The organism is Streptomyces gilvus (assembly GCF_022513565.1).
Lineage (GTDB): Bacteria > Actinomycetota > Actinomycetes > Streptomycetales > Streptomycetaceae > Streptomyces > Streptomyces gilvus.
Genome location: NZ_JAKWBE010000016.1, coordinates 112,326 through 167,788 on the forward strand (window position 1 = coordinate 112,326; position 55,463 = coordinate 167,788).

The window sequence follows — 55,463 nt, forward strand, 5'->3', positions numbered from 1 at the left end:
CTCGCCTACGCCGAACTGGTCGTCAAGGACCGTGACCGGGAGGACTGGTGGTACCCGGAAGGCGACCTCTCGGTGGCGCTGGAACCGCTGGGCGAGGGACGCTCCCGGCTCGTCGCGTCCGGAAGTCTGCGCCTCGACCCGGAGCGGCTGGCAGGCGGCCGGCCGCTGGAGCGCGGGCCGCACGAGGTGTGGGCGTTCGTCCACGTGCTGGGCATCGACCGCATGGTCCGCATGACCAGCGACGGCATCGAGAACGCCCCGGCCGCGAGTCCGGCGCTGACCGGTGGGCGGCTCGCCCTCCCGTACTGGACGGCGGGCAGGGGCCAGCTCACCCTCGACGTCGGCCCCCGCCTGCGCAAGCTCGGCCCCGACACGGCCGACGCCGCCGCCACGAACGCCGCGCGCGGCACGCACTCGCTCCCCCTGCCGTACATCGCGGCGACGGCATCGGCCTCCCCGGCGCCCGTCAAGCTCACCGTCGCCACCCTGACGGTGACCGCCGAACTGGCCCCCGCCCCCGACGGAACAACGGCCGAACTACGCCTCCCGCCCCGCCTCAAACTCCGCTCCGGCCGCCACCCGGTGACCCTCCCCAAAACAGACACCCCCATCGCGTACGCGGTCGTCCGCAACGGCACCCTCCTCCGCCTGGAGGGCCCGGCCTACAAGGCGACCACAGGCCGCCGCCTCCTCGACACGATCACCGACGACCCCAGGGTCCGACGGGTGCGGCGGCGACTGGGGGGACGGGACTGAGGGGGGCCAGGCCTGGATTACTCATGGACGCCATCAGATTCGACACGCTCAGCCAGGGTGTGCTGGCGGCACTCGGTGAGTCCGGGTGGGCCCCGGGCAAACGGCCGCGGCCCGATCCTGCCGAAAGAAGTCGACCCTGCGCCGCCTCGGCAGGTTGCCGCTGGTTCGCGGGCGGCGCCGTGGCGTCAGAACGAAGGGGGGAGTACGGGGTGTGCGACGCTGGAGCGGCTGCGATCGCGGCGACGGCATACGACCTGAACTACGAAGTCCCGCTCTCGCACCCCGTGCCATATATCATCGGCGCTATGGAAAGCGGGCGGTACTCGATCGAGATCGAGCCGGAGGTGCGGCTGTGGCTGGAGAACATTCCCGCCCATCACTACAAGCAGGCCGAACGCGTCGCCGACCTGCTCGCCGAGCAGCCCACCACGCTCGACGAACCGCACTCCCGCCACTTGGGCGGCAAGCTCCGCGAGCTGCGCTTCCGCCTGGGCGATGCCCATCAGCGGATCACCTACTGGCTGGCGCCCGGCCGACGTGTCGTGCTGCTCACCGTGTTCCGCAAGACCAAGATGCGCGAGCAGGCCGAAGTGGACCGCGCCCACGCCGCACAGCGATTGTGCGAGGCGGAGCATGAAGCCGCCGCCGAGCACGAACTTTACAGCCGCAACCTCAAGGAGAACCGATGAACCACAGCGAATGGAGGACTCGTCGCCACCGCCGGCTGCTGGGCGAACACCTGGACGCTGACCCCGAGTACGACCGGGTCTACGAAGAGGCCGGCCTCGCCATGACGTTGGGCAAGGCCGTCTACGACCGGCGTAAGCAGCTGGGCCTGAGCGAGGCCGACCTCGCCGAGCGCATGCACGTCGACGTCGATGACATCGAAGGCATCGAGACGGCCACCGAGCTGCCGCCCATCGCGGTCATCATGCGCCTGGCCCGCGCATTGGACCTCACGGTGGACGTGCACCTCGCCGGCGGAGACGAGCCCACCGTCACCATCGTCGCCCCAGCGGCCTGAGGTGGGGAGGAACCATGCAGGACCCGCCTTCCGTGCTCGCCCGTGAGCTCGGGCAACTCGTCCACGACCGGCGCATCGAGCTCGGGCTGTCCCAGGCCGAGCTGGCCGAGCGGTGCGGGATGAAACAGCCGCAGATCTCCCGCTTCGAAGGCGGCGGGACCGTGCCCACACTTCCCCTCCTGCGCCGCCTGGCTCAGGCTCTCGGCGCCGACCTGACCATCAGCCTCACCCCGCACGACAAAGCCGCTTGACACGCAGGTGTCGTCTACCTGCGAACCGATCTGATCTCCGGCGAGGAGTGTGTGGGTCAAGGGAGATATGCGAAAGGCGACGTCGTGGCCATCTCGGTGACTGACGAAAAGAACGCCTTGGCGCAGGTCGTCGAGAAGCTACACGGAAATGTCTTGCTGGCGGTGTTCTCGGGGCTTCTGGACGCCGACGAGGTGTGCGATGTGAATTCGTTCGCTTTCGACGATCCGATCTTCCTGATGGAGACGATGGATCTACGAATCAAGGACGGGGTCTGGAGAATCTTGGGGCATCGCGAGGTGTCCGGTGATATCCCGATACCTGAATATAAGGTTTGGGTCGAACCGCCGGGCGAATATCGCATCCAGGACATCCATGGAAACATAGGGGATTCGCTCACTTCGGAGCGGGCGGAGAAGATGAGACTTCAGAAGTCGTTCTCCCCGGCTGTCGTCGAGACAGCCCTCCGCGGATTCCACGGAATGGGGCCCTGGCGTCCGTTCTTTGATGAGCTGACGCTCTGACGCGAAGGCCTGCTGGAGACCTTCGGCAGGCCTCTTCGGCGGCTGTCCTGTGGGCCTATCCTTTATACCCGGTCTGCTCATGTGCTGCGTGTAATGTCTAGTCGTAAAACCTTTGAGTCCAGTTCTGCGGACCCGTCTTGCTACCTGCAGAGAGTATGTCTCTCGGAGTGGCAAAGGCAAAGGTGGTGTGACTCCACGTGAGCACGCTGCTTAAGGAGTAGCGTCGCCTCCCGGTGGGCAACCCGAACGGATAGGTGCATTGATGCTGTTCGCCTCGGGTATGACTCGATTTGCCCACGGTTTGGTCATTGTTGCCGCACCGGGAGTGGACGGTCACGAGGGCTGGGACGCCGGAAACGACGTGGTTCACGGTGGCCCGGACTCGTTGTTCATCGCTGTCCAGCAGGCTGCCAGCGGTCCCTTTTCGGTGGAGTGCGTGCAGGGGCCATGTCAGCCGGACGGTAAGGTCCTCGTGTACTCGGGAAGGCTGACACTGCCCCAGGCGGCCATTGAGATTTCGGATCCGAATGAATCCTTGAGGTTGTTGATTCCTGTTCCGAATATCGAGAATCAGGTCGAGGTCTACGGTGACGGCAGCGATGAGCCGGATGCGGTTACGATCGTTCTAACGGGGGAGGCTTCGTGGTGAGCCGCGATGCTTGATACCCGGAAGCCGCATCCCAAGCCCCGCCGAATTCCGTTCCGGCGGGCTTGGTGTTTTCGGTGGGAGTAAAGGCTTCGGGTGCCGCGGCAGGCTTCGTGTCGACAGCGCGGACGTACCCTTCGCTCCGCGCTGCGCGGCTGCATCGCCTGCCTCGGTCACCTGCCAATGCAGGTGGGAGGGGCCGTGGTTGTACGTTCGGGCAGTGCGTCGGGAGACGATCCGCTCCGTGCGCTCATGCGGTGGTACCGGGCGCAGTGTGACGGGGACTGGGAGCATGAGTTCGGGGTGCGGATCGTGAGCCTCGACAATCCCGGGTGGAGCCTTGAGGTGGATCTCGTGGAGAGGACGGCGGAGGGCCGGACGATGCCCAGGCGTCGCCGGGACGACGGCGGGCGGTGGCTGGTCGCCTGGTCCGACGGGGAGGTGTTCCGGGCGTCGTGCGATCCCGTGTCCCTGGAAGCGGTCCTGGAGCTGTTCCTGGAGTTCGTGGCTCAGGAGGGGTGACCCTCGAACATCCGCGCATGCGCCCTCGCCCACTGCCGGAACGTCCGTGGCGGGCGGCCCAGGATCTTCTCGACCGTCGGTAGGACCTCCGCGCCGCGGTCGGTCTTCAGGGTGCGGTGCATGATCGCGTCGGTGACCTCGGGTGGGAAGCCGTGGCGTCGCATGCCCGCTCGGGCCGTCTCCGGGGGGACGCGGACGGCGTGCAGGTCGCGGCCCAGGGTCTCGCCCAGGATCGTCAGTTCGTCGAGCGGTGTGAGGGATTCGGGTCCGCTCAGTTCGTAGGTCGTGCCCGCGTGTTCCGTGGAGTCGGTCGTCAGGGCTCGGGCCGCGATCTCCGCCACGTCCGCCGGGTCGATGCTCGCCGCCGGGCGGTCGGCGAAGGGGAGGGGGACCGGGGCGCCGGAACGCACGGGGCCTGCCCACTGCAGCGCGTTGGACATGAAGCGGCCGGGGCGGAGCAAGGTCCACGTCCACTCGTGGGACGTCACGGCGGCCTCGGCCGCCGCGTGCCAGCGGGCGATCACGTCCCTGCCCGTGCCGCCGTCCAGGACCGACAGTTTCACCACGCGCCGGACCCCGGCCCGCGCCGCCGCCTGAGCGAGGGCGAGGTCGTGGGTCGGGCCCGGCGGGGTCGTGCCGACTCCCTGCGCCGACATCAGGAAGGCCCCGGAGGCGCCCGCGAACGCCGCCGGGAGGCTCGCCGGGTCGTCCGCGTCGCCGTACACCGCCTCCACCCCGGACGGCAGCCGGGCCCCGGACGGGTGGCGGGTCATCGCCCGCACGGGGTGGCCGGCGCCGGTCAGGTGTCGTACCAGCTCGCCGCCGACGTGGCCCGTCGCACCGGTCACCAGGATCATCGCCGTCTCCTCTCGTCGGTGGTCCCTCGTCCCAGCCTGCGCGCGCCGGTCGGCCGGGCGCGTCGCACCCGTGGATGCAGCGGCCCTGCTCCCCCGGGAGTAGCGCCCCCCCCATGACAGGGCGAACCGCATATATCAGGCATACCGTGGACTCGTGCAGCTGTGCGTCGATCAGAAGAAGGTGAGTGCGATGCGCGTACTGCTCAAGGCCGCCATGAACACCGAGAAGACCAACGAGGCCATCCGCAACGGCACCATGACCAAGCTGGTCCAGGAGTCCATCGAACACATCAAGCCCGAGGCGGCCTACTTCACCACCGACAACGGCAAGCGCACCATGTTCCTGGTCTTCGACATGCAGGACAGCGCGCAGATGCCGTCGATCGCCGAGCCGTTCTTCCTCGACATGGACGCCGAGATCAGCTACACCCCCGTCATGAACGCCGAGGACCTGAAGCGGGGCCTGGCGCAGCTCGGCTGAGTCTCGGCTGGTCCTCAGCTGAAGACGATCATCGACCCCTGCGCAAGACTTCGCGTCGCCGCCGCGTGCAGGCCGAGCCACACGTGGCGCTCCCGGGCGAAGGGGCTGGGGTCGTACGGCGCCGGGACGGCGGGCTCCTCCAACTCCGTGGGGGCGCGCGGCGGTTCCGGTGCCGCAGGGGGGTTGGCCGGGTCGATGCCGATGGCGGGGGCGACGTACTCCAGCTCGCGCAGCAGGGCCTGGGAGGAGCCCAGGGGGCCGCCGCCGGCCAGCAGGTCGTCGTTGGAGAGGGGGTGGGGGAAGTCGACGGGGACGTAGGCGCCGGCGTGGTCGTAGTGCCAGACCAGGTGCGACTGCTGGGCCGTCGACTCGAACATCTCCAGCAACTGCTCGTAGTCGCCGCCCAGTTCGTCGACGGGCGTCATCGGCAGCCCGCAGACCTGCAGCAGATAGACGCGGCGCAGGAAGTGCAGGGCGTCGTAGTCGAAGCCGGCCACCGGGGCGACCTCGCCGGACAGGCCCGGCATGTACTGGTACACCGGCACCGGGGGGAGTCCGGCCGCGGCGAGCACGTTGTTGTACTGCGCGAGTTCGTCGGCGAAGGGATTGTCGGGGGTGTGGCACAACACGTCGACGAGCGGTACCAGCCACAGGTCACAGGCCAAAGAGGGCTCCCTAGCGAGGTGGTCAGTCATGGCAGGGTAGTCGGTGCGGCTCGGGGAGTACCCCGTTCGGAGAGGTCGGCTCGGGTCAGCTCCCCTTGTGCAGGTCCCATACCCACACGCCGTCCACCCACTTCCCGCCATGGCCCACCAGTTCGGTGACGGCCGTGCGCAGGGCGCCGTCGTTGGGCTGCGGGGCCACCACCAGCGCTCCCGCCTTCCAGAAGGCGAAGTCGCGCTGGGCCTGCGCCCGCCAGTTCTTGCCGATCGTGGGGATCTTCCCGCTGTAGCGGACGTCACGGAGCATGTTGGAGGTGTAGCGGGGGGAGGCGGTGTAGATGCCGATGCGGTCCCGGCCGTAGGGGCCGTTGAAGTAGCCGCCGGGCAGCTTGAAGCCGAGCCCCGCCTCGACCTGCCAGTGCAGCTGCTCGGCGTACCCGGAGTCGGGCAGCGGCACGGTCACCAGGGACTCGCCGCGGCCCACGTACGCCTTCCACGCCCCGTCGGTGAAGAAGGCCGGCGTCTGCGGGCGCTCGACCGCCTTGAGCGGGGCCGGGATCAGCGGGATCAGGGCGAGACTGATCCCGAGCAGGCCGATGTACTGCGTGCCGAGCTTCCTCGTCGCGGCCAGCCGTTCCAGCGCCAGGGCGAGCAGCATGCCGAGCACGGGCGCGCAGATCATCGCGACCCGGCCCTCGATCACCGACTCGAACAGGGGCATCTTGGCGAGCAGCGCCCAGGGGCCGGGGTAGACGTCGTCCGTCATCGGGACGCGGATCTTCGGGCCGAGGGAGAGGAGCGCCGCGCCCACCGCGGTGAACGCCAGCACCCTGACCAGGGCCCGCTCCCAGAGTCGTACGACGATCGCGAACGCGACGAGGACCAGCGGCCAGCCGTAGAAGGCGTTCTGCTCGGTCGGGTTCAGGGACAGGGAGTTGGCCCGCAGCTCGTCGCCCGCGACCAGCGAGCGCTCCGCGAAGGACAGCAGGGACAGGGGGCTGTTGCCGGCGTTGTCGCCGTGCAGCACGCTCTTGTAGCTCTGCGGGCCGGCGAACTGCCAGGTCAGCGCGTAGGCGACCAGGGGGAGGCAGACCCCGGCGGCGACCGCGAGTCCCTTCAGCAGCGGCCGCCAGGCGGTCCGGGCCACGTCGGGGCGGGCGAGTGCGTAGGCGGCCGCGAAGAGCAGCATGCCGAGCGTCGACAGCAGGAGCGGTTCCTCGCCGAGGAAGATCTGGTACGTCGCCATCAGGCCCAGCACCACGCCGTCCCGCACGACCCGGGTGCCCTCGCACAGGCGCAGGGCGCGGTCGACGATCAGCGGGATCATGAACAGGATCACGAAGTTGGGGTGCGCGTTGGCGTGGCTGACCATGGGCGGCGCGAAGGCGGCCAGACAGGCGCCGACGAAGGCCGCGGGGCGGTGCCGTACGACCCGCTTCACGATCAGCCAGTACCAGGCGCCGGCGGTCGCGGCGAGGCCCAGGGCCATGCAGACGCTGAGGGAGACCGCCGGGCCGGCCAGCAGGGTGAGGGGAGCGAAGGGGACGGTCAGGCCCAGCATGACCGTGTTGGCCATGAGGTTCACGCCGTCGGGGAAGCCCTGCAGGTCGGAGAAGAACGGGTTGTCCAGGTGGGCGAGGTTGTGGGCGGTGACCGCGAAGAACCACTCCCACTGGTTCTGGTCCTGGAGGGAGTCGGGGAGATAGCGGTGGTTCGGGTCGAAGAGACGGCCCGAGTACAGGGCCGCCGACATCAGCAGGAAGACGAGGGTGACGAACAGGTCCGCCGGGCGCAGCGAGCGGGCGCGCAGCCGGGCCAGTTCGGTCAGGACCCGGGCGTAGTCGAGGGTGCGGACCTTGGAGCCGGGCTGGTGGGACCAGTGGACCGGGACCTCGGCGATCCGCCAGTCGGCGCGGTGGAAGTGGCGCAGGACCTCGACGTCGATGCCCCAGCCGTTGAGCCGGGAGGCGGCGAAGGCCTCGCGGACCCGGTCGCCGTCGAAGAGCTTGAAGCCGCACTGGGTGTCGCGTATGCCGGGCACGGCGATCCGGCGTATGAGTAAGTTGCCCGCGCGACCGAGGAGTTCACGTATGCGGTGCTGACGGCCCTCGATCGTGGCGCCGGGCGCGAAACGCGAGCCGATCGCCGCCGCGTCGCCCTCGGTGAGCGCCTTGTCGAGCTTCTCCAGCTCCTCTATCGGGGCCGCCAGGTCGGCGTCCGTGACCAGCACCCGGCGGCCGCGGGTGGCGGCGACCCCCAGGCGCAGGGCGTTGCCCTTGCCGCGGTTGCGGGGGCTGGTGACCAGCTGGATCCGGGGGTCCTGGCGGGCGGTGACCAGCGCGCCGGTGCCGTCGGTGGATCCGTCGTCGGCGACGACGACCTCCCAGGTGCCCCAGCGGCCCCCGTTGGCGCGCAGATAGTGGGTGACCGCGTCCAGGGTGGGGCCGAGCCGCAGCTCCTCGTTGAAGGCCGGTATGACGACGGAGAGGTCCACGGGCGGGCCGACGGGGAGGCCCACGGCCTCCGTGTCCAGGGCGCTCACCGGTCGGCCAGCCCCTCGATGAGGGCCAGCGCGTGGTCGTTGTACCCGGCGACGATCGCCTGCGCCGCCTTGGTGTCCCGGCGCGCGAGGGCGTCGACCAGATCGGTGTGGCCGGACCACAGGGCGCCGCGCAGGTCCTTCAGCCGCCGCAGATGCTGCACCGCGCACACCCAGGACTGCACGCGCAGCCGGTGCAGGAAGTCGGCGAGATAGGGGTTGCCGAACATGACGCCGAGCTCGTGCCAGAAACGCAGGTCGTAACCGATCAGCACGGTGAGGTCACCGGCCAGCGACGCCCGCTGCGCCTCCTCGCCGCGCCGCCGGACCCCGGCGAGGGAGGCGTCGGCGCGGGCGTCGTCGGGCGGGGGGAGCCGGTCGGCGCCGGTCTCCAGGGCGTGGAACATGCCGTCGATGATCAGGCTGCGGGCCTCGATGATGCCCCGGTAGTCGGCGGCCGAGTACTCGTGGACGTGGAAGCCGCGGTGCTGGTCGGCGTCGAGCAGCCCCTGGGCCGAGAGGTCGACCAGCGCCTCGCGCACGGGGGTCGCGGAGACGCCGTACTGCTCGGCGATCTCCTTGACCGTGAACTCCTGGCCCGGCTGGAGCCGGCCCGCCAGTACCTCGTCGCGAAGCGCGTCGGCGATCTGCTGCCGCAGGGTGCTGCGGGTCACGGAGCCGTTGCCGCTGCTGCCGGGCATGGTCGGGGCGTCTCCTCGAAAACGTCGGGTGGCGTACTCGTCCCTATCTACGAGCACGCCACCTTACGCGTTCGGGTTCCCGCGCTGTTTACCCGCGTAGCTGTGCGCGGCCAGTGCGGCACCTGAGGGCGAGTGGTCGACTACCCGCGGTAACTCGCCTACGCCGTGTACTCGTCGGCGACCGACAGTGCCGCGTCCAGCGCCGCGAAGCCCTCCTTCAGCTCCGCCTCGCCGACGTTGCACGGCGGCACCACATGGGTGCGGTTCATGTTCACGAAGGGCCACAGTCCGTGCTTCTTCGCGGCGGCGGCGAAGGCGGCCATCGGCGCGTTCGCCTCACCGGTCGCGTTGTACGGCACCAGCGGCTCCCGCGTCTCCCGGTCCTTCACCAGCTCCAGCGCCCAGAACATGCCGACCCCGCGCACCTCACCGATGCTCGGGTGCCGCTCGGCCAGCTCGCGCAGCGCGGGCGCGACGACGCTCTCGCCGAGCCGCCGCGCGTTGTCGACGACCCCTTCCTCCGCCATCACGTTGATCGTCGCGACGGCGGCGGCGCAGGCGAGCGGATGCCCGGAGTAGGTCAGCCCGCCGGGGTAGGGGCGCCGGGCGAAGGTCTCGGCGATCGCCCCGGAGACGGCGACACCGCCGAGCGGCACATACCCGCTGTTCACGCCCTTGGCGAAGGTCATCAGGTCCGGCGTGACACCGGACAGGCCGGCCGCGAACCACTCACCGGTGCGCCCGAACCCGGCCATGACCTCGTCCAGGACGAAGACGATCCCGTGCCGGTCGCAGATCTCCCGCACCCCGGCGAGATACCCGGGCGGCGGCACCATGATCCCGGCCGTCCCCGGCACGGTCTCCAGGACGATCGCGGCGACGGTGCCGGGCCCCTCGAAGGCGATGGTCGTCTCCAGGTGCTCCAGCGCCCGCGCGCACTCCTGCTCCTCGGTCTCGGCGTAGAAGCGGGAGCGGTAGAGGTACGGCGCCCAGAAGTGCACGACCCCGGCGGCGGCGCTGTCGGAGGCCCAACGCCGGGGATCCCCGGTGATGTTGACGGCCTGCTGGGTACCGCCGTGGTACGAGCGGTACGCCGACAGCACCTTGGCCCGCCCGGTGTGCAGCCGGGCCATGCGCACCGCGTGCTCGACGGCGTCGGCGCCGCCGTTGGTGAAGAAGATCTTGTCCAGGTCGCCCGGGGTCCGCTCGGCGATCAGCCGTGCCGCCTCCGACCGGGCCTCGATCGCGAAGGCCGGCGCGAAGGTGGACAGGTGCGCGGCCTGTTCCTGGATCGCGGCGACGACCTTCGGGTGCTGGTAGCCGATGTTGGTGTAGACGAGCCCGCTGCTGAAGTCGAGATACCGCTTCCCGTCGTAGTCCCAGAAGTACGACCCCTCCGCACCGGCGACGGCGAGCGGGTCGATGAGCTCCTGCGCGGACCAGGAGTGGAAGACGTGCGCGCGGTCCGCGGCCTTCACGGCGGCGCCGACCTCGGGGTGTGGCTGAGGGGTCATGGCGCCGACCTCGGGGTGTGGCTGAGGGGTCATGGCGGCGAGCGTAGGGGCGGGGTGGGAGGGGGCGATATCGGCGACCTGTCTGCGGTGCGGGGGTTTCCGCGACAGGTTGTCGACGGGAGAGTATTCATGCCGGTCATTGACAGTATGCTGTCTAAATGACAGTCTGCTGTCATGAGATCCCGTCCGGAGGAGGAGTCATGAGCCGCAAGCCAGTGCACCTCGCCGTCTACGACACGCTCGCCGACTGGGAGACGGGACACGCCACCGCGTACCTCGCCCGCGCCGGGTACGAGATCCGGACGGTCGGCCCGACGCGCGAGCCCGTACGGTCCATCGGAGGACTGCGCGTCCAGCCGGACCTCGCGCTGGAGGACGTACGACCCGAGGACAGCTCCCTGCTGATCCTCCCGGGCGCCGACGCCTGGGACGAGACATCAGCCGCTACCGCGGCGGGTGGCGACGACCTCGCGCCCTTCGCCCGCACGGCGCGGGAGTTCCTGGACGCGGGGACGCCGGTCGCCGCGATCTGCGGGGCCACCGCCGGTCTCGCGCGGGAGGGGCTGCTCGACGACCGCGACCACACCAGCGCGGTCTCCTTCTACCTCGCCGCGACCGGCTACCGCGGCGGCGGGCGGTACGTCGAGGCGGACGCCGTCACCGACGGGAACCTGGTCACCGCCGGACCCACCGAGCCCGTCGCCTTCGCCCGGGAGGTCTTCCGGCTGCTCGGGGTGTACGAGGGCGAGGTGCTCGACGCCTGGTACCGGCTGTACCACGACTCGGACGCCGAGGCGTTCGCCGTGCTGCAGCAGGCGGCCGCGGGGTGAGCCGGGAGCGACAGGACCTGCTCAGCCGCAGCGCCCTCGGGGTCTTCCGGCTCAACGGCCAGTTCCTCGGGGTGGCCGAGGAGTTGGCCAGGCCCTCCGGGCTCACCGCGGCCTGGTGGCAGGTGCTCGGCGCGGTGCTGGGGGAGCCGCTGACGGTCGCCGGGATCGCGCGCGCCATGGGCATCACGCGGCAGAGCGTGCAGCGGATCGCCGATCTGCTGGTGGAGCGCGGCCTCGCCGAGTACCGGCCCAACCCGGCCCACCGCCGCGCCAAACTCCTCGCGCCGACCGAGGAGGGGCGTGCGGCGATCCACCGGATCAACCCCGGTCACGCAGCCTTCGCGGACCGGCTCGCGGAGGCCTTCGGGGAAGCCGAGCTGGCCGAGGCCGTGCAGGCCCTTGAACGGCTGTCCAAGGTGCTGGACGAACTGGGGCCGCCCGTTACGGACGTTACGGAACCGTAGACACCGCTCCGTCCTCCTCTCCCCGCACCCGCACTATCGTGGGGCTGTCGTACAGGGGCGTATCGGGGGATTTCGGGGGGACCTGCGATGGAGAAGCTCGGGGCCGGGGATCCGCAGCGGATCGGGGCGTACCGGCTGCTGGCGCGGCTCGGGGCCGGCGGGATGGGGTTCGTGTACCTCGCCCGCTCGGACCGGGGGCGGACCGTCGCGGTCAAGCTGGTGCGGCGGGAGCTGGCCGCGCAGGAGGAGTTCCGGGCACGGTTCCGGCAGGAGGTGCAGGCCGCGCGGCAGGTCGGCGGGTACTGGACGGCGCCGGTGCTGGACGCCGACACGGAGGCCGCGGTGCCGTGGGTCGCCACCGGGTACGTCGCCGGGCCGACCCTGCAGCAGGTCGTGGGGCACGACCACGGCGCGCTGCCGGAGCGTTCGGTGCGCATCCTGGCCGCCGGGCTCGCGCAGGCCCTCAAGGACATCCACGCCGCCGGGATCGTCCACCGCGACCTCAAGCCGTCCAACGTCCTCGTCACCATCGACGGGCCCCGGGTCATCGACTTCGGCATCGCGCGGGCGCTGGAGACGGTGACGGACGGGGGGCTGACGCGGACCGGCGCGCTGGTCGGCTCGCCGGGGTTCATGGCGCCGGAACAGGTGCGCGGCGACCGGATCACCCCGGCCTGCGACGTCTTCTGCCTGGGCTCCGTGCTGGCGTACGCCGCCACGGGCGCCCTGCCCTTCGGCACCGCGAACAGCGGTGTGCACGCCCTGATGTTCCGCATCGCCCAGGAGGAACCCGACCTCGAGGGCGTGCCGGAGGGGATCGCCGACCTCGTACGCGACTGCCTGAAGAAGGACCCGGCCGCCCGCCCGACGCTGGACCAGGTCCTGGAACGCACGGGCGCCGAGGACACCGTCCAGGACGGCCGCTCCCGGGACCCGTGGCTGCCGAGCGCCCTGGTGGCCCAACTGGGGCGGCACGCCGTGCAGTTGCTGGACACGGAGGATCCGGAGCGGACGGCGGGGGAGGGGATCGCGACGGGGGGCGGTTCCGGCGGTTCCGGTGGTTCTGGTGGTTCCGGCTCTGGTGGGGCTGTGGGGGCCGGTGGGGCGGCGGGTTCGGCAGGGGCGGCAGGGGCCGCAGGGGCCACGGGTTCGGACGCGGCGGCAGCGGCGGGTGCGCCGGGGGACGCGGGGGCCGCGGCGTCCGGGACGCCCGCCGGGGCGGGAGGGTCGGCGGGGCCGTTGTTCGAGAAGCGCGGGGGCTCACCCGAGCACGCCGCGGCCGCCGATGACACCTCGCGGGGGCCGGACGCCGGTGCGGGTTCGGGTGTGGAGCCGGGGTCGGGGTCGGGTGCGGGCCGCCGGACCGGTGCCGACACTGGTCCCGGATCCGGTGCGGGTGCGCCCGTCGTTCCCCCGCCGCCCGGTCAGCCGGGCAGCGGGGCGCCGTTGAACCATCTGCCGACCGTCGTCGCGGGCCAGGGCGGTGCCCAGACGCCTCCGCCGCCGAGCCACGGCCAGACCCCGCCGCCCGGTCACCCCGCCTACGGGTACCCGCAGCAGCACCCCCAGCCGCAGCCCGGGTACGGATACCCCCAGCAGCAGGCCGCCTACGGGTACCCCCAGGCCGGTCCCTACGGGGCCCTCGGTTCCACCCCGCCATACGGTCCCGGTCCCTCCTCCTACGCCGGTCCGGTCACCGCGCCGCCCGAAGCGCCCCGCAGGAACGGCCGTTCCACCGCGCTCCTTGTCGGTGTCGCCCTCGTCGTCGCGCTCGGCGCCGGCGGCTCCGTGTACGCGCTCATGAACGGCGGCGGCAGCGACAAGGGCGACGACAAGCCCAGCCCGGTCCCGACCACCGGCGCACCCACGAGCCCCGGCCCGACCACCACGCAACCGTCCCCGACCACCGCCTCCCCGACCACCTCCGCGCCGACGGACGGGTCGGTCCCGGCCGGCTACCTCGGCACCTGGACCGCCACGATCACCAACAAGGACGGCGAGAACACCCGCCGGCTCACCATCCGGCAGGGGCAGGTGGGCGACGCCGTACTGACCCTCGTCGCGGACGGCCCCACCACCAGCGGCGACTACCACTGCGTCTTCCAGGCCCAGCTCACCGCCGCCCCGACCGGCGACGGCCCGCTCGAGATCGGCCCGTCCAACGTCACCGAGGGCGACTCGGGTTACTGCAAACCGGGCGGCGCCACCGAGATCACCCTGCTCCCCGACGGCACCCTCCAGCGCGTCAACACCAGCAACGGCGAGAAGCTGGACTACACCCGACAGTAACGGCGGGAGCTGGTACCCCTATCGGGGCGTGAAGTACGCCATACACCTATGGCACCCCCTCCTCGGCTCCCTGGCCGCCGCCTTCCTCGCCTATCTCGGCGACGGTGGCCACGGGGCTGTGCTCCGGGGACTGACGGGAGTCCTCTTCCTGCCGGGAGTCCTTTTCTGCCCCTACGGCCGCCGGGTCACCTGGGCTCGGGCGGGCGCTGGCGGGGCATGTTGGGGCGGGAGTTGGGGCCCGGGGGGAGGGGGAAACGGCCGTTGAGGCCGGTGCCGTCCGTCCCGCGCGCCGGGGCCGCCACCGCCGACTGGATCCCCATGGGCGCCGACCCGGTCCGGAACTCCACCATCCAGTCGGCCGTCTCCGAGCGCACCAGCTCGGTCACGTCCTCCGAGAACCGCCGCAGCACCCCGAGACACCGCTCGGCGGCCTCCCCGGCCGTGCCCTCCGCCGGCCCGAGGACCTCCCGCACGCTCTCCGACGCCCAGTCGAACTGCAGCGCCTGCAGCCGCCGCTGCACGGCCTGCGCGGTGGCCACGTCCCTTATCCAGCCGGACGTCACCCCGAAGAACCGGTCCACCGCCACACACGCGACGGCCAGCAGCAGCGCCAGATACCCCCAGGCGGCCGCCCCGCCGAGCACCCCGGTCAGGTCCAGCAACGGCATCGCGGCCCCGGTGACCGCCCCCGCGGCCGCCCCGGCCCGCAGTGCCCGCGCGCCCCGCCGCTTCCACACCCGGTCCGCGAGATACCAGGCCGCCGTCTCCAGCGCCCCGCGCTCCACCCACCGGTACAGCTCGTGCAGCCGCTCGGCCGGCTCGCCCCAGTCCCCGAGCGGAAAGGACCGCCCGGCCAGATCCCCCGGCCGCAGTCCGGCCGCGCCCTCGCCCCGCTCGTCCTGAGGGGGACCCTCGGGCTGCATCTCCGGCTGACCCACCCGGCACTCCCTACTGATCGCGGCCGCTCACGTTGCGTGACATCGCATGCCGACGCGGACCCTTTCCTACCGCTCAGCGGACCCTTCCTACCGCCCAATGGGTGGCGCGGGCGTGCCTTTCGCCACTTTTCCGCCCGCAAGAGGGTCTTGATCAGGTATGGCAGTCACGGCGATCTCACTCGAAAGAGTGGCGGGGCGATGGCTGCGCGGACCACGTAGGCTCGTGCACAACGGAAACACAACGGATGAAACGACGAATCCAGGAGCTGAATCGTGATTCCCGGTGGTGGCCAGCCCAATATGCAGCAGCTGCTCCAGCAGGCCCAGAAGATGCAGCAGGACCTGCAGCAGGCGCAGGAGGAGCTGGCGCGGACGGAGGTCGACGGGCAGGCGGGCGGAGGCCTGGTCAAGGCGACCGTCACCGGCGCCGGTGAGCTGCGCGCCCTGCAGATCGACCCCAAGGCGGTGGACCCCGAGGACACCGAGACCCTCGCCGACCTGATCGTCGCGGCCGTCCAGGCGGCCAACGAGAACGCCCAGAACCTCCAGCAGCAGAAGCTCGGCCCGCTGGCCCAGGGCCTCGGCGGCGGCAGCGGCATCCCGGGCCTGCCCTTCTGAGCCGTTCCGAGACCCGGACCGCCTTTCTAAGAGAGGTGTCCGCCAACTACCGTACGTACGTGTAAGGAACCCCCGGGAAGGACGGCAGTCCGTGTACGAAGGCGTGGTGCAGGACCTCATCGACGAGCTGGGGCGGCTGCCCGGCGTCGGTCCCAAGAGCGCCCAGCGGATCGCCTTCCACATCCTGCAGGCGGAACCGACGGACGTACGACGCCTCGCCCAGGCCCTGATGGAGGTCAAGGCGAAGGTCCGCTTCTGTGCGACGTGCGGCAACGTCGCGCAGGAGGAGCTGTGCAACATCTGCCGTGACACCCGCCGCGACGCCTCGGTCATCTGCGTGGTGGAGGAGCCCAAGGACGTGGTGGCGATCGAGCGGACCCGGGAGTTCCGGGGCCGCTACCACGTCCTCGGCGGCGCCATCAGCCCGATCGAGGGTGTCGGCCCCGACGACCTGCGTATACGAGAACTTCTCGCACGGTTGGCCGACGGGACGGTCACGGAACTGATCCTGGCCACGGACCCGAATCTGGAGGGCGAGGCGACGGCGACGTACCTCGCCCGGATGATCAAGCCCATGGGCCTCAAGGTCACCCGCCTGGCCAGCGGCCTCCCGGTGGGTGGCGACCTGGAATACGCGGACGAGGTGACCCTCGGCCGCGCCTTCGAGGGGAGACGACTCCTAGATGTCTGACGCCACGCTGCATGCCACGACGCAGGACCCGGACGACTTCGCGGTCCAGATCGCGGACCAGGTGGAGAGCTTCCTGGTGGCCGTGCCGGAGGTCGCGAAGGGCGACGAGCCGGGCTCCGCCGTGCCCTTCCTGCTGCTGGAGGTCTCCCAGCTCCTCCTGGCCGGCGGCCGGCTCGGCGCGCACGAGGACATCGTCCCCGACGAGCGCTACGAGCCCGACACGGGCCCGGACGCCGACGTCGACGAACTCCGCGAGAACCTCGCCCGGCTGCTGGACCCGGTCGACGTCTACTCGGAGGTCTTCGACCCCTACGAGCCGCGCACGGCCCCGGTCCCGGCCCGGCTCTCCGACGACATCGCCGACATCGTCACCGACCTCCGCCACGGCATGGCCCACTACCGCGCGGGCCGCACCACGGAGGCCCTGTGGTGGTGGCAGTTCTCCTACTTCTCCAACTGGGGCCCCACCGCCTCCGCCGCCCTGCGCGCCCTGCAGTCCGTCCTCATCCACGTCCGCCTCGACCAGCCCCTCGCGGAACTGGACGGCCTGGACACCGACCAGACGGCGGTGGGCGACGAGACCCTCGAATTCGAGGCGGGCCAGGTGATGGCGGAGGAGATCGGGGGACCGCTGGGGCTCAGGCGGGGATAGCGCCCGCTTCATCGAACGGATGGTGGATCAGCCGTGAGCGATCAGTTGAAGTGGTTCAAGTCGAGCTACAGCGACAGCGAAGGCGGCAACTGCGTCGAAGTCGCGTTCGCCACAGCAATTCATGTTCGGGACTCCAAGCTCGCGTCGAGCCCCCAGCTGTGCCTCACCGCCACCGCTTGGGCGGTCTTCGTTTCCGCAGTTCGGCCCGGAGCTTGAGCCTCGGGCTTCGAGCTCTTCCATGGGGTTTCGGGCTTCTGGTCTGGTTGAAAATCCAACCCAACCCACCATGTCTGTACGTGAGTTGAGGCGTCGTACCTCGAACGGGTGACGTTCCGTGATCGGCTTGCGCCGGAAAGTGAAACCGCTCTAGGTTCGCGGCGAACAAGCAAATAGTTCGGCCCCGGTCGGTGCGCCAACACCGGCTCCGGGGCCTGACCTACGAATCGAATGCGAGTCGATCGTGGCTTACGCCCAGCCTAGTCCTGCACTGCCGTCCCCGTCGCACCCCATGGGCCAAAACGGGTTACGGAAAACGCTCCGCCGGTGACGAAGACCCGCACGCCGACCCGGACTTCGCGCATCTGCTCCCGCGTGACGCCGAGATCGCCGTCTTCATCGACCACCTCGACAGCGGCCACTTGATGGCCCAGAAGGCGCTGGCCGCCGAGCACCCCCGCTACGGACAGCAGGCCTTCCGCTCGTCGCTGATGCGCATCACCGAGGACACGTTCCGCTCGGTGCCGATCGAGGACCGCGTCTTCTACCACTTCCGGGACAACCGCGACCGCATCTCGAACGGTCTCCCGCCGAGGCGCTGGAACCCGTGACGGCGACGAGCCGCCCGCTCGCACGGGCGCCTCCGCGCGCCGGTGGCCTGGGCGGAGTCAGTGGAATACATTCGTAATATGGCAGAGAAGGTGAAGTTCAGCGTGAGCATCGATGCCGAACTCGGCACGGCGCTGCGGCAGTACGCCGCCGCCGAGGACGAGCAGATCTCGGCGGTGATCAGCCGGGCACTGGAGCAGTACCTGGACGACCGTCGCGTCATCCGCGCGGGGCTGCGCGCGATGGAGGAGTACGAGGCGGAGTACGGCCCCTTCACCGAAGAGGAGATGGCTGAGGCGGACGCCTGGGTCGATGACCTCTTCGCGCGGACCACTGATGGGGAGCGGCGCAGCGCATGAGCCACGTCGTCTACGACAGCGGTGCGCTCATCGCCGCCGCGAAGAATGACCGGCAGTTCCTCCGCCGTCACAAGGCGCTGACGCTGCGAGGGAACATTCCCATCGTCCCGGCAGGAGTGCTGGCGCAGTGCTGGGACTCGCGCGCTTCTGCGGCGATACTGCACTGGATGCTGAGCGGGTGCCGGGTCGTGCCGCTGACGAAGTCCGGTGCCAAGGCTGCCGCGGTGCTCTGCCGGGAGAACAAGACCGCCGACGTCATCGACGCCAGCGTCGTGCTCGCCTCCATCGCCTACGACGAGGCCCCGATCCTCACGGACGACCTGGGTGACATCCGCGCCCTGGCCGACTGCGCGGGCCGTACGCGCATCCCCGTGGAGCGTCCGTAAGACGAGCGCACCCGGCTGCCCGCCCGGAGTCCCCTTCCGCTCCGGGCGGGTGCCGCCGCCCCACTGAGCAGCTCCGGCGTTGCGCGGGGACCCCTCACAGCCCCCACAGCCCCTTGGTCACCGCCGTCACCCCGCCCGTGAGGGCAAGCACCAGCACCAGCAGCCGGGCCCGCTTCTCGGGTATCCGTTCGGCGAGCGCCCTGCCCACGAGGGCGCCCGTCAGCAGGGCCCCGGCGACGGCGCCCCACTGGCCCGCGCGCAGCTGTGGCACCCCGTTCGCCGCGACTGAGAAGGCGTTGACGACGACGCCGTAGAACTGGGCGTTGGGCACGAACTCCCGTACCGTCCAGCCCGCGTTGAGCGCGTACAGGGAGACCGGCGGACCGCCCACGCCCGCCGCCGAGTTCATGAAGCCGCCCACCGCGCCGGCGGCCACCGCGCCCCTCGTGCCCCGCAGGGCCGGCACCTTCAGGCCCCGCATCACCAGCAGCACCGCGACGGTCACGAGAGAGCCCATCACCAACAGCAGGACCGGTTCGGGGAGTTGGCGGGTCAGCCGGGCCCCCGCCGGGACCGTGCAGGCCGCCGCCGCGCACAGCGGCACCATCGCGGCGGGCCGCACCCGGCGCCAGCCGCCCGCCAGCCCCACGACGCTGATGGCCCCCGCCGCGCAGTTGGCGAGCACCACCCCGTCCACCGGTCCCAGCAGCAACACCAGCGCGGGTACGGCGACCAGGGCGAAGCCCATGCCGGTGAGCCACTGCACGGACGAGCCGAGCAGCACGATGCCGGCGAGCGCAATCTCCGTGAACACCCGAGCACTCCCCGTGAATTGGACGTGTCCTGGATCTGCGTTGTACATCGCCTGCACGGGCCCTAACCAGCCAAAAGCGAATCTTGAGTCATCCCGACGGACACCAGCCGCCAAGGAGTTGCGATGACCCGAAAGACCCGTCTGCGCGCCGCCCTCGTCACCGCCACCGCCGTTGTCACCGCCGCCACCGTGACGGCCGGGGTCAGCGCGGCCGGGCCCGAGAAGAGGGCCGGGGAGCCCAGCAAGAAGCAGATCGCCCAGCTCTTCGACCGCTGGAACGCCGCGCTGCAGACCCGGGACCCGGAGAAGGTCGCGGACCTGTACGCGAAGGACGCGGTGCTGCTGCCCACCGTCTCCAACAAGATCAGAACCAACCACGCGGAGATAGCCGACTACTTCGAGCACTTCCTGCAGAACAAGCCGGTCGGCAAGAAGGTCGAGACGATCGTCAACGTGCTCGACAAGAACTCCGCGATCGACACCGGCGTCTACGAGTTCACGCTCACCGACCAGAAGACCGGCGCGAAGAGCACCGTCGAGGCCCGCTACACGTACGAGTACGAGAAGCGGGGCGGCAAGTGGCTCATCGTCAACCACCACTCCTCGAAGATGCCCGAAGGGTGATGACCACCCACAGGCCGCCGCCGGGCGCGTCCTTCAGGGCCACCGTGCCGCCGTCGTCGGCCACCAGCTGTTTGACGACGGCGAGGCCGAGGCCCGAACCGGAGCGCCCGGTCAGGCCCTGACCGCGCCAGAAGCGGTCGAAGGCGCGGGACTTCTCCGCGTCCGACATGCCGGGGCCCTCGTCTAGGACGGAGAGCACCACTTCGTCGCCCGCCGGCTCCACCCGGACGGTGATCGTGCCGCCGTCCGGGGACACCTCCAGGGCGTTCGAGAGCACGTTGTCGAGCACCTGCTCCAGATGACCGGGGCCGGCCAGCACAGACGGCCGGCCGTCGGCACTCCCCCTGAGCGCGACGGTGACTCCGCGCTCGTCGGCGGCCGGTCTCCACACCGACAGGCGTTCCTCCACGATGTCCGTCAGCGGCAGCGGTTCGGCCGCGGTCACCTTCGCCTCGGCCCGCGCCAGCACCAGCAGGCCGTTGACCAGCCGGCTCATCCGGACGACCTCGGCGGTCGCCTGCTCCACGTCCTCGCGGACGAACGCGTCGTCCACGCCGTCCGCGATGTTGTCCAGCGACAGCCGCAACGCGGTGAGCGGGGTGCGCAGTTGATGCGAGGCGTCGGCCACGAAGATGCGCTGCGAGGCGATGAGGGTGTCCAGGCGCTCGCCCGCCTGGTTCAGCGTGCGGGCCAGGGTCTGGGTCTCCGGCGGTCCCTCCACGGGCGAGCGCGCGGTGAGGTCGCCGTCGCTGAACCTGCTCGCCATGTCGTTGAGCTGGCGCAGCGGCCGGGTGATCCGGCGGGCGACGAAGGCGCCGATCAGCGCGGCGACGCCGAGCACGGCCACCGCAAGTCCGGCCCGGAAGCCCCAGATCGTCCACAGCCTGTGGGTGAGGTCCTCGGTCGAGTAGACGATGCGCACGGCACCGACGGTCCGGCCCTCGTCCTTCGCGGGGACCGTGACGACCAGGGTGCGGCCCCAGATGAAGTCCGAGCCCCAGTCCGTCGTGGCCCTCCCGTGGTCCACGGCGGCGGTGAGGGCCGTGTCCTGCTTCGGCACGGGCACCCCGGCCGGGCGGCAGCGGTCGGTCGCGGTCACCTGCACCTGGTCGTGGGTCTCCTGGGCGTACGCCCCGGCCATCTCGGCCAGCGCCTGGCAGGAGGCGGCGTTGCCGTTGCCGAGCAGCAGCGCCATGGTCGTCGCCTCGCGCTTGAGGGACGCCTCGGTGTCGTCGCGCAGCTGCGCGGTGAGCGTGAACGCCACCGGCACCGTGAACAGCAGGATGGCGACCGCGACGAGCAGGATGTAGCTCCGGATGAGCTGCCGGTTCATGAAGCGCCGTCGCCGTTCACGATCTCCAGCCGGAAGCCCACACCCCGGACCGCCTCGATGGTGACCGCCCCCGCGAGCTTGCGCCGCAGCGCCGCCACATGCACGTCCAGCGTCTTGGTCGGCCCGAACCAGTTCGCGTCCCAGACGGCTTCCATGATCTGCTCGCGGGACATCAGCGCGCCCGGCTCCTCGGTGAGGAAGGCCAGCAGGTCGTACTCCTTGGGGGCGAGCGCCACCTCCTCGCCGTCCAGCCGGACCCGGGCCGCCTTGCGGTCGACGGTGAGCCGGGGGCCGTAGCGGTCGGGGCCGGGGGCCGGGACGGCGGGGTCGGTGAGGTCGGCGGGCTGGACGCGCCGCATCACCGCCCGTATCCGCGCGATGACCTCCCGCACCCCGAACGGCTTGGAGACGTAGTCGTCCGCGCCCAGCTCCAGGCCGACCACCCGGTCCGTCTCGTCGCTGCGCGCGCTGATCACGATGATCGGCACGTCACCGCGCCCGCGCAGCGCCCTGCAGACGTCCAGGCCGTCGGTGTCGGGCAGCCCGAGGTCGAGCAGTACGACGTCGTAGGGGCCCTCGTGGGCCAGGGCGGCGCCGCCCGTGGTGACCCACTCCACCTCGAAGCCGTAACGGATCAGGCCGCGGCGCAGGGACTCGGCGACCGGTTCATCGTCTTCCACCAGCAGTACGCGCACACGGCGAACACTAGTACTTGAACTTTAATTCACAGCCGCCCCTTGTGACGCGCTGCACTTTTCCCGCACTGGTTCTTTGGGCATGCGCTGACCTGGGCGCGCGAATCTCACCATGCGATACCGCGGGGGCGGATTTCGGGCGCTCGTTAAACTGAGCCGACACACACGGACTGAGCGAGGAGCGCACGTGGGCCTTGTCGTGCAGAAGTACGGAGGCTCCTCCGTAGCCGATGCCGAGGGCATCAAGCGCGTCGCCAAGCGGATCGTGGAAGCGAAGAAGAACGGCAACCAGGTGGTTGTCGTCGTTTCCGCGATGGGCGACACGACGGACGAGCTGATCGATCTCGCCGAGCAGGTATCCCCGATGCCTGCCGGGCGTGAGTTCGACATGCTGCTGACCGCCGGAGAGCGTATCTCCATGGCGCTGCTGGCCATGGCGATCAAAAACCTGGGCCACGAGGCCCAGTCGTTCACCGGCAGCCAGGCCGGCGTCATCACCGACTCGGTCCACAACAAAGCCCGGATCATCGACGTGACGCCGGGGCGGATCCGGACGGCGCTGGACGAGGGCAACATCGCCATCGTCGCCGGGTTCCAGGGTGTCTCGCAGGACAAGAAGGACATCACCACGCTGGGGCGTGGCGGTTCCGACACCACGGCCGTCGCGCTGGCCGCGGCGCTGGACGCCGAGGTGTGCGAGATCTACACCGACGTCGACGGTGTGTTCACCGCCGACCCTCGGGTGGTGAAGAAGGCGAAGAAGATCGACTGGATCTCCTTCGAGGACATGCTGGAGCTGGCCTCGTCCGGCTCCAAGGTGCTGCTCCACCGCTGTGTGGAGTACGCCCGCCGCTACGACATCCCGATCCATGTCCGGTCCAGCTTCAGCGGGCTGCAGGGCACCTGGGTCAGCAGTGAGCCGATTGGGGACCAGAAGGTGGAGCAGGCCATCATCTCCGGTGTCGCGCACGACACCTCCGAGGCCAAGATCACGGTCGTCGGCGTGCCGGACAAGCCGGGCGAGGCCGCCGTCATCTTCCGCGCGATCGCCGACGCCGAGATCAACATCGACATGGTCGTGCAGAACGTGTCGGCCGCGTCCACCGGGCTGACCGACATCTCCTTCACCCTCCCGAAGGCCGAGGGCCGCAAGGCCATCGACGCCCTGGAGAAGGCGAAGAGCGGCATCGGCTTCGACTCGCTGCGCTACGACGACCAGATCGGCAAGATCTCCCTGGTCGGCGCCGGCATGAAGACCAACCCGGGCGTCACGGCGGCCTTCTTCGAGGCGCTGTCCGACGCGGGCGTCAACATCGAGCTGATCTCGACCTCCGAGATCCGTATCTCGGTCGTCACCCGCGCCGACGACGTCACGGAGGCGGTCCGCGCCGTCCACTCCGCCTTCGGCCTCGACTCCGACACCGCGGAGGCGGTCGTCTACGGGGGCACCGGGCGATGACGACCCGTCCGACGCTCGCGGTCGTGGGGGCGACCGGGGCCGTCGGGACCGTCATGCTCCAGATCCTGTCGCAGCACGCGGACATCTGGGGCGAGATCCGGCTCGTCGCCTCCCCGCGTTCGGCCGGCCGCAAGCTGGCCGTGCGCGGTGCCGAGACCGAGGTGGTGGCCCTGTCGGAGGAGGCCTTCGACGGGGTCGACGTCGCCATGTTCGACGTACCCGACGAGGTCTCCGCGCAGTGGGCGCCGATCGCCGCCGCCAAGGGCGCGGTCGTGGTGGACAACTCGGGCGCCTTCCGGATGGACCCGGAGGTGCCCCTGGTGGTGCCCGAGGTCAATCCGCACTGCGTCCGCCGCCGCCCGCGCGGGATCGTCGCCAACCCCAACTGCACCACGCTGTCGATGATCGTCGCGCTGGGCGCGCTGCACGCCGAGTTCGGGCTGCGCGAGCTGGTCGTCTCCTCGTACCAGGCGGTGAGCGGGGCGGGGCGGGCCGGTGTGGACACGCTCAGGCGCCAGCTCGAACTCGTCGCCGGCACCGAGCTCGGGACCAGCCCCGGCGATCTGCGCCGGGCCGTGGGCGACAACACCGGTCCGTTCCCGGAGCCGGTCGCGCTGAACGTCGTCCCGTGGGCCGGGTCGCTGCGCGAGGACGGCTGGTCCTCGGAGGAGATGAAGGTGCGGGACGAGACCCGCAAGATCCTCGGACTGCCCGATCTCCCGGTCGCCGTCACCTGCGTCCGCGTCCCGGTCGTCACCACGCACTCCCTGACCGTCCACGCCCGCTTCCAGGGCGAGGTCAGTGTGGACGGGGCCCGCGAGATCCTGGCCACGGCGCCCGGGGTGGTCCTGTTCGACAACCCCGCCGCCGGTGAGTTCCCCACCCCCGCCGACGTGGTGGGCACCGACCCGACCTGGGTGGGCCGGGTGCGCCGCGCCCTCGACGACCCCACGGCGCTCGAACTCTTCGTCTGCGGTGACAACCTGCGCAAGGGCGCGGCCCTCAACACCGCCCAGATCGCCGAGCTGCTGGCGGCCGAGCTGGCCTGACACCCGAGTCGCCGGGCCGCTTCGGGGTCAGTTTGTATGATCTATAAACGAAGTGTGAGCCGGTCGATGGTCCGGACCACTTGCTGTGGGCCCGCTTGGCGTCCGAAGATTTTTCTCCCCGCTCTCCGCAACCGCGCGAAGGGCGGGGAGCGTCTTTGCGAACGCCCTTCAGGGGGTCGGCGGGGATGCGGCCCGAGGCGTGGGGACGTCTCGGTCATTCAGGACACAGGGGAAGAGCGGGTACGCATGAGGGCGTTTGACGCACGGTCAGTTGTGCCGCCTGAAGCGAGACGGTCGATCGCGGCACATGACGCGAAAGTGACGCCCGGCACGTACAACCCTCCCGGGGGGAAGCGTGTCCAACTGGCGTGGCTCAGGTTCTCGACTTCTCCGCTGCGACCCGCAGCCGACCCCGGATGCCCGGCGCGCCCGGCGGCATGCCGGTGATCGCGCCCATGCCCGCGGCGCGGCCCACCCGCATACCGAACCAGCGCGACGGCGTCGAGGACGTGACGGCCGCCGGAACCACCGTCGACCACCTCACCGAGACCTACCGCGCGCACTACCGCTCGCTGCTGGGCCTCGCCGCCCTCCTGCTCGACGACACCGCCTCCTGCGAGGACGTCGTCCAGGAGGCCTTCATCCGCGTCCACTCCGCGCGCAAACGCGTCCGCGACCCCGAGAAGACGCTCGCCTACCTGCGGCAGACGGTCGTCAACCTCTCCCGCTCCGCCCTGCGCCGCCGCATCCTCGGCCTCAAGCTGCTGTCCAAGCCGATGCCGGACATGGCCAGCGCCGAGGAGGGCGCGTACGACCAGCTCGAGCGCGACTCCCTGATCAAGGCGATGAAGAGCCTGCAGCGCCGCCAGCGCGAGGTCCTGGTGCTGCGCTACTTCGCGGACATGACCGAGGCGCAGGTCGCCGAGACGCTCGGCATCTCGCTGGGCTCGGTCAAGGCGTACGGCTCCCGGGGCATCGCGGCTCTCCGCCTCGCGATGGAGGCGCCGGCATGAGCGAGGACGGCGAGTCCCGTGACTCCCACGAGCGCCATGACTCCCACGAGCGCCATGAACCCTTCGCGTGGCACGAGCCGACGCGCACGAACGAGCAAGAGCACAGCCAATCGCACGCTGGGAACGGAACTGTGAACGACGGCCTCGACGACCGGAGCGCCGAAAGGCTCGGCCCGGACGAGCTGGCCCTGCGCAGGATGCTGCACCAGGCGGTGCAGACGGTCGAGCCGCGCGACGGCACCCTGGACCATCTGCGCCGTGCGGTGCCCGCCCGGCGGGCCCGCAAGCGGCAGGCCATGGTCGGCATGGCGGCGGCCGCCCTGTTCATCGGCACCGCCGTGCCGGCCCTGGTGCACGTCTCCAACTCCACCGGCTCCGACGTCAACCCCTCCGTCGCCGGCCAGGCCTCCCAGGCGCAGGGCGGGGCGAGCCAGGGAAAGAACACGGACGGCAGTGAGAGCACCGCCGGCGGCGGCACCGGGACCTCCCCGGGCCACGGCAAGGGCGACACCAAGGGCGACGGCAAGGGCAGGAACACCGGCGCCGGGACGGGCGGCAGCGCCGGCACCGGCCCCTCGTCCACCAGCGCCTCCGCCCCGGTGTGCACGGCGGCCCAGCTGGGCTCGGCCACCGGGACGACCGCCGCGCCCGACTCCACCGGCGCGGTGTACGGCACCTTCCGCGTCGTCAACGTCTCCACCGGCTCCTGCACCGTCGGCGGCCCCGGCTCGGTGAGCACCCTCGCCCAGGGCGCGGCCGACGCCACGAAGATCACCACGGCCCGGCATGTCTCCGGGGACGCGGCGGCCGGGCTGCCCGACCCCACGACCGAGGTCACCTCGCTCCTGCTCGCTCCGGGCGCCTCCTACGAGGTCAAGTTCGCCTGGGTGCCCACGGAGACCTGCCCCACCACCGGCACCGGCTCGGGCGGCACCACGGACGGCGGGTCCACCGCCAGCCCCACGCCCACACCGGACTCGGGCACCACCTCCGGCTCGGCGTCGAGCGGCACGGACAGCGGAGTGACGACCCAGATGTTCACCGAGGACGGCGGCACGGCGGACGGCTCCGTCGTCATCCCCTACACCGCGGAGGCGGGCTCGCCGACGGTCTCGGCGACGGTGTCCGGCGCGTGCGCGGGTGTCGTGTACTACACCGGGCTGCTCGCCGGGTCCTGACGCCTCGCCGTCAGACGCCGGACGGGCTGGCCTGGGACACGGTCTCCTCGTCGGGGACCAGGCCCATCCGCGCGTCCCGCGCGAACTCGGTCTCGCGGCGCAGCAGACGGAACCACATGAAGACGGCGAAGCCGGCGAAGACGAACCACTCACCGGTGTAGCCGAGGTTCTGGAAGGCCTTGAGGTCGAGACCGGAGTCCGGCGGCGCCGTCGCGGGCACGGCCCTCATCCCGGAGTCGGCCTTGTCGAGCGTGATCCAGGCGTCCTCCACGCCGTACGGCACCAGGTTCACCAACGAGGCCGCGCTGATCGCGGCGGTCTGCCCGGCCGGCAGCCCGCCCTGAGCGCTCACGCCGTTGTCGCCCGGGGTCTCGGAGGCCTGCAGCGCGCCGGTGACGGTGACCTCGCCGGTGGGTGCGGCGGGCGCCTTCGCCGGATCGGCGGCGCCCGGCAGCCAGCCGCGGACCACGGGCAGCGCCTCGCCGCCGTCCATCCGCAGCAGGGTCAGCACGTAGTAACCCTGCTTGCCGTCGAGCTGGCGGTTGGGCACGAGCAGCTGCTTGCCGTACCGGCCGGTCGCGGTGACCTGCTTGCCGGAGGTCGCCTTGTTCACCGGCAGCAGCTCGCGCAGCGGCCGGGCCGCCTCGTGCCGGTCCGTCGTGACCCGCTCGGTCGCCTCGCGGTGGTCCTGCACCCGGCCCTCGAACCGGCTCAGCTGCCAGGACCCCATGAAGATGCAGAAGGGGATGGCGAGCAGCACGAAGACGTTGATCCCCCACCAACGGGGCGTCAGCAGAAACCGGTACACGCCTTCAACGGTACGGTGCCGTTCCGGTGAGCGGGGCAGGGGGGTTCAGTAGCGCTCGGCGAGGTGGTCGCGCCCGGGCGGGGGCTCGTACGGCTCCGGCCAGAAGTCCGTGATCGCGGATATACGGCCGTCCTCGTCCCCGGTGAAGAAGGAGATGCCGTACATCTCCTCCAGTCCCACCGTGAAGTGCGTCCAGCTGACCACCTGCCCCGGCTCGGCGACCAGGCGCTCGATCCGCAGATGCCAGTCACCCGGATACTCCCGGTTGAACCGCACGTACCGCTCCCGGCCGCTGATCCTCTCGCGGGTCTGCGGCAGGGTGTAGACGACGTCCTCGGCGAGCGTGCCCGCGAAGGCGTCCCAGTCCCGGGCCTCGGCGGCGGCCCAGAACCTCTCGACTGTCGTGCGCAGATCGGTCATGCCGAAGAGTGTGCACGCCGCCACTGACAATCAGACTCTGCGCGCCTTCAGCGAGTACATCAGCGGGATGCCCGGGCGGCTCGGCGGGAAGCGGTAGTAGCCGTCGTCGTGGCGCTCGAACGCCTCGAAGCGCTGGAAGACGGAGACGTCGTGCTCGTGCAGGAACTCGATGCGCAGACCCGTCGCGGCCAGGGCGGAGACGACCTCGCCGAGCGGATGCTGCCACTCGACGGTCCGGTTGTGGACGGTGTCCGTGCTCTGCGCCGCGTACGTGCCGGGGTGGTCGTAGACCTGCGCGGCCCGGTCGAAGTAGTCCCGCACCACCCGCGAACCGGTCTCGTCGTCGAGGACGTCGGTGAGCGGATGGAACTCGGCGAGATACAGGAACCCGCCCGGCGCGACCAGCGCGGCCGCCGTCTCGGCCCACCGCCGGACGTCGGGCAGCCAGCACAGCGCCCCGACCCCGGTGTAGACGATGTCGTACGACGGCTCCGGCACCGCGCGCACCGCGTCGTACACGTCCGCCGCCACGAACTCCGCCCGCCCCGGCCCGAACCCGAGTCCGGCGGCGAGGCCCCGGGCCACCTGGACGGCCGGTGCGGAGAAGTCGAGGCCGACGACGCGGGCCGCGCCGTGCCGGGCCCAGGAGAGGGTGTCGGTGCCGATGTGGCACTGCAGATGGAGCAGGGTCCTGCCGGTCACGTCGCCGACCTCGGCCAGTTCGAAGGAGCGCAGGGCCTCGTTGCCGGCCCGGAAGCCGTCCAGGTCGTAGAAGTCGCCGGTGGCGTGCAGCGGGACCCTCTCGTCCCAGTTGGCACGGTTGGTCTCACGCCAGTCGGAGGGGACCTCGGCGGGGACGGGGGAGGACATGATCGCGCCTTCCTGACCTGCTTGGACGGGTGTTCGGTAAGTGCCGGGTAGAAGTTATCCACAGCCTGGGTCCCGGGCCAGCGAATTGTCGGCGGGGGCGGGCACTATGGGGCCATGACTGAGAGCAACGGGTCCGACGCGCCGGATCAGGTACAGAACGAGAACACGCCGGACTGGGAGAAGCGCTTCCGGGCGCCGCGGGTGTCGCTGCCCGACTGGGCGGAGGACGCACCGGACCGCTCCCTGTTCGTGTCGAACGCGACGGGGACGTACGAGCTGTACGCATGGGACCGCTCGACCGGCGCCCAGCGCCAGGTGACCGACCGGCCGAACGGCACGACGGACGGCGTGCTCTCCCCGGACGGCGCCTGGATCTGGTGGTTCGACGACAAGGACGGCGACGAGTTCGGCGTCTGGCGCAGACAGCCCTTCAGCGGCGGCCCGGACGAACCCGCCGCCCCGGGCCTGGACCCCTCCTACCCGGCGGGCCTGGCCCTCGGCCGCGACGGCCGCACCGCCGTCGTCGGCCGCTCCACGGACGAGGACGGTACGACGATCCACCTCGTGCGCACCGGCGAGGACCCCGTCGAGATCTACCGCCACCGCGAGTCCGCGGGCGTCGGCGACCTCTCCCACGACGGCTCCCTCATCGCGATCGAGCACACCGAGCACGGTGACGCGATGCACTCCGCGCTGCGCGTCCTGCGCCCCGACGGCACGGCGGTCGCCGAACTCGACGACACCCGCGGCGGCACCGAGGAACTCGGCCTGGAGGTCCTCGGCTTCGCACCCGTCGAGGGCGACACCCGCCTGCTCGTCGGACACCAGCGCCGGGGCCGCTGGGAGCCGGCGGTGTGGGACGTGGCCACCGGCGAGGAGACCGACCTCGCCCTGGACCTGCCCGGCGACGTCAGCGCCGAGTGGTACCCGGACGGCACCGGCCTGCTCATCGCCCACAGCTTCGAGGCACGCAGCGAACTCTTCCGGTACGACCTGGCCGCCCGCTCCCTGGAGCGGATCCCGACCCCGCCCGGCACGGTCTCCGGGGCGACGGCCCGCCCCGGCGGCGCCGTGGAGTACCTGTGGTCCTCGGCCGCCGAGCCGTCGGCGGTCCGCTCCACCACGGGCGAGGTCGTCCTCGACCCGCCCGGCATGAAGTCCCCCGGATCGGTCCCGGTGGAGGACGTGTGGGTGGAGGGCCCGGGCGGCCGCATCCACGCCCTGGTGCAGAAGCCGGCGGGCGCCACCGGCCCCCTGCCCACGGTGTTCGACATCCACGGCGGCCCCACCTGGCACGACAGCGACTCCTTCGCGGCGGGCCCGGCGGCCTGGGTCGACCACGGCTACGCGGTGGTCCGGGTCAACTACCGCGGCTCGACCGGCTACGGCCGCGCCTGGACGGACGCCCTCAAGCACCGGGTCGGACTGATCGAGCTGGAGGACATCGCGGCGGTCCGTGAATGGGCGGTGACCTCGGGCCTCGCCGACCCGGCCCGGCTGATCCTCACCGGCGGCTCCTGGGGCGGCTACCTCACCCTCCTCGGCCTGGGCACCCAGCCGGACGCGTGGACGCTGGGCATCGCGGCGGTCCCGGTCGCCGACTACGTCACGGCGTACCACGACGAGATGGAGGCGCTGAAGGCCATGGACAGAACCCTCCTGGGCGGCACCCCGGAGGAGGTCCCCGACCGCTTCGAGGCGTCCTCCCCGCTCACCTACGTCGACAAGGTCACGGCCCCGGTCTACATCTCGGCCGGCGTCAACGACCCACGCTGCCCCATCCGCCAGATCGAGAACTACGTCAAACGCCTGGAGGCCAGAGGGGCGACCCACGAGGTGTACCGCTACGACGCCGGGCACGGCTCACTGGTGGTGGACGAACGGATCAAACAGGTCCGCCTGGAGCTGGACTTCGCGGACCGGCACCTGGGCTGACGGGAGGTTCTCGAGCGCCGGGTGGGTGCTTCGGGCCGTCCGGTGATCGAGGAAGGGGGTGCTTCGGGCCGTCCGGTGATCGAGGAAGGGGGTGCTTCGGGCCGTCCGGTGATCGAGGAAGGGGGTGCTTCCGCCCGTCCGGTGATCCAGGACGGGGGGTTGCTTCGGCCCGTCCGGTGTTCGAGGACGAGGTTCGTTCAGGGCCGGAGCGGGCGTCCGGGGGCGGTGGCCCCCGGCACCGCGCGCTCCGGGGACCGGCGGCCGAGCAGTTCCGCCAGCCCCCGCCGCGTGGCCGCGAGCACCACCCGGTCCGTCCCGCTCAGCACATACGCGTCGGGCAGGTCCCACACCAGCCCCGAGTTCCGCCCGTCCTCGTACGCCTCCTCCGCGGCCGACTCCTCCCGCCGCCCGGCGGCAGCCCCCGTGTCCAGCGCCAGCACCCGCCACGATCCCGCACGGAAGGCCTCCGCGACGGTCTTCCCCTCCAGTTGGGGATGCCCGGCCACCTCCACCGCGGCGAACAGCAGCACCCGCCGCTCCACCGGGATCGCGCCCAGGATCTGCCGCCCCATCATCGCCCCGGCGAACGCGGGAGCCGCCAGGTGCGACACGCTCCGGCTCCGGGTGGACGCCCGGGGGTGGGCGGCCCGGAGCGTCCGGTAGACGGCCGTGGAGAAGTCGTCGTCGTACAGCCGCAGCACCACCCGCAGATCCGGCCGCACGGAGCGCGCGTACAGCGCGGCCTCCAGATTCGTCGTGTCGGCGCTGGTCACCGCGAGCAGCGCATGCGCCCGATGGATCTTCGCGGCCTCCAGCACCCCCTCCTGCGTGACGTCCCCGAGCACCACCGGCACGCGCAGCCGCCGGGCCGTGGCCAGCCCCCGCGCCTCGGGATCGGACTCCACGCAGACCACGGGGACGCTCAGTTCCCGCAGCCGGGTCAGAACCCGCGTACCGATCTTGCCGAGTCCGAGGAGGACGACATGACCGCCCATTCCCCGAGGCGGCTTGCGCAGCGCGGAGGCGCTCCGGAAGGTGCCCAGCGCCTCGAGCACCGCAGCCAGCAGCACCGGCAGCAGCAGCAACCCGACGAGCCCGGACAGGAGTTGGAGAATCTGCCGCCCGACGGAGGCGCCGATGGCCGGGTCGTCGATGGCGAACAGATCGAGCAGCGTCAGATAGAAGGCCTTCAGCGGATGGATCCCGGTCACCAGCCACAGGGCGACCGCGAGCGCGACCACGCACGCGACCATCCCGGCCAGCGACCACCGCAGCCGCCGCGAGAACAGCGAGGCGAACGGCACGGCACCGCGCGCCGGCGGCAGCGAGGGGCCGGCGTACGAGACCTGTTCCAGCACGACCGTCCCGCGCCCGGTCGCGCCGCGCACCGCCTCCGCGTCGGGCAGCAGCGACGGCCCCTCGTCGCCGGGCCCGGAGCCCTCCGGGGCGCCCGAGCCGTTGCCGGTCGGGGACAGCAGCGCGAGCGTGGCCAGCCCCGGCTCGGCCACCTGCCCGGGCCGCGCCGTCCGCTCCACCGCCCGCAGCAGCAGCCCGTCGGTCTGTACGACCTTGCTGGTGCCGGCGACGGCGGTGGCGGCCAGCGCCGGCGCGGCCGTGTCGGCGTCGGACAGCACGGTCGTGGAGGCGTCGACGCCGGCTCCGTCGCCGTCGCCCGCGGCCAACGCGGCCGCCTGGTCGAGGAGTTCCTCGATGTGCTGGCCGAGCCGCCGGTTGTACAGGCGCAGCACGAGCCGCAGCCTGGGGTTGAGACGGCGGGCGGTGAGCGCGGCGCGGATGTTGGTCTCGTCGTCGTCGTACACGAGCGCCAGCGCGGCGGCCCGTTCGACACCGGCGGCGGCGAGCGCTGCCTCGTTCGGCTCGGTGGCCTCCATGACGGGGGCGCCGACGACGGGGGCGCCGGCGACGGGCTCGCCGTTGCCGCCCGCGCGGTTGACGGCCGCGGTCACCCGGTCGAGCAGTGCCGCCGTGGTCGCCCGGGCCCGCCCCACCACCGGCGGGCGCACACTCCGCTCGGAGGGCGGCACGACGAGCGTGACCTGCTCGCCGTACACACCGCGCAGTTCGGCGGCCAGGCGGTGTGCCAGGCCGTCGTCACCGCACACCACCATGTGCCCGGAGGGGTCACCACTCGGCACGCCTTGACTCGGAACGCTCCCCACGAGGGAAAAGAGTGCACCAAGAAGACAGGTGGTTCCAGCAGCCACTGAACGCTCACCGTCCTCCCACCGTAGGGAAGGGGAGGGAACCAGCGCCCTGCCGCACCACCGGAGGTACCTCGCCCGTGGCCATCACCGAAGAAGCCCCCAGAGGGCCGACCAGCCAGGCCCCGGCCCCACCCTCAGACCCGCCGACGAAACCGGCCGCCTCGAAGTCACCGGATGCGAAGCCTGCGGAGGCGAGGTCTGCGGACGCGAGGTCTGCAGATGCGAAGGCCGCGGACGTGAAGTCGCCGGATGTGAAGCCCGCCGACGCGAAGGCGCCGGACAACGCGACGCCCGCCGCCGACGCAAAGTCGCCGGACAAGCAGCCCCCCGACGCGCAATCGCCTGCTGCGAAGCCCGGGGATTCGAAGTCGCCCCTCGTTCTCACGTTGCTGTTGCTCTCCGTGGTGCTGTTGCAGGGGCCGATCCGTGGGGCGTTGTCCGCGCCGGTGATGCAGAGCTGGATGACGGTGTTCGTGGCCGTGCTGGTGCAGGCGCTGCCCTTCCTGGTGCTCGGCGTGCTGCTCTCGGCGGCGATCGCGGTGTTCGTGCCGCCGTCGTTCTTCGCCCGCGCGCTGCCGAGCCGCCCGGCGCTGGCGGTGCCGGTGGCCGGGATGGCGGGCGCCATGCTGCCGGGCTGCGAGTGCGCGTCGGTCCCGGTGGCCGGAGCGCTGGTACGCAGGGGCGTGACCCCGGCCGCGGCGCTCGCGTTCCTGCTCTCCGCCCCGGCGATCAACCCGATCGTGCTGACGGCGACCGCGGTGGCCTTCCCCCGCAACCCCGAGATGGTCCTCGCCCGGTTCCTCGCCAGCCTGCTGGTGTCCTGTGTGATGGGCTGGCTGTGGCAGCGCCTCGGCCGCACGGACTGGCTGCGCACACCGGAGCGTTCGCACTACGAGGGCCCCAGCAAGGGCGCCGCCTTCTGGAACTCGGTGCGGCACGACGTGATGCACGCGGGCGGCTTCCTGGTCGTCGGCGCGATGGCCGCGGCGACGCTGAAGGCGCTGGCCCCGGCGAGCTGGCTGCGCACGGCCGCGGAGAACCCCCTGGTCGCGATCCTCGCCCTCGCCGTCCTCGCCGTACTGCTGTCGATCTGCTCGGAGGCGGACGCGTTCGTGGCGGCCTCGCTGACCCAGTTCTCCCTGACGGCCAAACTCGCGTTCCTGGTGGTGGGCCCGATGATCGACCTCAAGCTGTTCGCGATGCAGGCCGGTACCTTCGGCCGCGGCTTCGCCCTGCGGTTCGCGCCCGCCACCTTCGCCCTGGCGATCGTCGGCGCGGTCCTGACCGGGGCGGTGCTCCTGTGAACCGACAGGCCCAGGCGGCCATCCTGTTCCTGACCGGCGCGGCCCTGCTGCACGCCGGCCTGACGAACCTCTACCTGCGCTACGTCAAGGCGGGCCTGCAACCCCTGCTGCTGGCGTCGGGAGCGATCCTGATCCTCGCCTCGCTGACGACGGTCTGGTACGAGTGGCGAGGCCGCAAGCCCAAGGCAACCGAGACCCAGGACCCCAACCACAACCCCAACCACGAGCACGAGCACGCGCAGGAAGACGGCCACGGGCACGGGCACGACCACGAGCACGCCCACCGCGAACCCCGCATCTCCTGGCTCCTGGTACTCCCTCTCCTCGCCCTCATCCTCGTCGCCCCGCCGGCCCTCGGCTCGTACAGCGCGATGCGCACCGGTACGGCCCTGCAGCAGCCGTACGGCTACAACAAGCTGCCCGCGACCGGCCCGCTGAACCTCACCGTGGTCGACTACGCGGGCCGCGCCGTCTACGACCACGGCCGCTCCATAGCGGGCCGCCAGATCCACGTGACCGGCTTCGTCGCCCTGGACCACACGGGCGCCCCCTACCTGGTCCGTATGGCCCTCAACTGCTGCGCCGCGGACGCCCAGCCGGTCAAGATCGCCCTGACCGGCAAGGTCCCGCCGGTTCTGGAGCCGGACAAGTGGCTTGAGGTCACCGGCACTTACACCACCCGGCAGACCAAGGACCCGGTGAACAACGGCCCGATCCCGTACCTGAAGATCACGTCGGCGAAACCGGTACCGACGCCGTCGGACCCGTACGACGAGAGCTGGAACCAGTAACCCGCGACCGCGCTCACACCTCCCGGCCCGGCCACCCCAGCAGCCGCGCACCGATCACCGCCGTCTGCAGCATGTACCGGTGCGCGGGGTCGGCCGGGTCGGCGCCGGTGAGTTTGCGGATGCGGTCCAGCCTGTACGTCAGCGCGCGCACGCTCAGCGACAGACGGCGGGCGGCCTCCGCGGCCACGCAGCCGGAGTCGAAGTAGGCCGTGAGGGTGGCGAGCAGGGGCTCGGCGCCGCCGCGGGCGCCGGTGAGGGGGCCCAGGGCGTCCTGGACCAGGTCGGCCATGGCCTGCCGGTCCCGGGTGAGGACGGGGTAGACGAGCAGGTCCGCGGCGTGGAGCACCGGGCCCTGCAGGTCGAGCCGCCGGGCCAGTTCGAGGGTGTTGAGGGCCTCCTCGTACGACTGGACGATCCCGCCGGCCCCGTGCTGTGGCCGGCCCACGGCGACCCGGCCGCCGTCGGTGGCGGCGTACGCCTGCCGGGCGAAGTGGGTGAGGACCTCGTCCTGGTCGCCGGGCGCGACGCACAGCATCCGGCCGTCCTTGGTGGTGAACAGGATGTTGCGCTCGCCGAAGCGGGCGTTGAGGGAGCGTTCCACGCGGCGCGGGACCGGCGCCGCCTCGTCGTACGCCGTCGGGCCCTCGGCCACCGCGACGGCGTGGGTGTGCGAGAGACGCAGGCCGAAGCGTTCGGCGCGCTCGGCGAGCCGGCCCAGGTCGCTGCGGCCGTAGAGGAGGTCGTCGATGAACTCGCGGCGGGCCGCCTCCTCCCGCCGTACGGCGAGCAGTTGGGCGCGTTCGTAGCCCTCGGCGAAGGCGTCGACCACCTGTTGTACGGCGGCCAGGGTGCTGTCGGCCGAGCCGGGGGTGCGGGGCCAGGCGGCGCGGGTGGCGGCGAGGTGGGCGTCGACCAGGGCGCGCAGCCCGTGACCGGCCTCGGCGGCCTGTTCGCCGAGCGCCCGCCGGGCCTCCAGCTCGTCCCGGGTCAGCCGCCGGCCGGTCACCGAGACGTCGGCCAGCAGTTGGGCATACCCGTCCAGATAGTGGTCGGGTATCGCGTGCTCCGCCACCTCGTCCCCCGTTTTCCTGACGCGCCGGTAACGCTTTCTTAGCACCTGACCGGCATCGAAACCCTAGTGAACACTGCCGGAAACCGGCAATGCGCGGGGGTGCGCGACGCGCGCACCATGAGCATCAGGGGAGCACAACGGGCGGTCCCGGTGCCGGAGTTCGGCATCGGGACCCTGGACGGGGGGTCGGGATCATGCGGGCGTTTCTCACGGCCGCCGCGGGGTTTCCCACCATCCTGTTCACCTCGGCCCTCGCCGTGGTCGTCGTCTTCTGGCTGCTGGCGGCCCTCGGGGCGGCCGACCACCACGGCTTCCACGGGCACCGGAGCGTCGAGGCCTGGGGGATGGGCGGCGTACCGGTGACGGTCGCCTTCTCGCTGCTCACCGCGATCGCCTGGTTCGTCAGCCTGAGCGCGACGGTGCTGCTCGTTCCGCGCGCCCCGGACGGGCTCGCCCGCGCCGCCGTCAGGGCCGCGGTCCTGGCCGGCGCTGTGGTGGCCGCCTGGTGGACGACCCGGCTGCTGGTACGGCCCCTGCGCCACCTCTTCCCCGACACGCCCGGCCCCTCCCGGCAGGACTTCGTCGGCCTGGTCTGCACCGTCCGCACGGGACGGGTGGACGGCGGCTTCGGACAGGCCGAGGTGCGGGCGGCGGACGGCTCCAGCGCGGTGGTCCAGGTGCGCCAGACGGGCGAGGACGCCCTGACCAGCGGCAGTACCGCCCTGCTCTACGCCTACGACGACGTGGGCGAGTTCTTCTGGGTCGCGCCCTACGACAGCGCGCTCGACCCGCGCCCCGACTCCGGCTGATCACCGGCACCCGCCGCGCATCACGCTTCTCTCCCGCACTTTCCTTGATAGGACCCAAGAGGCTCATGTCATGAACGCCATCTCCGTGGGCATCGGCGTGCTCGTCGCCGTCGTGCTGCTCATCGCGCTCACCCTGCTGCTGGTGGTCGGCCGACTGTTCCGCAAGGTGGAGCAGGGCCGGGCGCTGATCATCTCCAAGACGAAGAAGGTGGACGTCACCTTCACCGGGGCGGTCGTGCTGCCGGTGGTGCACAAGGCCGAGTACATGGACATCTCGGTGAAGACCATCGAGATCCGCCGCACCGGCCGCGAGGGCCTGATCTGCCGGGACAACATCCGCGCCGACATCCACATCAGCTTCTTCGTGCGGGTCAACAAGACCGTCGAGGACGTCATCAAGGTCGCCCAGGCCATCGGCACGCACACCGCGAGCGACCCGGCGGCGATCCAGGACTTCTTCGCCGCGAAGTTCTCCGAGGCCCTCAAGACGGTCGGCAAACAGCTGGACTTCGTCGACCTCTACACCAAGCGCGAGGAGTTCCGGGACCGGATCATCCAGGTCATCGGCACCGACCTCAACGGCTACCACCTCGACGACGCGGCCATCGACTTCCTGGAGCAGACGCCGCTGACCCAGCTGGACGCGGCCAACATCCTGGACGCGCAGGGCATCCGGAAGATCACCGAGCTGACGACCCTGGAACACGTGCGCACCAACGAGTACCAGCGCACCGAGCAGAAGGAGATCACCCGGCAGGACGTGGAGGCCCGGGAGACCATCCTGGAGCTGGAGCGCCGGCAGGCCGAGGCCGAGATCAGGCAGCGCAGGGAGGTCGAGACGCTGCGGGCCAAGGAGGAGGCCGCCACCGCGAAGGTGCAGGAGGAGGAACGCCTGGGCGCGCAGGCCGCGTTCCTGCGCACCGAGGAGCAACTCGGCGTCCAGCGCGAGAACCAGGCCCGCGAGATCGCCGTCGCGCAGAAGAACCGCGAGCGGGTCATCGCCGTGGAGAACGAGCGCATCGAGAAGGACCGGCTGCTGGAGGTCATCGCCCGGGAACGGGAGACCTCGCTGTCGCAGATCGCCAGGGACAAGGAGGTCGAGGCCGAGCGCCGTGAGGTCGCGGACGTGGTCCGGGAGCGGATCGCGGTGGACCGTACGGTGGCCGAGCAGGAGGAGGCGATCAAGAAGCTGCGCGTGGTCGAGGAGGCCGAGCGGGAGCGGCAGTCGGTGGTCATCGCCGCGGAGGCCGAGGCGCAGGAGAAGCTGGTCAAGGACATCAAGGCCGCCGAGGCGGCCGAGGCCGCGGCCAAGCACCGGGCGGCCGAGCAACTCACCCTCGCCGAGGCCCGGTTGAAGTCGGCCGACCTCGACGCCCGGGCCAAGCTGCGGCTCGCGGAGGGCGTCCAGGCGGAGGCCGCCGCCGAGGGGCTCGCGGCCGTGCAGGTCCGCGACAAGGAGGCCGAGGTCACCGAGAAGGCCGGGCGCGCGGAGGCCGTGGCCACCGAGGCGCGGATGCGCGCGGAGGCGGACGGCACCGGGGCACGGATGCGCGCGGAGGCGGAGGGCACCGAGGCGCTGCTGCGGGCCGAGGCCGAGGGCGCGCGGGCCAAGGCGCTCGCGGAGGCGACGGCGATCGGCGAGAAGCTGAAGGCGGAGGCCGAGGGCCTGACCGAGAAGGCGGCGGCGATGGCCGCGCTGGACGACGCCTCGCGCGGTCACGAGGAGTACCGGCTGCGGCTCCAGGCGGAGAAGGAGGTCCGGCTGGCCGGCCTCGACGTGCAGCGGCAGGTCGCCGAGGCGCAGGCCACGGTCCTGGCGACGGGCCTGGAGAACGCCGACATCGACATCGTCGGCGGCGACTCCGTCTTCTTCGACCGGCTGGTCTCCGCGGTCGGGCTCGGCAAGGGCGTCGACGGTTTCGTGCGGAACTCCGAGACGGCACAGGCGCTCGCCCGGCCCTGGCTGGACGGCACCGGCAGCTTCACCGACGACCTGGCCCGCGTCCTGGGCTCGGTCTCCACGGCCGACGTGCAGAACCTCACCGTCTCGGCCCTGCTGATGAAGCTCATGAAGACGGGCGGCTCGGAGGCCGGAGCGCTGCGGCAACTGCTCGACCGAGCGGGGGAGTTGGGCTTGGCGGACACTCCGCTGGCCGCTCTGAACGGCAGCGTCAGGGCCTGACGGCCCGCGTCAGGCTCCGATCCGCCGACGGTTCCGGAGCCGCCGCACAGGGGACGGCGGCTCCGGGCCCTTTCCGACCCGTTGAGAGGCATCCATGACCACCGGCCAGGACACCGGTACCGCCGGCGCTACCGGCACCATCGCCACGGCACGCACCACCGGTACGGCAGGCGTCACCAGCACCATCGGTACGGTCGGCGCCGCCGGTACGGCCGCAGCGCCGGAAGGCCCGCGCGACGGCACGTACGAGGTCCTGCGCGACCGCCTCGCCGACCGGGCGGCCGAACTCGCCCGCCGGGCACAGGCGTTGAACATCCGCCGGACGGAGGAGTTCGGCTCCACCCGCCTGGAGCTCACCGGCACCGCCGCCCTCCGCACCGAGCACAGCCGGCTGCCCCGCGACCTCGTCGCCGTGGGCGACACCCTGCTCCTCGGCTGTACCCCGCCCCCCGGCCACACGCGCGACACGACGGTCGCCGACGTCCTCGCCCTCTACGACCGCGACCTGAACCGCCTGCCCGAGGACGCGGTGCCGGGACTGCTCGACGACCCCTCCTTCGTACGGGAGTTCAGCGAGCTGCACCGCTACTACCGCGACGCGCGGCTGCTCCAACTGCGGCACACGGAAGGCAGGTTGCTCGCCGTGTTCCGCATCGGCGAGCAGGCGGACGACATCCGGGTCCTGCGCTGGGCGCTCACCACCGACGGCCGCGCCTCCTTCCTCGACGCGCGCGGCGAACGCGACCATGTCCTGCCGCCCGCCCACGACTTCACCTGGACGGAGACCACCCGCGAGGACCATGTCCTCGGCCGCCACCCGCATGTCTCCGTGCAGGACGAGGTGTTCGTCGGCACAACCGGCGGCACCCTCACCGTGAAGGCCGAGAACGACACCGAGACCGCCGACGGCGTCCACAGCGAGCCGGTCGACGAGCCGCTGCAGTCCCTCGCCGACGCCGAGATCGCCTACGCGCGCGTGGGCGCCCTGATCCTGCTGCGCGTGCGCCCCTACAAGGAGGAAACCCACCGCCACCTGGTCTTCAACACCCTGACCAGGACGGTCGTCCGCCTCGACGGCATCGGCCGGTCCTGCCGCCGGCTGCCCGAGGACCAGGGCATCGTCTTCCCGGGCGGATACTGCCTGGCCACGGGCGCGTACAAGACGTTCGACGGCGTGGACACCGGCGATCTCGAGTTCGAGCGGACGGTGCGCTCACCGAACGGCGAGGACGTCCTGTTCGCGTACCACGCGCGGGTGAGCGGGCGCGGCCTGCTGCTGTCGTACAACATGGTCCGCAAGGAGGTGGCGACCCCGCTGCCCTGCCACGGCTGGGCGCTGTTCGAGGACGGCGCGCTGACGGTCCTGCGCGGCGACTCGGACGAACCCGCGCGTGTGCACCCGGTGCAGCTGTGGAGCTCCCCGTACGTCTCGGATACGTACGCCGCCGCCCGCCCCGTCGGCACCGGCCCGCTGGCCCGCGTCGGCAACGCCGACCTCGCCCGGGGCATCTCCGACTGTCTGTCCCTCACGGCGGCGGCAGCCGAGACGACCCCCACGACCGAGGTGTACGAGGCGCTGGTCGCCGCCTGTGTCCGGGCGGCCGACACCCACCACTGGCTCGGGGACCCCGAACTCGGCGATCTCCGGGCCCCGTTGGACGACGTACGGGACACGGCCGAGCAGGTGCTGGCCGAGTTCGCGACCGTCCGGGAGCTGACCCGCCGGGCCGCCGACGCGCTGACGGAGGCGGCCGACCGGGTCACCGCCCTCGTCCGCCGCCTGCGCGGCGAGGCTCCGCGCGACGCGTCCGGCTGGGCGGCGGGCCTGACCGAACTCCGTCGCGGACAGGGTCGGTTGCTCACGCTGAAGGAGCTGCGGTACGCGGACACCGCCCGGATCGACGCCCTCGCGGCCGACGTCGAGACCGACCTCGCCGGATTCGGCCAGCGGGCGGTCGCCGCGCTGGCCCGCGAGGACGCCTTCGCCGGCTACCACGCGGACATCGAGTCCCTGCTCACCGAGGCCGACACGCTCACCACGGCGGCAGGTGCGGCACCCCTCGCGGCCCGCCTCGACGACCTGGCCGAGCAGCTGCGCACGGTCACCGACGTCGTGACCGGCCTGGACATCGCCGACGCCACGGTCCGTACGTCCGTCCTGCAGCGGGTCGCCGAGGTGCTGGGCGGCGTCAACCGCGCCCGGGCGGTGCTGGACACCCGTCGCCGTGAACTCCGGGGGAGCGAGGGCCGGGCGGAGTTCGCCGCGGAGCTGGCGCTGCTCGCCCAGTCGGTCACCGGCGCCCTCGCCGCGACCCCCGACCCGGAGTCCTGCGACACCCAGCTCACCCGTCTCCTGGTCCAGTTGGAGGACCTGGAGGCCCGCTTCGCGGACTTCGACGACCACCTCTCCCAACTGGCCGACAAACGCACGGAGATCCACGAGACCTTCGCCGCCCGCAAACAGACCCTCACCGACGAACGAGCCCGCCGGGCCGAGCAGTTGACCGTCTCGGCCCATCGTGTCCTGGAGACGGTGACCCGCCGCGCGGCCACCCTCGCCGACGCCGGGGCGATCGGCGCGTACTTCGCCTCCGACCCGATGGTCACCAAGGTCCGGCGCACCGCCGACGCCCTGCGCGCGCTCGGCGACCGCACCCGTGCCGAGGAACTGACCGGACGCCTCACCGCCGCCCGTCAGGAGGCCGCCCGCGCCCTGCGCGACCGCACCGACCTGTACGCCGACGCCGGCCGCACCCTGCGCCTCGGCCGCCACCGTTTCACCGTCACCACCGAGCCCCCGGCCCTCACCCTGGTCCCGGACGGCACCGCCGGCCTGGCCTTCGCCATCACCGGCACCGACTACCGCGCCCCGGTCACCGACCCCGACTTCGCGGCCACCCGCCCCTACTGGGACCGCCCGCTGCCCTCGGAGTCCCCCGAGGTCTACCGCGCCGAACACCTCGCCGCCCGCCTCCTGCACCAACACGGAGCCACCGTGCTGACCGGCACCGACCTCGCCCCGCTGGTCCGCCGCGCGGCCGAGGAGTCGTACGACGAGGGCTACGAACGCGGCGTCCACGACCACGACGCGACCACCATCCTCACCACCCTCCTCCGCCTGCACACCTCCGCCGGCCTTCTGCGCCACCAGCCCGCCGCCCGGGCCACGGCCCAGCTCTTCTGGGCGCACAACACCACCCCCGAATCCCGCGCCGACTGGACGCGCCGCGCCCGCTCGCTCTCCCGAGCCCAGGAGACCTTCGGCCCGACCCCCGCGACCGCCGCCTTCCACACCGAGTGGGCGACGGCGGTGGGCGACGAGGCCGCGGCGCGTTACCTCTACGAGGAGCTGACGACGGACCCCGAGGGCTTCGTCATCAGCGCGGCCACCCGGGAGTTCCTGGACAAGTTCCACCGCTCAGCGGGCCCTTCGGCCTACGACGACGACCTGACCGCCATCGCCGACCTCACCGCCCGCCGCCAACTCGTGGAGGCATGGCTGTCGTCGTACGCCACGGCCAGTGGATACGCCGACCTGCCGGCCGGGTACCTGGCGGAGGCGGTGGCCGCGGAACTCTGCCCCGACCTGCCGCGCTACGAGTCCGACGCCCCGGTGCGGGAGACGGTCACCGGCCTCCTCGGCGCCCACCCCCGCGTCACGGCCGGCACCCTCACCCTCCGTATCGACGAATTCCTGCACCGCACCGAGGAGTTCAGAACCCGTTCGGTCCCCGGCCACCGCGCCTACCAGCGACGCCGCACCGCCCTGCTGACCGCCGAACGGGCCCGCGTCCGCCTGGACGACCACCGCCCCCGGGTGATGACGACGTTCGTCCGCAACCGCCTGGTGGACGAGGTCTACCTCCCCCTGATCGGCGACAGCCTGGCCGGACAACTGGGCACGACCGGACCCGACGGCCGCCCCCCGACCGGCGGCCTGCTCCTGCTCATCTCCCCACCGGGCTACGGCAAGACGACCCTGATGGAGTACGTCGCCGACCGCCTAGGCCTGCTCATGGTCAAGGTCGACGGCCCGGCACTGGGCCGGTCCGTCACGTCCCTGGACCCGGCCGAGGCCCCGAACGCGGCCGCCCGCCAGGAGGTCGAGAAGATCAACTTCGCCCTGGCCGCGGGCAACAACACCCTCCTCCACCTCGACGACATCCAGCACACGAGCCCCGAACTCCTCCAGAAGTTCGTCCCGTTGTGCGACAGCACGCGCCGGATGGAGGGCGTCTGGGCCGGTGAGCCCCGCACCTACGACCTGCGCGGCAAACGCTTCGCCGTCTGCATGACCGGCAACCCCTACACCGAGTCCGGCACGGGCTTCCGCGTCCCGGACATGCTGGCCAACCGGGCCGACGTGTGGAACCTGGGCGACGTACTGACGGGCAAGGAGAAGACCTTCGCCCTCAGCTTCGTCGAGAACGCGCTGACCTCCAACCCGGTCCTGGCCCCGCTCGCGGGCCGCGACTGCGCGGACCTCGACCTCCTGCTCCGCCTGGCCGGGAACGACCCCACGGCCCACCCCGACCGCCTCACCCACCCCTACGCCCCCGCGGAACTGACCCAGATCCTCGCGGTCCTGCGCCACGTGCTGACCGCCCGCGACACGGTGCTGGCGGTCAACGCGACGTACATCGTCTCAGCCACCCGGCCGACTGCCACCCGCCCGGAACCCCCCTTCCACCTCCAGGGCTCCTACCGCAACCTCAACCGCATCACCCGGCGCATCCGGCCGTCCATGAACGCCGAGGAACTGTCCGCGGTCCTGGACGACCACTACCGCGCCGAGGCCCAGACCCTGACGACGAACGCGGAGGCGAACCTGCTCAAGCTGGCGGAGCTACGAGGCACCCTGACGCCCGAACAGGCCTCCCGCTGGACGGAGTTGAAGAATACCCACGTCCACACCCCGACCCTCGGCGCCCCGGACACGGACGCACTCACCCGCGCGGTCGCGGCACTCGGCCTGCTGGCGGAACGGATGGGGGCGGTGGAGGCGGCGATCAGGTCGGCGGGCGAGCGGACATGAGACGAGAGCGAGGCCGATCAAGAGAACGGTTCCGACGACACAATCGCAGTCCGACCAGTGGTCGGCCTCGCGCTGAAGGCCGCGTTCACGCCGGGGACGCCGACGGTCCAGCGTGTTGCCTCCTCACCGCCGTCAGCGGGCAGGACGAGGTGGATGCCGTTGACCTTGAGGCCGGTATCGGCGCCGGTAGTGGGCAGCTGTTCGTTCACGATGAGTCGGCCACCTCCGACGAGCGGGATCTCCGTATTCGGATCACCCGATACCGTAACCGGAACTCCCGCGATCTTCAGGGTGAGTGTGGTGCTGCCCGTGGCCTTGCCGCACTCGCTGCTGGAGGTCGCGGTGAGCCCGGACACCTCGATGACCGGAACACCCGGCAGCCCAATGCGTGCCTCTGCCACGGTCGAGGTCGCCGTGACCTTGCCGAGGGCGAGCACCGTGGTGACCTTGGGACACAGCTTCTGCACGGACAGCAGCGGTGAGTCGAGCTCGGCCGAGCACGGGGTGTCGGTCACGGTCGCGTCCGCCGTGCGGACGGTTCCGGTGTCGGGCTGCGGATCGATCTTCAGCAAGGGTACGCCGATGAGGTCGACGTGTGCCGAGGCGCCGTAGGCGCGGCCTGTGGCGTATTGGAGCTTCAGCTCTGCCGAGGTGTCGGAGGCCAGGTAACCGGCGTCACCGGCAAAGGACGCGCGCAGCGGGACGGTCGCGGAGTCGGTCAGCGGCTGGTCCACCGACGCGACGGGGCAGCTCGCGGTACCCGTGGTGCTCGTAGTACCGGTGCACGCCTGTTGGTTGTCCCCGGTACCGAGGGCGAAGCGCACGCTGCGCCCGGGTACCGCCTCCCCGTGGAAGTCGGTGAGCTTTGCGGCCAGTTGGGCGGGAGTGCCGTTGGCGAGGTGCGTCACGCCGGTGTAGTCGAGTTCTGTCGGCGAGGTCAGGCCCAGTTCCGCAGACGTGCTGGACGGGTTGTAGTCGTCATCGCCGCCGAAGGCGACAGCGACGGACACCGCATTCGACGTTCCTTGCGGTTGGTCCACCGAGTCGATGGTGCAGGTCGCCGTACCCGATGCCGTGGTGGTCCCGGTGCACGTCTGCTGTGCGGCGCCCGTGCCCAGGGTGAATCGCACGGCACGGCCGTCGATCGGCGTTCCGAAGTTGTTGGTGAGCTTCGCCGAAAGGCTGGCCGGTGAACCGTGATCACGCAGGGTGCCGAAGCAATGGATGACATCTTCGCCGAAGAGCAGGAAGGGGAGGACGCGGAGGGCGAGGAAGAGGGTGACGCGGTGGCCTGATCAAATTCGTTTGGCCCCCTGTTTGGCCCCCCCGGGCATGACAAAGGGCCAATCGCAATCATGCGATTGGCCCTCTGACCAGCGTCGGGGTGGCGGGATTTGAACCCACGACCTCTTCGTCCCGAACGAAGCGCGCTGCCAAGCTGCGCTACACCCCGATGTCGCTGCAGTCCTGCTTGTCGCGGCGACGTCGTTTACTTTAGCCCACCGGTGGCTGGAGACGAAATCCGGTTTTCGCGCGGTGGCGGACGAGGTTCGGGCGGGCGTGGTCGAGGGCGACGAGGAGGACGGCGAGGGCGTAGAAGGCGAGGCCCAGGAGGAGGGCGTTGCCGAGGACGCTCTTGTAGCCGTGCAGGTCGACGTCCAGGAAGGGGTAGAGGTAGCGGCCTCGCGTTCCGGGGAGGATCAGTTCGCCTCGGATGAAGGAGAAGGCCAGGTAGGTCAGGGGGTAGAGGAGCCACGGTGCCGCCTGGCGCAGGTGCGGGCGGTCCGGGGCTGTGAGGAGCAGCCAGTCCAGGACCGCGGCCACCGGGATGGCCGTGTGGAGGAGCTGGTTGGTCAGCCACAGCCAGCCCGTCGGTGCCGTCGTGCCGCCCGTCAGGGAGAAGGGGGGCGAGGTGTGGGTCAGGAGCAGGTGGTAGACCAGGGCCGAGATGACGACGTAGAGCAGCGCCCCGCCCGTCACCGCGGACGGCAGCGGGCGGCGGGCCGTCCAGGCTCGGCGGGCCGAGACGGTGAGGACGGCGGCCAGGAACAGGCTGCTCTGGATCGTGAAGTGGCTCAGTACCCGGACCGGGCTGCCGAGGAACAGGTCGATGGTGACGGCCGACACCGCCACCAGGGCCACCAGCAGGCGGAACAAGGCGGTCAGGGGGCGCCGGGCCGGGGTCACCACCGCCGCGGCGGGGACGGCGGAGGGCATCAGCGCGGGCACGCCCGGGACCGCGGGCAGGTCCGGGATGTCCCTGGGTATGGGGGCGGTCATGCCCCCATGCTCAGGAGATGGGACGAAAGGGGCCAGCTGGGGTGGGCCGTATGGGCGAGCAGTGTGGGTGACAGGGGCAACGGCTCCCGCACCGCGGCTGCGACCCCCGGGTGCGGCTGCCTACTCCCGCCCCACCAACGTCAGCAGCGTGACCTCCGGTGGGCAGGCGAACCGTACCGGGGTGTAGCGGTTCGTGCCGCAGCCCGCCGAGACGTGCAGGTAGGACGTACGGCCCTCCGCCCGGTGTGAGGACAGGCCCTTCACCCGGTCCGCGTCCAGGTCGCAGTTGGTGACCAGGGCGCCGTAGAAGGGGATGCAGAGCTGGCCGCCGTGGGTGTGGCCGGCCAGGATCAGCGGGTACGAGTCCGCCGTGAAGGCGTCCAGGACGCGCAGGTACGGCGCGTGGACGACGCCCATCGAGAAGTCCGCCGAGCGTGAGGGGCCGCCGGCCACCTGGACGTAGCGGTCCCGCTTGATGTGCGGATCGTCCAGGCCCGTCAGCTCGACCGAGACACCCTCGACCTTCAGCTGGCCGCGCGTGTTGGTGAGGTTCAGCCAGCCCGCCGCGTCGAAACCGTCCCGCAGGTCCTCCCACGGGTTGTGGATCGCGCCGACGACCGGCGGGTTGCCGTTCAGACCGTGCCGGCCCTGCACCTTCTCCAGCAGGTAGCGGGCGGGGTTGCGGGGCCTCGGGCCGTAGTAGTCGTTGGAGCCGAAGACGTAGGCGCCGGGGAACTCCATCAGCGGGCCCAGCGCGTCCAGGACCTCGGGCACGGCCTCCGGGTCGGACAGGTTGTCACCGGTGTTGATCACGAAGTCGGGGCGCAGGCCGGCCAGGGAGCGCAGCCAGCGCTGCTTCTTGCGCTGGCCGCCGACCATGTGGATGTCGGAGACCTGCAGGACGCGCAGGGGGCGCATGCCGGACGGCAGGACGGGCACCGTCACCCTTCGCAGGCGGAAGGAGCGGGCCTCGAACCCCGCCGCGTAGGCCACACCGGCGGCGCCTGCCGCCGCGATCCCCAGAGGTACTCCGTATCGAGCGCGCATACCTCCATCGTGACAGACCCGGCACGGCACCCGAGCCACCCCGGTCCGTGACCGCAGGATCCTCACCGCCCTTTAAAAGAGCGGGCGTCGGGCCGTCTAAATGCGAGGGCGTCCGGGTGTCGGCACCTGCGACAATCAAACCCATGACCACGCTCAAGTCGAAGCTGCAGGAAGACCTCACGGCCGCGATCAGGGAGCACGACGAGCTCCGCTCCTCGACGCTCCGGCTGACGCTCGCCGCGATCACCAAGGAGGAGGTCGCGGGCAAGCAGAAGCGCGAGCTGTCCGACGACGAGGTGCAGAAGGTGATCACCCGCGAGGCGAAGAAGCGCCGGGAGGCGGCCGAGGCCTTCGCGCAGGGTGGCCGCGCCGAGTCCGCCGAGCGGGAGAAGGCGGAGGGCGAGGTCCTCGCCGCGTACCTGCCGAAGCAGCTCAGCGACGAGGAGCTGAACACCATCGTCGCCCAGGCCGTCGAGGAGGCGAAGGCGGCCGGCGCCGAGGGGCCGCGTGCCATGGGCGCGGTCATGAAGATCGTCAACCCGAAGGTCGCGGGCCTGGCCGAGGGCGGCCGGGTCGCCGCAGCGGTGAAGCGCCTCCTCGCCGACTGACCGGAAGCGGGAAAGCCGCCCACCCCTGTACGAGCAAGAGGACGGCCCCTGGTCGTCGTAACGGAGAAGTCCGTTACGACGACCAGGGGCCGTCGGCGTCTCAGGTGCCGGCGTCAGCCGTGCCGACCGTGCCGACCGTGCCGACCGTCCCGGCCGTGTCAGCCGCGGCGGCCGCCGTTTCCGTTGCCGTTGGTCTGGCCCTGGAAGAGGTTGTCCGGGAAGGAGAACGTCGGCGTCGGGAAGGTGGTGCCGCCGTTGTTGCCGCCCGAGTCCGTGCCGCCGTTGGTCAGGCCGGCGATGAGGCCGCCGGTGTCGCCGTTGTTCCCGTCACCGTTGCCGTTGCCGTTCCCCTTGCCCTTGTGGGCGTCGGGGATGTTGACGAGGTGGAACTGCTCCACCGGCTTGCCGTCCAGCGCGCCGTCCATCATGTCGCGCCAGATCGGTCCGGGGACCTTGCCGCCGTAGACCTTCTCGTTCCAGACGCCGCCGATGCTGATGTTCTTCATCTGGCGCTCGTGGGCCGGGTCGCCGACCCAGACGGCGCCCGCCATGTTCGGGGTGAAGCCGACGAACCAGGCCGCGTAGCGGTTGTCCGTGGTACCGGTCTTGCCCGCGCTCGGGCGGCTGTCGAGACCCGCCTCCGTACCGGTGCCGTCCTCGACCACGCCCTTCAGCAGCGTGGTGACGGTGTCCGCGGTCTTCTCCGACATGGCGCGCGAGCAGGTGGACTTCGGCACCTCCAGCGACTTCTTCTGGGTGCCCACGGTCTGGGTGATCGACTCGATGGCGACCGGCGTGCAGTACATGCCGCGCGCGGCGAAGGTCGCGTAGGCGTTCGCCATGGTCAGCGGCGACATCTCCTGCGTGCCGAGCGCGATCGACGGGGCCTGCTGGATCTTCTTGCCGTCGGCCCGCTGCACGCCCATCTTCTGCGCCATCGTCGTCACCGGGCAGATGCCGATGTCGCTGATCAGCTGCACGTAGTAGGTGTTGACCGACTTGGCGGTCGCCTCCTTCATGGAGTACGGGCCGTGCTCGTCGGTGTTCTCGTTGGTGAGCTTGACGCCCTTCTCGTCCCAGGTCCTGCCGTCGCAGGCGGAGACGGGGGCCGGGTAGTCCATCTCGTACGGCGAGGAGTACTCCTGCGTCGCCGGCGTACCGCCCTCGATGGCGGCCGCGGCCACGATCGCCTTGAACGTCGAACCGGGCTGGTAGCCGGCGCCGCCGCCCATGTCCTTGTCCACGGACAGGTTGATCGAGGTCTCGTGGTCCTTGACGTTGATGCCGTACGGCCGTGACTGGCCCATCGCCAGGATCTTGCCGGTGCCGGGTTCCACGATGGTGGCGGCGGTGGCGACCTGGTCGCTCTTGTAGACGTGCTTCTTGATGGAGTTCTGGACGGATTTCTGGGACTGCGGGTCCAGCGTGGTGCGGATCGTCAGACCGCCCTGGTTCCAGACCTTGGCCCGGGCCTCCTGGGTCTTGCCGAAGATCGGGTTGGTCAGGAAGACCTCGCGCACGTAGTCGCAGAAGAAGCCGGCGCCCTTGACGGCGGTGATGCAGCCGTTCTTGGGCTTGCTGGGGTCGAGGCCCAGCGGCGTCTTCTTGGCCGCGTTGGCCTCCGTCTGCGAGATGTCGCCCATGTCGGCCATGCGCTGCAGTACGACGTTGCGGCGCAGGGTGGCCTCCGTCGCGTCGTTGACCGGGTCGTACCGGGTCGGCGACTGGACGATGCCCGCGAGCAGAGCGGCCTGCTGGAGGTTGAGGTCCTTGGCGTGCTTGGAGAAGTAGCGCTGGGAGGCGGCCTCGACGCCGTAGGCCTGCTCGCCGAAGAACGTGATGTTCAGGTAGTTCTCGAGGATCTTCTTCTTGCCGAGCTCCTCCTCCACCTGGATCGCGTACTTCAGCTCCTTGATCTTGCGGCCGAGGGTCTGCTGGGTGGCCTCGGCGACCTTGGTGGGGTCGTCGCCGGCCTCCTCCACGAAGACGTTCTTCACGTACTGCTGGGTGAGCGTGGAGGCGCCCTGGGCGACCCCGCTGCTCTGCACGTTCTTGTTGAGGGCGCGCAGCACGCCCTTCAGGTCGACCGCGCCGTGCTGGTAGAAGCGCGAGTCCTCGATCGCGACGATCGCCTTCTGCATGTACGGCGAGATGTCCTTGAGCTGGACGACCGTACGGTCGCGCGAGTACACGGTGGCGATCTGGCCGCCGTCGGCGTCGAGGATGGTGGTGCGCTGGCTGAGCGGGGGCGTCTTCAGGTTGGCCGGGAGCTCGTCGAAGCTCTCCACCGACCCCTTGGCGGCCAGGCCCAGCGCGCCCACGGCGGGCAGCGCGATGCCGGCCAGGACGGCTCCCGCGAGCACACTGACACCGAGGAACTTGGCGGCCTGCTGCGTTGGGGACAGGCCACCGCCCGAGCGCTTCTTTGGCATGAGGGCAGCCTACGTTCTCAATCGCCGGACACACGTATATGCCTTGGCCTAAGCTGCTCTCAACTGTCACAGCTGTAGGGCCACGTATCAATACGTCCGGCGACCCCGAATCGTTCCGGAAGTTCCCCGACTTTTTTGGTGGGGGCGTGTCCGAATCCGCCTTGTGTGTCGGGCGGTGTCCGTTGTGACTCCCTGGAACTGTCCCGTTTCGCCGGGAAAGTCACGTATGTCACCAGCTCACTCCCCCGGGTGATCTGCCGCTTACCCATAGTCCGTTCGGGCCATTCAAGATTGGGCCCGAAGGGGGTGTTGCGCTGTGCCCGCCTTCCGTAACGTCCTCAACTGGCGGCGGTGAATATGCCGCTGCCGCCGTGGGGGAGCCTCGATTCGGGAGAGGACGGCGCCGGTATGGGCTGGGTAACCGACTGGAGTGCGCAGGCCGCCTGCCGCACTACCGATCCGGATGAACTGTTCGTTCAGGGAGCAGCGCAGAACAGGGCCAAGGCGGTGTGCACCGGATGCCCGGTACGCACCGAGTGCCTGGCCGACGCGCTGGACAACCGCGTCGAGTTCGGCGTGTGGGGAGGCATGACGGAGCGGGAGCGCCGCGCGCTGTTGCGCAGGCGGCCCACCGTGACCTCCTGGCGCCGGCTGCTCGAGACGGCACGTGTGGAGTACGAGCGGGGCGTGGGCATCCTGCCGCTCGACGACGACGAGGTGTACGAGAACTACGCGGCGGTGAGCTGAGGGCACCCCTCGGCTCAGGCGACGGCGGTTTCGAGCCTCGGCTCAGTCGACAGCCGTCTCGGGCAGCTCCGGCCGGTTGGCCGCGAGCCGGTCACCGATGTCCCTGAGGCCCGCGAGGTCGTGCACATCGCCGGGCAGCGCGGCCACTTCGGCCACCGCCACCTCGGGGTGGAGCGCGGTGAAACGGTCACGCGTGCGCTGCTCGCGGGAGAGCAGTTGCATACGATCGGCGTGCAGCCTCAGCAGGCCCGCGGTGAGCCGCTCGACGCCCTGGGTGCCCTCGCCGGCCTCGTCCTCCTCGTCCGGACCGGGGGAGTTGGTCCTGGACACGGGAGGGTCGGCGGGCCGGGTCGCCCCGGACGCGGCGGGCCCGGATGCGGGAGATTCTGAACTGCCGTACGTGTCGGGAGAGTTACGAAGTCCAGCTTTCCCGCCGTCCTGATCGACAATGCGGGGCTCCACAAGATTTTCCGCGGCGCCGAGCGCGCGCTCGGCCGACAGCCGGTCGGCGCCGCTGCCGTGGACCCGGTTGAGCACCAGTCCGGCCAGCGGCATGTCCTCGGCCGCCAGCCGCTCCACGAAGTACGCGGCCTCGCGCAGCGCGTCACGCTCCGGGGCCGCCACCACCAGGAACGCCGTCCCCGGCGCCTGCAGCAGCTTGTACGTGGCGTCCGCGCGCGTGCGGAACCCGCCGAAGGTCGTGTCCATCGCCGCGACGAACGTCTGGACGTCCTTGAGGAGCTGACCGCCCAGCAGTTTGCCGAGTGTGCCGGTCATCATCGACATCCCGACGTTCAGGAACTTCATCCCCGCGCGTCCGCCCAGCTTGGCGGGCGCGGTCAGCAGCCGGATCAGCCGGCCGTCGAGGAACGACCCGAGCCGCTTGGGCGCGTCCAGGAAGTCCAACGCCGAGCGGGAGGGCGGGGTGTCGACGACGATCAGGTCCCACTCGTCCCGGGCCCTCAACTGCCCCAGCTTCTCCATCGCCATGTACTCCTGCGTGCCGGCGAAGCCCGCGGACAGCGACTGGTAGAAGGGGTTCGACAGGATCGTGGCCGCGCGCTCGGGGTCCGCGTGCGCCTCGACGACCTCGTCGAACGTGCGCTTCATGTCGAGCATCATCGCGTGCAGTTCGCCGTCGCCCTCGACGCCCTTCACGCGGCGTGGCGTGTTGTCCAGCGAGTCGATGCCCATGGACTGGGCGAGCCTGCGCGCCGGGTCGATGGTCAGCACGACCACCTTGCGTCCGCGCTCGGCGGCCCTGAGGCCGAGCGCCGCCGCCGTCGTGGTCTTGCCGACCCCGCCCGAGCCGCAGCACACCACGATCCGCGTCGCCGGGTCGTCCAGCAGCGGGTCGACGTCGAGCACCCGCGCGGGGGAGAGGCGGTGGGGGCGGACGCCCTCCTGGGCGCTTGCCGAATCCGGACTCATGACATCCCCTGCTTCCGACTTGTGCCGCGGTTCATGACGGGCCCTGCTTTTGATGCGTGCCGCGGTTCATGACGGGCGCCCGCTTCCGATAGGCGCCCCGGTTCATGACAGGCCTGCTTCCGACGTGTGCCCCGGTTCATCGCAGACCCGCTTCCGACTCGTACCGCCGTTCATGACAGGTTCTGCTTCCGCAGTTCCCTGGCCAGCTCGTACAGGCCCGCCAGGTCCATGCCCTCGGCGAGCAGCGGCAGTTCGTGCAGCGGCAGGCCCAGTTCGGTGAGGACCGAGCGCTGTTCGTGCTCCAGCGCGTACCGCTCGGCGTACTCCTCCGCCTGCCGCAGCAGCGGGTCGACCAGCTTCTCTGCGTGCCCGCCACGCCGCGCGCCGCCGAGACCGGCCGCCGACAGCGCTTTCGCGAGGGAGGAACGCGGCACGCTGCGGACGAGTTCCAGGTCCGTGCCGTCCAACACCTCCGGGCGCACCATGTTGACGATGATCCGGCCCACCGGCAGCTTCGCGGCGCGCAGTTCGGCGATCCCGTCCGCGGTCTCCTGGACGGGCATCTCCTCCAGCAAGGTCACCAGGTGCACGGCCGTCTCCGGCGACTTCAGCACCCGCATCACGGCCTGCGCCTGATTGTGTATCGGCCCTATCTTCGCCAGGCCCGCCACCTCGTCGTTGACGTTCAGGAAGCGGGTGATGCGGCCGGTGGGGGGCGCGTCCATGACGACGTAGTCGTAGGTGAAGCGCCCGCTCTTCTCCTTGCGCCGCACCGCCTCGCACGCCTTGCCGGTCAGGAGCACGTCCCTGAGGCCCGGGGCGATGGTGGTGGCGAAGTCGATCGCGCCGAGCTTCTTCAGCGCTCTGCCGGCACCCCCGAGCTTGTAGAACATCTGGAGGTAGTCCAGAAGGGCCAGTTCGGGATCGATGGCGAGGGCGTACACCTCCCCGCCCCCGGGAGCGACGGCGATCTTCCGCTCCTCATAGGGCAGCGCTTCCGTCTCGAAGAGCTGCGCGATGCCCTGGCGCCCCTCGACCTCGACGAGAAGCGTCCGCTTCCCCTCGGTCGCGAGGGCCAACGCGAGAGCGGCGGCGACCGTGGTCTTTCCGGTCCCGCCCTTGCCGCTGACGACCTGGAGCCTGCTCACGTCTTCGAGCCTAACCAGTACGCCCGCGACCTACGCGGCAGCCTGTGGATAACAGCGGCTACAGTCAGCCACATGACCAAGTGGGAATACGCAACCGTGCCCCTGCTCGTCCACGCCACGAAGCAGATCCTGGACACCTGGGGCGAGGACGGCTGGGAGCTCGTCCAGGTCGTGCCCGGGCCCAACAACCCCGAGCAGCTGGTGGCCTACCTGAAGCGGGAGAAGCAGTAATGGGCGCGGTCGAGGCGAGGCTCGCCGAACTGGGCCTGACGCTTCCCGAGGTCGTCCCGCCGCTGGCCGCGTACCAGCCGGCCGTCCAGTCGGGCGGGTATGTCTACACGGCCGGCCAGCTGCCGATGGTGGAGGGCAAGCTGCCGGTCACGGGCAAGGTCGGCGCCGAGGTCACGGCGGAGGAGGCCAAGGACCTGGCCCGCACCTGCGCCCTCAACGCGCTGGCGGCGGTGAAGTCCGTCACCGGCGACCTGGACCGGATCGCGCGCGTGGTGAAGGTCGTCGGCTTCGTCGCCTCGGCGGCCGACTTCACCGGCCAGCCCGGTGTGGTCAACGGGGCGAGCGAACTGCTCGGCGAGGTCCTCGGCGACAAGGGCGTGCACGCGCGCAGCGCGGTCGGCGTGGCGGTGCTGCCGCTGGACGCTCCGGTGGAGGTCGAGATCCAGGTCGAGCTCGTGCCGTAACGGCCGCTCTGACCTCGTCGGACCGCTCCGACCTCGTCGGACCGCTCTGACCTCGGGGGACCTCTCGAACATTCGCGCACCACGGGATAGCCTCCGCCCATGGCGAATGGGCAGTGGTTTCCGCAGGTCTGGCCGGAACGCATCCGGGCGCTCGCCGAGGGCACCCTCACTCCGGTCGTCCCGAAGCGTGCGGCGACCGTCATGCTCCTGAAGGACACCGACGGCGGTCCCGCCGTCCACATGCTGCGCAGACGCGCCTCCATGGCCTTCGCCGGAGGCGTGTACGCGTATCCGGGCGGCGGGGTCGACCCCCGGGACGACGAGCGCCAGATCCGCTGGGCGGGCCCCACGCGCGCGTGGTGGGCCAACCGGCTCGGCGTCGACGAGGCGAGCGCCCAGGCGATCGTCTGCGCGGCCGTGCGGGAGACGTACGAGGAGGCGGGCGTCCTGCTCGCCGGGCCGTCCGCGGACTCCGTGGTCGGCGACACCACGGGCGAGGGCTGGGAGGCCGACCGCGCGGCCCTGGTCGCCCGCGACTTCTCCTTCGCCGAGTTCCTGGACCGTCGCGGTCTCGTCCTGCGCTCGGACCTGCTGGGCGCCTGGACCCGCTGGATCACGCCGGAGTTCGAGACCCGCCGCTACGACACGTGGTTCTTCGTCGCCGCCCTGCCGCACGGCCAGCGCACCCGCAACGCGTCCACGGAGGCCGACCGGACGGTGTGGATCCGGCCTCCGGAGGCCGCCGACGGCTACGACAAGGGCGAGCTGCTGATGATGCCGCCCACCATCGCGACCCTGCGCCAGCTGGCCCCGTACGCCACGGCCGAGGAGGCGCTGGCTGCGGCCCCGGGCCGTGACATGACCGCCGTACTGGCGCGGGCCCGGCTGCAGGACGGCGAGATCGTGCTGTCCTGGCCGGGTCACGACGAGTT

At 71.2% G+C, this 55,463-nt stretch carries 55 protein-coding genes and 1 tRNA gene (2 of these 56 cut by a window edge); 34 read left to right on the forward strand and 22 right to left on the reverse strand.

Annotated elements, in window-relative coordinates:
• The 7 genes from MKW14_RS24480 to MKW14_RS24510 form a co-directional block, all read left to right on the forward strand.
• Positions 1 to 756: the 3' end of a glycosyltransferase family 2 protein gene (locus MKW14_RS24480; protein ID WP_240865352.1), read on the forward strand. 1,185 nt of this gene lie to the left of the window's left edge; 756 of the gene's 1,941 nt are visible here — the last part of the coding sequence; its start codon lies off the left edge, out of view; the stop codon is at positions 754 to 756.
• 305 nt (positions 757 to 1,061) lie between these two features.
• A complete protein-coding gene (locus MKW14_RS24485; RefSeq protein ID WP_240865425.1) occupies positions 1,062 to 1,445 on the forward strand; it encodes a type II toxin-antitoxin system RelE/ParE family toxin in 384 nt (127 codons plus the stop codon).
• Positions 1,442 to 1,780: a helix-turn-helix domain-containing protein gene (locus MKW14_RS24490; protein ID WP_232649539.1), complete on the forward strand. Its 339-nt coding sequence runs from the start codon at positions 1,442 to 1,444 to the stop codon at positions 1,778 to 1,780. Before MKW14_RS24485 ends, MKW14_RS24490 begins: the two co-directional genes overlap by 4 nt.
• Positions 1,781 to 1,794: 14 nt before the next feature.
• Positions 1,795 to 2,031 (forward strand): helix-turn-helix domain-containing protein, encoded by a 237-nt coding sequence (locus tag MKW14_RS24495; protein WP_107099441.1) that lies wholly within the window; start codon positions 1,795 to 1,797, stop codon positions 2,029 to 2,031.
• Between the two features lie 84 nt (positions 2,032 to 2,115).
• The gene (locus tag MKW14_RS24500) at positions 2,116 to 2,553 is read left to right on the forward strand and encodes a hypothetical protein (RefSeq protein ID WP_240865353.1); all 438 of its coding nucleotides are present in this window, start codon (positions 2,116 to 2,118) and stop codon (positions 2,551 to 2,553) included.
• Between the two features lie 262 nt (positions 2,554 to 2,815).
• Positions 2,816 to 3,202, forward strand: a complete 387-nt coding sequence (locus MKW14_RS24505) for a hypothetical protein (protein ID WP_240865354.1) — start codon at positions 2,816 to 2,818, stop codon at positions 3,200 to 3,202.
• Positions 3,203 to 3,451: 249 nt separating this feature from the next.
• Entirely contained in the window at positions 3,452 to 3,721 is a 270-nt protein-coding gene (locus MKW14_RS24510; RefSeq protein WP_240865355.1) for an Imm53 family immunity protein, read from the forward strand.
• Here MKW14_RS24510 and MKW14_RS24515 read toward each other — a convergent pair.
• On the reverse strand, positions 3,709 to 4,578 hold the full coding sequence (locus MKW14_RS24515) for an NAD(P)H-binding protein (protein ID WP_240865356.1): 870 nt from the start codon (positions 4,576 to 4,578) through the stop codon (positions 3,709 to 3,711). The genes MKW14_RS24510 and MKW14_RS24515 overlap by 13 nt on opposite strands.
• Before the next feature lie 190 nt (positions 4,579 to 4,768).
• Between MKW14_RS24515 and MKW14_RS24520 the strand changes: the two genes are divergently transcribed.
• On the forward strand, positions 4,769 to 5,059 hold the full coding sequence (locus tag MKW14_RS24520) for a DUF3303 family protein (protein ID WP_240865357.1): 291 nt from the start codon (positions 4,769 to 4,771) through the stop codon (positions 5,057 to 5,059).
• Positions 5,060 to 5,073: 14 nt separating this feature from the next.
• On the opposite strand, the gene MKW14_RS24525 is transcribed toward MKW14_RS24520, so the two are convergent.
• The 4 genes from MKW14_RS24525 to MKW14_RS24540 form a co-directional block, all read right to left on the reverse strand.
• Complete coding sequence (locus tag MKW14_RS24525; RefSeq protein WP_240865358.1) at positions 5,074 to 5,724, reverse strand: putative DNA-mimic protein; 651 nt, start codon at positions 5,722 to 5,724, stop codon at positions 5,074 to 5,076.
• Between the two features lie 85 nt (positions 5,725 to 5,809).
• A complete protein-coding gene (locus MKW14_RS24530; RefSeq protein ID WP_276621680.1) occupies positions 5,810 to 8,254 on the reverse strand; it encodes a dolichyl-phosphate beta-glucosyltransferase in 2,445 nt (814 codons plus the stop codon).
• Between the two features lie 5 nt (positions 8,255 to 8,259).
• The gene (locus MKW14_RS24535; protein WP_240865360.1) at positions 8,260 to 8,961 is read right to left on the reverse strand and encodes a GntR family transcriptional regulator; all 702 of its coding nucleotides are present in this window, start codon (positions 8,959 to 8,961) and stop codon (positions 8,260 to 8,262) included.
• 158 nt (positions 8,962 to 9,119) lie between these two features.
• On the reverse strand, positions 9,120 to 10,475 hold the full coding sequence (locus tag MKW14_RS24540) for an aspartate aminotransferase family protein (RefSeq protein WP_240865426.1): 1,356 nt from the start codon (positions 10,473 to 10,475) through the stop codon (positions 9,120 to 9,122).
• Positions 10,476 to 10,675: 200 nt separating this feature from the next.
• Here MKW14_RS24540 and MKW14_RS24545 point away from each other — a divergent pair, with 200 nt between their 5' ends.
• The 3 genes from MKW14_RS24545 to MKW14_RS24555 all read left to right on the forward strand — a co-directional run bounded on the left by MKW14_RS24545 (position 10,676) and on the right by MKW14_RS24555 (position 14,058).
• The gene (locus MKW14_RS24545; protein WP_240865361.1) at positions 10,676 to 11,305 is read left to right on the forward strand and encodes a type 1 glutamine amidotransferase family protein; all 630 of its coding nucleotides are present in this window, start codon (positions 10,676 to 10,678) and stop codon (positions 11,303 to 11,305) included.
• Positions 11,302 to 11,769, forward strand: coding sequence for a MarR family winged helix-turn-helix transcriptional regulator (locus MKW14_RS24550; protein WP_240865362.1), 468 nt, complete (start codon positions 11,302 to 11,304; stop codon positions 11,767 to 11,769). The genes MKW14_RS24545 and MKW14_RS24550 overlap by 4 nt, the downstream gene beginning before the upstream one ends.
• Before the next feature lie 87 nt (positions 11,770 to 11,856).
• Positions 11,857 to 14,058: a serine/threonine-protein kinase gene (locus MKW14_RS24555; RefSeq protein WP_240865363.1), complete on the forward strand. Its 2,202-nt coding sequence runs from the start codon at positions 11,857 to 11,859 to the stop codon at positions 14,056 to 14,058.
• Between the two features lie 185 nt (positions 14,059 to 14,243).
• Here the strand turns inward: MKW14_RS24555 and MKW14_RS24560 are convergent, their stop codons facing one another.
• Positions 14,244 to 14,996, reverse strand: a complete 753-nt coding sequence (locus tag MKW14_RS24560; RefSeq protein ID WP_240865364.1) for an SLATT domain-containing protein — start codon at positions 14,994 to 14,996, stop codon at positions 14,244 to 14,246.
• A gap of 273 nt (positions 14,997 to 15,269) precedes the next feature.
• On the opposite strand from MKW14_RS24560, the gene MKW14_RS24565 reads away from it, so the two are divergent.
• The 4 genes from MKW14_RS24565 (at position 15,270) to MKW14_RS24580 (ending at position 17,173) form a co-directional block, all read left to right on the forward strand.
• Positions 15,270 to 15,614, forward strand: coding sequence for a YbaB/EbfC family nucleoid-associated protein (locus tag MKW14_RS24565; protein ID WP_240865365.1), 345 nt, complete (start codon positions 15,270 to 15,272; stop codon positions 15,612 to 15,614).
• Positions 15,615 to 15,705: 91 nt separating this feature from the next.
• Positions 15,706 to 16,305, forward strand: a complete 600-nt coding sequence (gene recR / locus MKW14_RS24570) for a recombination mediator RecR (protein WP_240865366.1) — start codon at positions 15,706 to 15,708, stop codon at positions 16,303 to 16,305.
• Positions 16,298 to 16,957, forward strand: coding sequence for a DUF5063 domain-containing protein (locus MKW14_RS24575; RefSeq protein WP_240865367.1), 660 nt, complete (start codon positions 16,298 to 16,300; stop codon positions 16,955 to 16,957). The genes recR and MKW14_RS24575 overlap by 8 nt, the downstream gene beginning before the upstream one ends.
• 33 nt (positions 16,958 to 16,990) lie before the next feature.
• A complete protein-coding gene (locus MKW14_RS24580) occupies positions 16,991 to 17,173 on the forward strand; it encodes a DUF397 domain-containing protein (protein ID WP_240865368.1) in 183 nt (60 codons plus the stop codon).
• A 260-nt stretch (positions 17,174 to 17,433) separates the two neighbouring features.
• Here MKW14_RS24580 and MKW14_RS24585 read toward each other — a convergent pair whose 3' ends face one another.
• Positions 17,434 to 17,595 (reverse strand): hypothetical protein, encoded by a 162-nt coding sequence (locus MKW14_RS24585; RefSeq protein WP_240865369.1) that lies wholly within the window; start codon positions 17,593 to 17,595, stop codon positions 17,434 to 17,436.
• Between MKW14_RS24585 and MKW14_RS24590 the strand changes: the two genes are divergently transcribed.
• The 3 genes from MKW14_RS24590 to MKW14_RS24600 all read left to right on the forward strand — a co-directional run bounded on the left by MKW14_RS24590 (position 17,596) and on the right by MKW14_RS24600 (position 18,527).
• A complete protein-coding gene (locus MKW14_RS24590) occupies positions 17,596 to 17,784 on the forward strand; it encodes a hypothetical protein (RefSeq protein WP_240865370.1) in 189 nt (62 codons plus the stop codon). It abuts the gene before it with no gap.
• 78 nt (positions 17,785 to 17,862) lie between these two features.
• A complete protein-coding gene (locus MKW14_RS24595) occupies positions 17,863 to 18,141 on the forward strand; it encodes a hypothetical protein (RefSeq protein ID WP_240865371.1) in 279 nt (92 codons plus the stop codon).
• The gene (locus MKW14_RS24600; RefSeq protein ID WP_240865372.1) at positions 18,138 to 18,527 is read left to right on the forward strand and encodes a hypothetical protein; all 390 of its coding nucleotides are present in this window, start codon (positions 18,138 to 18,140) and stop codon (positions 18,525 to 18,527) included. Before MKW14_RS24595 ends, MKW14_RS24600 begins: the two co-directional genes overlap by 4 nt.
• 94 nt (positions 18,528 to 18,621) lie before the next feature.
• Here MKW14_RS24600 and MKW14_RS24605 read toward each other — a convergent pair whose 3' ends face one another.
• Positions 18,622 to 19,341 (reverse strand): TSUP family transporter, encoded by a 720-nt coding sequence (locus MKW14_RS24605; RefSeq protein WP_308314622.1) that lies wholly within the window; start codon positions 19,339 to 19,341, stop codon positions 18,622 to 18,624.
• A gap of 123 nt (positions 19,342 to 19,464) precedes the next feature.
• On the opposite strand from MKW14_RS24605, the gene MKW14_RS24610 reads away from it, so the two are divergent.
• Entirely contained in the window at positions 19,465 to 19,965 is a 501-nt protein-coding gene (locus tag MKW14_RS24610) for an SgcJ/EcaC family oxidoreductase (protein WP_240865373.1), read from the forward strand.
• On the opposite strand, the gene MKW14_RS24615 is transcribed toward MKW14_RS24610, so the two are convergent.
• Both MKW14_RS24615 and MKW14_RS24620 read right to left on the reverse strand, forming a co-directional pair.
• Positions 19,931 to 21,298, reverse strand: coding sequence for a HAMP domain-containing sensor histidine kinase (locus tag MKW14_RS24615; RefSeq protein ID WP_240865374.1), 1,368 nt, complete (start codon positions 21,296 to 21,298; stop codon positions 19,931 to 19,933). The two genes, MKW14_RS24610 and MKW14_RS24615, sit on opposite strands and share 35 nt — an antisense overlap.
• A complete protein-coding gene (locus tag MKW14_RS24620; RefSeq protein WP_240865375.1) occupies positions 21,295 to 21,993 on the reverse strand; it encodes a response regulator transcription factor in 699 nt (232 codons plus the stop codon). Before MKW14_RS24620 ends, MKW14_RS24615 begins: the two co-directional genes overlap by 4 nt.
• Positions 21,994 to 22,180: 187 nt before the next feature.
• Between MKW14_RS24620 and MKW14_RS24625 the strand changes: the two genes are divergently transcribed.
• The 4 genes from MKW14_RS24625 (at position 22,181) to MKW14_RS24640 (ending at position 26,692) form a co-directional block, all read left to right on the forward strand.
• Positions 22,181 to 23,452, forward strand: a complete 1,272-nt coding sequence (locus MKW14_RS24625; protein ID WP_240865377.1) for an aspartate kinase — start codon at positions 22,181 to 22,183, stop codon at positions 23,450 to 23,452.
• On the forward strand, positions 23,449 to 24,501 hold the full coding sequence (locus MKW14_RS24630) for an aspartate-semialdehyde dehydrogenase (protein WP_240865379.1): 1,053 nt from the start codon (positions 23,449 to 23,451) through the stop codon (positions 24,499 to 24,501). The genes MKW14_RS24625 and MKW14_RS24630 overlap by 4 nt, the downstream gene beginning before the upstream one ends.
• Before the next feature lie 437 nt (positions 24,502 to 24,938).
• A complete protein-coding gene (locus MKW14_RS24635; protein WP_308314625.1) occupies positions 24,939 to 25,514 on the forward strand; it encodes a SigE family RNA polymerase sigma factor in 576 nt (191 codons plus the stop codon).
• A gap of 131 nt (positions 25,515 to 25,645) precedes the next feature.
• Positions 25,646 to 26,692: a hypothetical protein gene (locus MKW14_RS24640; RefSeq protein WP_308314623.1), complete on the forward strand. Its 1,047-nt coding sequence runs from the start codon at positions 25,646 to 25,648 to the stop codon at positions 26,690 to 26,692.
• 10 nt (positions 26,693 to 26,702) lie between these two features.
• Here MKW14_RS24640 and MKW14_RS24645 read toward each other — a convergent pair whose 3' ends face one another.
• From MKW14_RS24645 to MKW14_RS24655, 3 genes are read right to left on the reverse strand one after another with little or no spacing between them, the layout of a single operon-like run.
• On the reverse strand, positions 26,703 to 27,500 hold the full coding sequence (locus MKW14_RS24645; RefSeq protein WP_240865382.1) for an SURF1 family protein: 798 nt from the start codon (positions 27,498 to 27,500) through the stop codon (positions 26,703 to 26,705).
• A 45-nt stretch (positions 27,501 to 27,545) separates the two neighbouring features.
• Positions 27,546 to 27,920, reverse strand: a complete 375-nt coding sequence (locus tag MKW14_RS24650) for a nuclear transport factor 2 family protein (RefSeq protein ID WP_240865383.1) — start codon at positions 27,918 to 27,920, stop codon at positions 27,546 to 27,548.
• A gap of 30 nt (positions 27,921 to 27,950) precedes the next feature.
• Complete coding sequence (locus MKW14_RS24655; RefSeq protein WP_240865384.1) at positions 27,951 to 28,790, reverse strand: class I SAM-dependent methyltransferase; 840 nt, start codon at positions 28,788 to 28,790, stop codon at positions 27,951 to 27,953.
• A gap of 114 nt (positions 28,791 to 28,904) precedes the next feature.
• Between MKW14_RS24655 and MKW14_RS24660 the strand changes: the two genes are divergently transcribed.
• Positions 28,905 to 30,725, forward strand: a complete 1,821-nt coding sequence (locus MKW14_RS24660; protein WP_240865385.1) for a S9 family peptidase — start codon at positions 28,905 to 28,907, stop codon at positions 30,723 to 30,725.
• A 197-nt stretch (positions 30,726 to 30,922) separates the two neighbouring features.
• On the opposite strand, the gene MKW14_RS24665 is transcribed toward MKW14_RS24660, so the two are convergent.
• The gene (locus MKW14_RS24665; RefSeq protein WP_240865429.1) at positions 30,923 to 32,854 is read right to left on the reverse strand and encodes a potassium channel family protein; all 1,932 of its coding nucleotides are present in this window, start codon (positions 32,852 to 32,854) and stop codon (positions 30,923 to 30,925) included.
• A gap of 332 nt (positions 32,855 to 33,186) precedes the next feature.
• On the opposite strand from MKW14_RS24665, the gene MKW14_RS24670 reads away from it, so the two are divergent.
• Both MKW14_RS24670 and MKW14_RS24675 read left to right on the forward strand, forming a co-directional pair.
• Positions 33,187 to 34,254 carry a permease gene (locus MKW14_RS24670; RefSeq protein WP_240865386.1) on the forward strand — a complete coding sequence of 356 codons (1,068 nt, stop codon included), beginning with the start codon at positions 33,187 to 33,189 and terminating at the stop codon, positions 34,252 to 34,254.
• Complete coding sequence (locus MKW14_RS24675; RefSeq protein ID WP_240865387.1) at positions 34,251 to 35,045, forward strand: TIGR03943 family putative permease subunit; 795 nt, start codon at positions 34,251 to 34,253, stop codon at positions 35,043 to 35,045. Before MKW14_RS24670 ends, MKW14_RS24675 begins: the two co-directional genes overlap by 4 nt.
• Positions 35,046 to 35,058: 13 nt before the next feature.
• Here the strand turns inward: MKW14_RS24675 and MKW14_RS24680 are convergent, their stop codons facing one another.
• On the reverse strand, positions 35,059 to 36,117 hold the full coding sequence (locus tag MKW14_RS24680) for a PucR family transcriptional regulator (protein ID WP_240865388.1): 1,059 nt from the start codon (positions 36,115 to 36,117) through the stop codon (positions 35,059 to 35,061).
• Positions 36,118 to 36,311: 194 nt separating this feature from the next.
• Here MKW14_RS24680 and MKW14_RS24685 point away from each other — a divergent pair, with 194 nt between their 5' ends.
• The 3 genes from MKW14_RS24685 (at position 36,312) to MKW14_RS24695 (ending at position 44,143) form a co-directional block, all read left to right on the forward strand.
• Positions 36,312 to 36,926, forward strand: coding sequence for a hypothetical protein (locus tag MKW14_RS24685; RefSeq protein WP_240865389.1), 615 nt, complete (start codon positions 36,312 to 36,314; stop codon positions 36,924 to 36,926).
• A 70-nt stretch (positions 36,927 to 36,996) separates the two neighbouring features.
• Entirely contained in the window at positions 36,997 to 39,108 is a 2,112-nt protein-coding gene (locus MKW14_RS24690; protein ID WP_240865390.1) for a flotillin family protein, read from the forward strand.
• 94 nt (positions 39,109 to 39,202) lie between these two features.
• Positions 39,203 to 44,143 (forward strand): DNA repair ATPase, encoded by a 4,941-nt coding sequence (locus MKW14_RS24695; protein WP_240865391.1) that lies wholly within the window; start codon positions 39,203 to 39,205, stop codon positions 44,141 to 44,143.
• A 17-nt stretch (positions 44,144 to 44,160) separates the two neighbouring features.
• Here the strand turns inward: MKW14_RS24695 and MKW14_RS41320 are convergent, their stop codons facing one another.
• The 4 genes from MKW14_RS41320 to MKW14_RS24715 all read right to left on the reverse strand — a co-directional run bounded on the left by MKW14_RS41320 (position 44,161) and on the right by MKW14_RS24715 (position 47,470).
• Positions 44,161 to 45,153, reverse strand: coding sequence for a choice-of-anchor P family protein (locus tag MKW14_RS41320; protein ID WP_240865392.1), 993 nt, complete (start codon positions 45,151 to 45,153; stop codon positions 44,161 to 44,163).
• A gap of 369 nt (positions 45,154 to 45,522) precedes the next feature.
• Positions 45,523 to 45,596 (reverse strand) — tRNA-Pro (locus MKW14_RS24705).
• A gap of 41 nt (positions 45,597 to 45,637) precedes the next feature.
• On the reverse strand, positions 45,638 to 46,423 hold the full coding sequence (locus MKW14_RS24710) for a Pr6Pr family membrane protein (RefSeq protein WP_240865393.1): 786 nt from the start codon (positions 46,421 to 46,423) through the stop codon (positions 45,638 to 45,640).
• A 120-nt stretch (positions 46,424 to 46,543) separates the two neighbouring features.
• The gene (locus MKW14_RS24715) at positions 46,544 to 47,470 is read right to left on the reverse strand and encodes a metallophosphoesterase (protein ID WP_240865395.1); all 927 of its coding nucleotides are present in this window, start codon (positions 47,468 to 47,470) and stop codon (positions 46,544 to 46,546) included.
• Between the two features lie 143 nt (positions 47,471 to 47,613).
• On the opposite strand from MKW14_RS24715, the gene MKW14_RS24720 reads away from it, so the two are divergent.
• On the forward strand, positions 47,614 to 48,078 hold the full coding sequence (locus MKW14_RS24720; protein WP_208782104.1) for a GatB/YqeY domain-containing protein: 465 nt from the start codon (positions 47,614 to 47,616) through the stop codon (positions 48,076 to 48,078).
• A gap of 158 nt (positions 48,079 to 48,236) precedes the next feature.
• Here the strand turns inward: MKW14_RS24720 and MKW14_RS24725 are convergent, their stop codons facing one another.
• Positions 48,237 to 50,510, reverse strand: a complete 2,274-nt coding sequence (locus tag MKW14_RS24725; protein WP_240865396.1) for a transglycosylase domain-containing protein — start codon at positions 50,508 to 50,510, stop codon at positions 48,237 to 48,239.
• A gap of 408 nt (positions 50,511 to 50,918) precedes the next feature.
• Between MKW14_RS24725 and wblA the strand changes: the two genes are divergently transcribed.
• Positions 50,919 to 51,257, forward strand: a complete 339-nt coding sequence (gene wblA / locus MKW14_RS24730; protein ID WP_058924101.1) for a transcriptional regulator WblA — start codon at positions 50,919 to 50,921, stop codon at positions 51,255 to 51,257.
• Between the two features lie 42 nt (positions 51,258 to 51,299).
• Here the strand turns inward: wblA and bagB are convergent, their stop codons facing one another.
• Both bagB and bagA read right to left on the reverse strand, forming a co-directional pair.
• Positions 51,300 to 52,688 (reverse strand): ATPase BagB, encoded by a 1,389-nt coding sequence (bagB, locus tag MKW14_RS24735; RefSeq protein ID WP_240865397.1) that lies wholly within the window; start codon positions 52,686 to 52,688, stop codon positions 51,300 to 51,302.
• A 170-nt stretch (positions 52,689 to 52,858) separates the two neighbouring features.
• Positions 52,859 to 53,836, reverse strand: a complete 978-nt coding sequence (bagA, locus tag MKW14_RS24740; RefSeq protein WP_240865398.1) for an ATPase BagA — start codon at positions 53,834 to 53,836, stop codon at positions 52,859 to 52,861.
• 72 nt (positions 53,837 to 53,908) lie between these two features.
• Between bagA and sp36 the strand changes: the two genes are divergently transcribed.
• The 3 genes from sp36 to MKW14_RS24755 form a co-directional block, all read left to right on the forward strand.
• A complete protein-coding gene (gene sp36, locus MKW14_RS24745; protein WP_003991873.1) occupies positions 53,909 to 54,067 on the forward strand; it encodes a Sp36 family protein in 159 nt (52 codons plus the stop codon).
• Positions 54,067 to 54,531, forward strand: coding sequence for a RidA family protein (locus tag MKW14_RS24750; protein WP_240865399.1), 465 nt, complete (start codon positions 54,067 to 54,069; stop codon positions 54,529 to 54,531). The genes sp36 and MKW14_RS24750 overlap by 1 nt, the downstream gene beginning before the upstream one ends.
• A 99-nt stretch (positions 54,532 to 54,630) precedes the next feature.
• On the forward strand, positions 54,631 to 55,463 hold the 5' portion of the coding sequence (locus MKW14_RS24755) for an NUDIX hydrolase (protein WP_240865400.1). It continues 37 nt past the right edge of the window; 833 of the gene's 870 nt are visible here — the first part of the coding sequence; the start codon lies at positions 54,631 to 54,633; its stop codon lies off the right edge, out of view.

Excerpts from the sequence above, each read along its gene's own strand:
- MKW14_RS24485 (WP_240865425.1), top strand. The coding sequence starts at position 1,062 with ATGGAAAGCGGGCGGTACTCGATCGAGATCGAGCCGGAGGTGCGGCTG.
- MKW14_RS24490 (WP_232649539.1), top strand. The coding sequence starts at position 1,442 with ATGAACCACAGCGAATGGAGGACTCGTCGCCACCGCCGGCTGCTGGGC.
- MKW14_RS24495 (WP_107099441.1), top strand. The coding sequence starts at position 1,795 with ATGCAGGACCCGCCTTCCGTGCTCGCCCGTGAGCTCGGGCAACTCGTC.
- MKW14_RS24505 (WP_240865354.1), top strand. The coding sequence starts at position 2,816 with ATGCTGTTCGCCTCGGGTATGACTCGATTTGCCCACGGTTTGGTCATT.
- MKW14_RS24510 (WP_240865355.1), top strand. The coding sequence starts at position 3,452 with ATGCGGTGGTACCGGGCGCAGTGTGACGGGGACTGGGAGCATGAGTTC.
- MKW14_RS24515 (WP_240865356.1), bottom strand. The coding sequence starts at position 4,578 with ATGATCCTGGTGACCGGTGCGACGGGCCACGTCGGCGGCGAGCTGGTA.
- MKW14_RS24520 (WP_240865357.1), top strand. The coding sequence starts at position 4,769 with ATGCGCGTACTGCTCAAGGCCGCCATGAACACCGAGAAGACCAACGAG.
- MKW14_RS24535 (WP_240865360.1), bottom strand. The coding sequence starts at position 8,961 with ATGCCCGGCAGCAGCGGCAACGGCTCCGTGACCCGCAGCACCCTGCGG.
- MKW14_RS24540 (WP_240865426.1), bottom strand. The coding sequence starts at position 10,475 with ATGACCCCTCAGCCACACCCCGAGGTCGGCGCCGCCGTGAAGGCCGCG.
- MKW14_RS24545 (WP_240865361.1), top strand. The coding sequence starts at position 10,676 with ATGAGCCGCAAGCCAGTGCACCTCGCCGTCTACGACACGCTCGCCGAC.
- MKW14_RS24555 (WP_240865363.1), top strand. The coding sequence starts at position 11,857 with ATGGAGAAGCTCGGGGCCGGGGATCCGCAGCGGATCGGGGCGTACCGG.
- MKW14_RS24575 (WP_240865367.1), top strand. The coding sequence starts at position 16,298 with ATGTCTGACGCCACGCTGCATGCCACGACGCAGGACCCGGACGACTTC.
- MKW14_RS24595 (WP_240865371.1), top strand. The coding sequence starts at position 17,863 with ATGGCAGAGAAGGTGAAGTTCAGCGTGAGCATCGATGCCGAACTCGGC.
- MKW14_RS24600 (WP_240865372.1), top strand. The coding sequence starts at position 18,138 with ATGAGCCACGTCGTCTACGACAGCGGTGCGCTCATCGCCGCCGCGAAG.
- MKW14_RS24610 (WP_240865373.1), top strand. The coding sequence starts at position 19,465 with ATGACCCGAAAGACCCGTCTGCGCGCCGCCCTCGTCACCGCCACCGCC.
- MKW14_RS24615 (WP_240865374.1), bottom strand. The coding sequence starts at position 21,298 with ATGAACCGGCAGCTCATCCGGAGCTACATCCTGCTCGTCGCGGTCGCC.
- MKW14_RS24630 (WP_240865379.1), top strand. The coding sequence starts at position 23,449 with ATGACGACCCGTCCGACGCTCGCGGTCGTGGGGGCGACCGGGGCCGTC.
- MKW14_RS24635 (WP_308314625.1), top strand. The coding sequence starts at position 24,939 with ATGCCGGTGATCGCGCCCATGCCCGCGGCGCGGCCCACCCGCATACCG.
- MKW14_RS24650 (WP_240865383.1), bottom strand. The coding sequence starts at position 27,920 with ATGACCGATCTGCGCACGACAGTCGAGAGGTTCTGGGCCGCCGCCGAG.
- MKW14_RS24655 (WP_240865384.1), bottom strand. The coding sequence starts at position 28,790 with ATGTCCTCCCCCGTCCCCGCCGAGGTCCCCTCCGACTGGCGTGAGACC.
- MKW14_RS24660 (WP_240865385.1), top strand. The coding sequence starts at position 28,905 with ATGACTGAGAGCAACGGGTCCGACGCGCCGGATCAGGTACAGAACGAG.
- MKW14_RS24665 (WP_240865429.1), bottom strand. The coding sequence starts at position 32,854 with ATGGTGGTGTGCGGTGACGACGGCCTGGCACACCGCCTGGCCGCCGAA.
- MKW14_RS24685 (WP_240865389.1), top strand. The coding sequence starts at position 36,312 with ATGCGGGCGTTTCTCACGGCCGCCGCGGGGTTTCCCACCATCCTGTTC.
- MKW14_RS24690 (WP_240865390.1), top strand. The coding sequence starts at position 36,997 with ATGAACGCCATCTCCGTGGGCATCGGCGTGCTCGTCGCCGTCGTGCTG.
- MKW14_RS24695 (WP_240865391.1), top strand. The coding sequence starts at position 39,203 with ATGACCACCGGCCAGGACACCGGTACCGCCGGCGCTACCGGCACCATC.
- MKW14_RS24710 (WP_240865393.1), bottom strand. The coding sequence starts at position 46,423 with ATGACCGCCCCCATACCCAGGGACATCCCGGACCTGCCCGCGGTCCCG.
- MKW14_RS24715 (WP_240865395.1), bottom strand. The coding sequence starts at position 47,470 with ATGCGCGCTCGATACGGAGTACCTCTGGGGATCGCGGCGGCAGGCGCC.
- MKW14_RS24720 (WP_208782104.1), top strand. The coding sequence starts at position 47,614 with ATGACCACGCTCAAGTCGAAGCTGCAGGAAGACCTCACGGCCGCGATC.
- MKW14_RS24725 (WP_240865396.1), bottom strand. The coding sequence starts at position 50,510 with ATGCCAAAGAAGCGCTCGGGCGGTGGCCTGTCCCCAACGCAGCAGGCC.
- wblA (WP_058924101.1), top strand. The coding sequence starts at position 50,919 with ATGGGCTGGGTAACCGACTGGAGTGCGCAGGCCGCCTGCCGCACTACC.
- bagB (WP_240865397.1), bottom strand. The coding sequence starts at position 52,688 with ATGAGTCCGGATTCGGCAAGCGCCCAGGAGGGCGTCCGCCCCCACCGC.
- sp36 (WP_003991873.1), top strand. The coding sequence starts at position 53,909 with ATGACCAAGTGGGAATACGCAACCGTGCCCCTGCTCGTCCACGCCACG.
- MKW14_RS24750 (WP_240865399.1), top strand. The coding sequence starts at position 54,067 with ATGGGCGCGGTCGAGGCGAGGCTCGCCGAACTGGGCCTGACGCTTCCC.